Annotated in this window: 52 protein-coding genes and 2 pseudogenes (2 of these 54 cut by a window edge); 21 read left to right on the top strand and 33 right to left on the bottom strand. The window is 43.6% G+C overall.

The window, feature by feature from the left end:
- The 4 genes from DP114_RS23160 to DP114_RS23145 all read right to left on the bottom strand — a co-directional run.
- On the bottom strand, positions 1 to 102 hold the 5' portion of the coding sequence (locus tag DP114_RS23160) for a GspE/PulE family protein (RefSeq protein WP_171977234.1). 1,905 nt of this gene lie to the left of the window's left edge; only the first 102 of its 2,007 coding nucleotides appear in the window; it begins with the start codon at positions 100 to 102; its stop codon lies off the left edge, out of view.
- Between the two features lie 104 nt (positions 103 to 206).
- A complete protein-coding gene (locus DP114_RS23155; protein WP_246162682.1) occupies positions 207 to 626 on the bottom strand; it encodes a hypothetical protein in 420 nt (139 codons plus the stop codon).
- Positions 627 to 633: 7 nt separating this feature from the next.
- Complete coding sequence (locus tag DP114_RS23150) at positions 634 to 780, bottom strand: hypothetical protein (protein ID WP_171975130.1); 147 nt, start codon at positions 778 to 780, stop codon at positions 634 to 636.
- Positions 777 to 1,070, bottom strand: a complete 294-nt coding sequence (locus DP114_RS23145) for a nucleotidyltransferase family protein (protein WP_169264709.1) — start codon at positions 1,068 to 1,070, stop codon at positions 777 to 779. The genes DP114_RS23150 and DP114_RS23145 overlap by 4 nt, the downstream gene beginning before the upstream one ends.
- Before the next feature lie 560 nt (positions 1,071 to 1,630).
- Between DP114_RS23145 and iscB the strand changes: the two genes are divergently transcribed.
- Both iscB and pheS read left to right on the top strand, forming a co-directional pair.
- Positions 1,631 to 2,911 carry an RNA-guided endonuclease IscB gene (gene iscB / locus DP114_RS23140; protein WP_169264708.1) on the top strand — a complete coding sequence of 427 codons (1,281 nt, stop codon included), beginning with the start codon at positions 1,631 to 1,633 and terminating at the stop codon, positions 2,909 to 2,911.
- Positions 2,912 to 2,960: 49 nt separating this feature from the next.
- Positions 2,961 to 3,953: a phenylalanine--tRNA ligase subunit alpha gene (pheS, locus tag DP114_RS23135; RefSeq protein ID WP_171977232.1), complete on the top strand. Its 993-nt coding sequence runs from the start codon at positions 2,961 to 2,963 to the stop codon at positions 3,951 to 3,953.
- Between the two features lie 136 nt (positions 3,954 to 4,089).
- Here the strand turns inward: pheS and DP114_RS23130 are convergent, their stop codons facing one another.
- From DP114_RS23130 to DP114_RS35255, 4 genes are all read right to left on the bottom strand, one after another.
- The gene (locus DP114_RS23130) at positions 4,090 to 4,656 is read right to left on the bottom strand and encodes a GNAT family N-acetyltransferase (RefSeq protein ID WP_171977231.1); all 567 of its coding nucleotides are present in this window, start codon (positions 4,654 to 4,656) and stop codon (positions 4,090 to 4,092) included.
- 175 nt (positions 4,657 to 4,831) lie between these two features.
- A complete protein-coding gene (locus tag DP114_RS23125; RefSeq protein ID WP_171977230.1) occupies positions 4,832 to 6,280 on the bottom strand; it encodes a RecQ family ATP-dependent DNA helicase in 1,449 nt (482 codons plus the stop codon).
- A 43-nt stretch (positions 6,281 to 6,323) separates the two neighbouring features.
- Positions 6,324 to 7,955, bottom strand: a complete 1,632-nt coding sequence (locus DP114_RS23120; protein ID WP_171977229.1) for a B12-binding domain-containing radical SAM protein — start codon at positions 7,953 to 7,955, stop codon at positions 6,324 to 6,326.
- 301 nt (positions 7,956 to 8,256) lie between these two features.
- Positions 8,257 to 8,565 carry a hypothetical protein gene (locus tag DP114_RS35255; RefSeq protein WP_048867455.1) on the bottom strand — a complete coding sequence of 103 codons (309 nt, stop codon included), beginning with the start codon at positions 8,563 to 8,565 and terminating at the stop codon, positions 8,257 to 8,259.
- Positions 8,566 to 8,613: 48 nt separating this feature from the next.
- Here DP114_RS35255 and DP114_RS23115 point away from each other — a divergent pair, with 48 nt between their 5' ends.
- Positions 8,614 to 8,811, top strand: a complete 198-nt coding sequence (locus DP114_RS23115; RefSeq protein WP_171975129.1) for a hypothetical protein — start codon at positions 8,614 to 8,616, stop codon at positions 8,809 to 8,811.
- Between the two features lie 52 nt (positions 8,812 to 8,863).
- On the opposite strand, the gene DP114_RS23110 is transcribed toward DP114_RS23115, so the two are convergent.
- Positions 8,864 to 9,127, bottom strand: a complete 264-nt coding sequence (locus tag DP114_RS23110) for a hypothetical protein (protein ID WP_169264736.1) — start codon at positions 9,125 to 9,127, stop codon at positions 8,864 to 8,866.
- Positions 9,128 to 9,864: 737 nt separating this feature from the next.
- Between DP114_RS23110 and DP114_RS23105 the strand changes: the two are divergent.
- A pseudogene (locus DP114_RS23105) lies at positions 9,865 to 10,990 on the top strand (IS630 family transposase).
- 397 nt (positions 10,991 to 11,387) lie between these two features.
- Here DP114_RS23105 and infC read toward each other — a convergent pair.
- A complete protein-coding gene (infC, locus tag DP114_RS23100) occupies positions 11,388 to 11,855 on the bottom strand; it encodes a translation initiation factor IF-3 (RefSeq protein WP_256379405.1) in 468 nt (155 codons plus the stop codon).
- 451 nt (positions 11,856 to 12,306) lie between these two features.
- Between infC and DP114_RS23095 the strand changes: the two genes are divergently transcribed.
- Positions 12,307 to 12,612 carry an RNA recognition motif domain-containing protein gene (locus tag DP114_RS23095; protein WP_169264703.1) on the top strand — a complete coding sequence of 102 codons (306 nt, stop codon included), beginning with the start codon at positions 12,307 to 12,309 and terminating at the stop codon, positions 12,610 to 12,612.
- Between the two features lie 143 nt (positions 12,613 to 12,755).
- Here DP114_RS23095 and DP114_RS23090 read toward each other — a convergent pair whose 3' ends face one another.
- Together DP114_RS23090 and DP114_RS23085 are read right to left on the bottom strand one after the other, a co-directional pair.
- A complete protein-coding gene (locus DP114_RS23090; protein ID WP_169264702.1) occupies positions 12,756 to 12,959 on the bottom strand; it encodes a heavy-metal-associated domain-containing protein in 204 nt (67 codons plus the stop codon).
- A gap of 115 nt (positions 12,960 to 13,074) precedes the next feature.
- A complete protein-coding gene (locus DP114_RS23085) occupies positions 13,075 to 15,234 on the bottom strand; it encodes a Tex family protein (RefSeq protein ID WP_171977228.1) in 2,160 nt (719 codons plus the stop codon).
- Positions 15,235 to 15,474: 240 nt separating this feature from the next.
- Between DP114_RS23085 and DP114_RS35250 the strand changes: the two genes are divergently transcribed.
- A complete protein-coding gene (locus DP114_RS35250) occupies positions 15,475 to 15,834 on the top strand; it encodes a DUF4278 domain-containing protein (RefSeq protein WP_246162678.1) in 360 nt (119 codons plus the stop codon).
- A 305-nt stretch (positions 15,835 to 16,139) separates the two neighbouring features.
- On the opposite strand, the gene DP114_RS23075 is transcribed toward DP114_RS35250, so the two are convergent.
- The 5 genes from DP114_RS23075 to DP114_RS23055 form a co-directional block, all read right to left on the bottom strand.
- Entirely contained in the window at positions 16,140 to 16,628 is a 489-nt protein-coding gene (locus DP114_RS23075) for a DUF4385 domain-containing protein (protein WP_169264700.1), read from the bottom strand.
- Positions 16,629 to 16,702: 74 nt separating this feature from the next.
- A complete protein-coding gene (locus DP114_RS23070; RefSeq protein WP_171977227.1) occupies positions 16,703 to 18,403 on the bottom strand; it encodes a hypothetical protein in 1,701 nt (566 codons plus the stop codon).
- Between the two features lie 129 nt (positions 18,404 to 18,532).
- Positions 18,533 to 19,138, bottom strand: coding sequence for a hypothetical protein (locus DP114_RS23065; RefSeq protein ID WP_169264698.1), 606 nt, complete (start codon positions 19,136 to 19,138; stop codon positions 18,533 to 18,535).
- 232 nt (positions 19,139 to 19,370) lie between these two features.
- Positions 19,371 to 21,167, bottom strand: coding sequence for a hypothetical protein (locus DP114_RS23060; RefSeq protein WP_172195267.1), 1,797 nt, complete (start codon positions 21,165 to 21,167; stop codon positions 19,371 to 19,373).
- Between the two features lie 320 nt (positions 21,168 to 21,487).
- Positions 21,488 to 21,685, bottom strand: a complete 198-nt coding sequence (locus DP114_RS23055; protein WP_169264696.1) for a hypothetical protein — start codon at positions 21,683 to 21,685, stop codon at positions 21,488 to 21,490.
- 41 nt (positions 21,686 to 21,726) lie between these two features.
- On the opposite strand from DP114_RS23055, the gene DP114_RS23050 reads away from it, so the two are divergent.
- From DP114_RS23050 to DP114_RS23040, 3 genes are all read left to right on the top strand, one after another.
- Positions 21,727 to 22,188 (top strand): VOC family protein, encoded by a 462-nt coding sequence (locus DP114_RS23050; RefSeq protein WP_169264695.1) that lies wholly within the window; start codon positions 21,727 to 21,729, stop codon positions 22,186 to 22,188.
- Between the two features lie 173 nt (positions 22,189 to 22,361).
- Positions 22,362 to 22,652, top strand: a complete 291-nt coding sequence (locus DP114_RS23045; protein WP_171977225.1) for a hypothetical protein — start codon at positions 22,362 to 22,364, stop codon at positions 22,650 to 22,652.
- Between the two features lie 140 nt (positions 22,653 to 22,792).
- Positions 22,793 to 23,545: an FkbM family methyltransferase gene (locus DP114_RS23040; protein ID WP_171977224.1), complete on the top strand. Its 753-nt coding sequence runs from the start codon at positions 22,793 to 22,795 to the stop codon at positions 23,543 to 23,545.
- Here DP114_RS23040 and DP114_RS23035 read toward each other — a convergent pair.
- Complete coding sequence (locus tag DP114_RS23035) at positions 23,520 to 23,996, bottom strand: hypothetical protein (protein ID WP_171977223.1); 477 nt, start codon at positions 23,994 to 23,996, stop codon at positions 23,520 to 23,522. The genes DP114_RS23040 and DP114_RS23035 overlap by 26 nt on opposite strands.
- A gap of 377 nt (positions 23,997 to 24,373) precedes the next feature.
- Positions 24,374 to 27,040, bottom strand: coding sequence for a bifunctional aconitate hydratase 2/2-methylisocitrate dehydratase (gene acnB / locus DP114_RS23030; RefSeq protein ID WP_171977222.1), 2,667 nt, complete (start codon positions 27,038 to 27,040; stop codon positions 24,374 to 24,376).
- Between the two features lie 288 nt (positions 27,041 to 27,328).
- On the opposite strand from acnB, the gene DP114_RS23025 reads away from it, so the two are divergent.
- The 4 genes from DP114_RS23025 (at position 27,329) to DP114_RS23010 (ending at position 29,995) form a co-directional block, all read left to right on the top strand.
- Complete coding sequence (locus tag DP114_RS23025) at positions 27,329 to 27,643, top strand: 2Fe-2S iron-sulfur cluster-binding protein (RefSeq protein WP_169268145.1); 315 nt, start codon at positions 27,329 to 27,331, stop codon at positions 27,641 to 27,643.
- A 67-nt stretch (positions 27,644 to 27,710) separates the two neighbouring features.
- Positions 27,711 to 27,887, top strand: coding sequence for a hypothetical protein (locus DP114_RS23020; RefSeq protein ID WP_169153755.1), 177 nt, complete (start codon positions 27,711 to 27,713; stop codon positions 27,885 to 27,887).
- A gap of 244 nt (positions 27,888 to 28,131) precedes the next feature.
- A complete protein-coding gene (locus DP114_RS23015) occupies positions 28,132 to 29,199 on the top strand; it encodes a DUF3326 domain-containing protein (RefSeq protein WP_171977221.1) in 1,068 nt (355 codons plus the stop codon).
- A 199-nt stretch (positions 29,200 to 29,398) separates the two neighbouring features.
- Positions 29,399 to 29,995, top strand: a complete 597-nt coding sequence (locus DP114_RS23010; protein WP_169268143.1) for a CPBP family intramembrane glutamic endopeptidase — start codon at positions 29,399 to 29,401, stop codon at positions 29,993 to 29,995.
- A gap of 73 nt (positions 29,996 to 30,068) precedes the next feature.
- Here DP114_RS23010 and DP114_RS23005 read toward each other — a convergent pair whose 3' ends face one another.
- The 4 genes from DP114_RS23005 to DP114_RS22990 all read right to left on the bottom strand — a co-directional run bounded on the left by DP114_RS23005 (position 30,069) and on the right by DP114_RS22990 (position 35,612).
- A complete protein-coding gene (locus DP114_RS23005) occupies positions 30,069 to 31,493 on the bottom strand; it encodes an ABC transporter substrate-binding protein (RefSeq protein ID WP_171977220.1) in 1,425 nt (474 codons plus the stop codon).
- 37 nt (positions 31,494 to 31,530) lie between these two features.
- Positions 31,531 to 32,889, bottom strand: coding sequence for a serine/threonine-protein kinase (locus tag DP114_RS36110; protein ID WP_171977219.1), 1,359 nt, complete (start codon positions 32,887 to 32,889; stop codon positions 31,531 to 31,533).
- A 311-nt stretch (positions 32,890 to 33,200) separates the two neighbouring features.
- Positions 33,201 to 34,292 (bottom strand): helix-turn-helix domain-containing protein, encoded by a 1,092-nt coding sequence (locus tag DP114_RS22995; protein ID WP_171977218.1) that lies wholly within the window; start codon positions 34,290 to 34,292, stop codon positions 33,201 to 33,203.
- 435 nt (positions 34,293 to 34,727) lie between these two features.
- Complete coding sequence (locus DP114_RS22990) at positions 34,728 to 35,612, bottom strand: alpha/beta hydrolase (protein ID WP_171977217.1); 885 nt, start codon at positions 35,610 to 35,612, stop codon at positions 34,728 to 34,730.
- A gap of 165 nt (positions 35,613 to 35,777) precedes the next feature.
- On the opposite strand from DP114_RS22990, the gene DP114_RS22985 reads away from it, so the two are divergent.
- A complete protein-coding gene (locus DP114_RS22985; protein WP_169268138.1) occupies positions 35,778 to 36,656 on the top strand; it encodes a RodZ domain-containing protein in 879 nt (292 codons plus the stop codon).
- Positions 36,657 to 36,694: 38 nt separating this feature from the next.
- Here the strand turns inward: DP114_RS22985 and gatA are convergent, their stop codons facing one another.
- On the bottom strand, positions 36,695 to 38,149 hold the full coding sequence (gene gatA, locus DP114_RS22980) for an Asp-tRNA(Asn)/Glu-tRNA(Gln) amidotransferase subunit GatA (protein ID WP_169268137.1): 1,455 nt from the start codon (positions 38,147 to 38,149) through the stop codon (positions 36,695 to 36,697).
- 221 nt (positions 38,150 to 38,370) lie between these two features.
- On the opposite strand from gatA, the gene DP114_RS22975 reads away from it, so the two are divergent.
- The 3 genes from DP114_RS22975 to DP114_RS22965 all read left to right on the top strand — a co-directional run bounded on the left by DP114_RS22975 (position 38,371) and on the right by DP114_RS22965 (position 41,992).
- Positions 38,371 to 39,726: a helix-hairpin-helix domain-containing protein gene (locus DP114_RS22975; protein WP_169268136.1), complete on the top strand. Its 1,356-nt coding sequence runs from the start codon at positions 38,371 to 38,373 to the stop codon at positions 39,724 to 39,726.
- 543 nt (positions 39,727 to 40,269) lie between these two features.
- A complete protein-coding gene (locus tag DP114_RS22970) occupies positions 40,270 to 40,866 on the top strand; it encodes a hypothetical protein (protein WP_169268135.1) in 597 nt (198 codons plus the stop codon).
- A gap of 889 nt (positions 40,867 to 41,755) precedes the next feature.
- Positions 41,756 to 41,992, top strand: a complete 237-nt coding sequence (locus DP114_RS22965; RefSeq protein WP_169266686.1) for a hypothetical protein — start codon at positions 41,756 to 41,758, stop codon at positions 41,990 to 41,992.
- 149 nt (positions 41,993 to 42,141) lie between these two features.
- Here DP114_RS22965 and rpiA read toward each other — a convergent pair whose 3' ends face one another.
- The 3 genes from rpiA to DP114_RS22950 all read right to left on the bottom strand — a co-directional run bounded on the left by rpiA (position 42,142) and on the right by DP114_RS22950 (position 45,595).
- Positions 42,142 to 42,852: a ribose-5-phosphate isomerase RpiA gene (gene rpiA / locus DP114_RS22960; RefSeq protein WP_171977216.1), complete on the bottom strand. Its 711-nt coding sequence runs from the start codon at positions 42,850 to 42,852 to the stop codon at positions 42,142 to 42,144.
- A 235-nt stretch (positions 42,853 to 43,087) separates the two neighbouring features.
- Complete coding sequence (locus DP114_RS22955) at positions 43,088 to 44,872, bottom strand: ArnT family glycosyltransferase (protein WP_171977215.1); 1,785 nt, start codon at positions 44,870 to 44,872, stop codon at positions 43,088 to 43,090.
- 120 nt (positions 44,873 to 44,992) lie between these two features.
- Positions 44,993 to 45,595 (bottom strand): hypothetical protein, encoded by a 603-nt coding sequence (locus DP114_RS22950; RefSeq protein ID WP_171977214.1) that lies wholly within the window; start codon positions 45,593 to 45,595, stop codon positions 44,993 to 44,995.
- 564 nt (positions 45,596 to 46,159) lie between these two features.
- Here DP114_RS22950 and DP114_RS22945 point away from each other — a divergent pair.
- Positions 46,160 to 46,492 carry a DUF565 domain-containing protein gene (locus DP114_RS22945; protein WP_169266682.1) on the top strand — a complete coding sequence of 111 codons (333 nt, stop codon included), beginning with the start codon at positions 46,160 to 46,162 and terminating at the stop codon, positions 46,490 to 46,492.
- Between the two features lie 77 nt (positions 46,493 to 46,569).
- The gene (locus DP114_RS22940) at positions 46,570 to 47,391 is read left to right on the top strand and encodes a glycerate kinase (protein ID WP_171977213.1); all 822 of its coding nucleotides are present in this window, start codon (positions 46,570 to 46,572) and stop codon (positions 47,389 to 47,391) included.
- Positions 47,392 to 47,408: 17 nt separating this feature from the next.
- On the opposite strand, the gene DP114_RS22935 is transcribed toward DP114_RS22940, so the two are convergent.
- The 6 genes and pseudogenes from DP114_RS22935 to DP114_RS22905 form a co-directional block, all read right to left on the bottom strand.
- Positions 47,409 to 48,863: a CheR family methyltransferase gene (locus tag DP114_RS22935; RefSeq protein ID WP_171977212.1), complete on the bottom strand. Its 1,455-nt coding sequence runs from the start codon at positions 48,861 to 48,863 to the stop codon at positions 47,409 to 47,411.
- 232 nt (positions 48,864 to 49,095) lie between these two features.
- Complete coding sequence (locus DP114_RS35240) at positions 49,096 to 55,611, bottom strand: ATP-binding protein (protein WP_246162676.1); 6,516 nt, start codon at positions 55,609 to 55,611, stop codon at positions 49,096 to 49,098.
- A 217-nt stretch (positions 55,612 to 55,828) separates the two neighbouring features.
- Positions 55,829 to 55,996, bottom strand: a complete 168-nt coding sequence (locus DP114_RS36105) for a hypothetical protein (protein WP_318284186.1) — start codon at positions 55,994 to 55,996, stop codon at positions 55,829 to 55,831.
- A 62-nt stretch (positions 55,997 to 56,058) separates the two neighbouring features.
- The gene (locus DP114_RS22915; protein ID WP_246162675.1) at positions 56,059 to 56,223 is read right to left on the bottom strand and encodes a hypothetical protein; all 165 of its coding nucleotides are present in this window, start codon (positions 56,221 to 56,223) and stop codon (positions 56,059 to 56,061) included.
- Between the two features lie 60 nt (positions 56,224 to 56,283).
- On the bottom strand, positions 56,284 to 56,487 hold the full coding sequence (locus DP114_RS22910; protein WP_169266679.1) for a DUF2283 domain-containing protein: 204 nt from the start codon (positions 56,485 to 56,487) through the stop codon (positions 56,284 to 56,286).
- Positions 56,488 to 56,767: 280 nt separating this feature from the next.
- Positions 56,768 to 56,893: pseudogene (locus DP114_RS22905) on the bottom strand (ATP-binding protein); the annotation flags it as partial.
- A 108-nt stretch (positions 56,894 to 57,001) separates the two neighbouring features.
- Between DP114_RS22905 and DP114_RS22900 the strand changes: the two are divergent.
- The gene (locus DP114_RS22900; protein WP_169263472.1) at positions 57,002 to 57,499 is read left to right on the top strand and encodes a helix-turn-helix domain-containing protein; all 498 of its coding nucleotides are present in this window, start codon (positions 57,002 to 57,004) and stop codon (positions 57,497 to 57,499) included.
- 31 nt (positions 57,500 to 57,530) lie between these two features.
- Positions 57,531 to 57,671: the 5' end (the start) of a transposase gene (locus DP114_RS22895; protein ID WP_256379389.1), read on the top strand. Its footprint extends 534 nt past the window's final position; 141 of the gene's 675 nt are visible here — the first part of the coding sequence; it begins with the start codon at positions 57,531 to 57,533; its stop codon lies beyond the right edge, outside the window.

Genomic DNA, 57,671 nt, shown 5'->3' with positions numbered 1-57,671 from the left:
GCTATTGACAAAGCCAGATTGCACTAGTTTGTTGCCAAAGGGCGAGAACTGAGATCTTGTAGTAACAGCAGTAGTACGCCTTTGTGGTAACGACTGAGCCATATATGAGCAATTAGTCACGGAAACTCTAATTAGAGTATTCCCAAGCTGGCAGTCAGAATTGACATGTACACTGATAACAATTAAGACAATCTTGAAAAAAAATACTACTGATTGAGACTAGGAGCAACCTTCTCTAGGTAAGCTCGAAAGATTTGATGTGCGGTTTTGTGGTCGCCTTCTGGGGTAAGATCAAACAAAAACCATAAAGCTCTACTTTGATAACATCTGGGTTTATCTGTCGCAATTAACCTACCAAGGTGTTCACAATTCCAACCAGGAATTGTGTACTCCCAATCAGCAAAAACATGAAGGGCTTGTTTGAGTCGCTCAATTATTCGCTCAGGCTCAAAAGCAATGTGGTCAATACCGGCAACAAATTTTGCCTCTTTTCTCTCAAATGGACATAACCCACGACCTGTATCAAAAATATGTGTATCTGATAGACCAATCCCATAATGCCAAAATGGGTCAGATGGGTTTTGCCAGTTGAGTAAACGCCCGTATCGCTCACTTGAGGAGTTCACGAGACACTCAATTTCTTTTATTCTCTTCTCGACTTGTTCTACAGACAACGACATACGTAAATTGCTCAAGAGCGGCGATAGCGAAGCGCTGCCGCCAAAGGCGGATCGCATCTAATATATCTTGTAAATAATCCTCCAATTGTCGTCTGGTCATAGATAGACCACTTCTGTCAAAATCCGCTCTCCTATACGTGGCTTTAGTCCCCCTTTATGTACCAGATCAACCTTCACTCCAAGGTTATCACTCAGATAGTTTTCTAAATTGACAAACTTCAACAAACTAGGTATTTCAGAGAACTCTACCAACACATCGACATCACTCGTTTCAGTCTGTTGTTGTCTTGCATAGGAACCGAAAATACCCAATTCGCTTACTTTGTACCGTTCCTGCAACACTGGTTTGTGCTGAATCAACCATCGCCGAATTTCTTCCAGCGTCTTCATGCTGCCAAAACCTCCTCTGCGTACACTAGTCAAAGTGATTATCTTTAACCTAACTCTAAACCACTGCCCCCAGTGGTAACTAGCAGCATAACGCTGATTGTAAATCTGATTCTGGCTTCCTTACAGAGCGGCAAAACAGGTAAAAAGAACTTTGATATAATATTGTCTTTGACAAATCAATTGTCTTGTGACGATTCAAGTTCTTCATACGGCAGAATAACGGTGTCAACGATATGTTATATCTCCAGTAGTCCAAAGCTTTGGATCTATGAGTAATGAATAGTGTAATGAGAGCATAGGCAATAGGAGTAATCCGTAGTCTATGTGAACCAGACCACCCTTAGAGGGGTAAGCGTTACTTAAGTCATGACACCCTGGAATTCGCTAGTTCCCTGCACCGCAGTCGCCACAACGGGGGGAACCCCCGCAAGGCGCTGCTCCCTGTCGCTAAGAGTTAAACATCTGGCAACAGAAGTGCTTTTAGCCTAACAAGCTCTAGTAACAAGGTTGAAGCAAACATTACTTAGAAATAAGGACTGGTCAAACCGACCGAACAAATCATGTCAAACTACGTATTTTTGATTGATGCCAACAAAACACCGATGAATCCAATTCATCCAAGTCACGCCAAGAAACTTCTAGAAACAAACAAAGCAGCAATATTCCGTCGTTACCCGTTCACATTAATCATGAAACGAGTAGTAGAAAATATTGTTGCTTACCCGTTGACATTGAAGTTAGACCCTGGTTCTAAATTGACTGGGTTCGCTTTAGTTAATAACCGCGATGAAGTTATTTGGGGAATGGAATTACAGCACCGAGGATTAGCTATTAGTGATGGGCTACAAACCCGATCTGCTGTAAGACGTGGTAGGCGTTCTCGACATACCAGATACCGTCAACCCAGGTTTGTGAATCGCACTAGAGAAAAAGGGTGGTTAGCACCGTCGTTGCGGCACCGCGTATTAACTACCGAGACGTGGGTGAAGCGTTTATGTAAGTTTGCGCCGATAAGTGCAATTGTCCAAGAGCTTGTCAGGTTTGACTTGCAGCAGATGGAAAATCCGGAAATCTCTGGAATGGAATATCAGCAAGGTGCCTTGCAAGGATATGAAATTAAAGAGTATCTTCTCAACAAATGGGACAGGAAATGCACTTACTGTGGGGCGGAAAATATCCCTCTGCAAGTTGAACATATTTGCCCTAAAGCCAATGGAGGAACTAATCGAATCTCTAATTTGTGTTTAGCTTGCCAAAAGTGCAATCAGAACAAAGGTACGCAAGACATTGAAACCTTCCTTGCTCAAAAACCCGACCTTTTGAAGAAAATCTTGTCTGAGGCTAAACGACCTTTAAAAGATGCAGCGGCAGTAAATTCTACGCGCTGGTCGTTATTTAATGTCTGGAAAAGTTTAGGGCTGCCTGTTAAGACGGGTTCGGGTGGTTTAACGAAGTTTAACCGGACTCGTTTATTGCTCCCAAAAGCACACTGGATTGACGCAGCTTGCGTTGGGATTACTGGCACGTTAAAAATCTTAATAACTAAGATTTTCACCGCAAAATCGACAGGACACGGCATAAGAAGGATGTGCCGAATCAATAAATATGGTTTTCCCTGTACAGCCCCCAAGCAAACTTTTACTCATGTATCGACAGGCGATTTTGTAAGAGTTCAGATAGTCAAAGAACGCAAAAATCTACAGTCTGGAACATACACTGGACGCGTCAAAACACCGACAAACAAAGGGTGTGAAGTCGTTATCAATGGGTTTAGAGTTGGGTTTTCAACAATGAAGGGTGTGTCCAGAATCCATTGCAGCGACGGGTATAACTACGCTTGACCACGAAAAGCTACGAATTAACGAGATTAGGATTTTCGACTAAAAACTAATGACTAACAGTTTAGAGGCTCAACTTTTAGAACTGCGAGAGGAAGGAGAAAAAGCGATCGCCGCTGCTGATACGCTAGAACGTCTGGAGGAACTTAGAGTCAGCTACCTCGGGAAAAAAGGTCAACTTGGGGCGCTGTTGCGGACTATGGGACAACTGAGTGCGGAGGAACGACCAAAAATTGGGGCGATCGCCAACACAGTCAAAGAAGCTTTGCAAAACAGCTTAGATCAGCAACGCGCAACCTTGGAAGGGGCGAAAATTCAGGCACAGCTAGATGCTGAAACATTAGATGTAACAATGCCAGGAATTTACCGTCCTCAAGGTCGTGTTCATCCCCTCAATAACATCATCGACAAAGCTTTGGATATCTTTGTCGGGTTGGGCTACACCGTAGCTACTGGACCAGAGATGGAAACAGATTACTACAATTTTGAAGCTCTGAACACCCCACCCGACCACCCCGCCCGTGATATGCAGGATACTTTTTACCTGCCAGACGGGAATCTGCTGCGGACTCATACCTCGTCGGTACAAATTCGTTACATGGAAACAGAGGAACCGCCCATCCGGGTGGTTGCGCCAGGGCGAGTTTACCGGAGAGATAACGTAGATGCGACTCACTCAGCAGTTTTCCACCAAATAGAACTTTTAGCCATTGACGAAGGACTGACGTTTACTGATCTTAAAGGCACCATTAAGATATTTTTGGAAGCTATGTTTGGTGAGTTACCTATTCGCTTCCGCGCCAGTTATTTCCCGTTTACAGAACCTTCTGCTGAAGTTGATTTGCAGTGGAATGGTCGCTGGTTGGAAGTTATGGGTTGCGGTATGGTCGATCCAAATGTGCTTAAATCGGTGGGTTACGATCCGGAAGTGTATACTGGGTTTGCCGCTGGTTTTGGTGTGGAACGTTTTGCGATGGTTTTACACCAAATTGATGATATTCGCCGTTTGTACGCAAGCGACCTTCGCTTTTTGCGGCAGTTTTAAAAAAGTTAGGGGTTAGGAACTGTAACTTAATCTATAGACAAAGCTACCCATTACTACCCATTTTTGGGTAGCTTTTCTCTTGCGATACGCTCAATAACATCACTTAAGCTTCCGGTTCATACTGTTGTTAGTCTAGTTAATTGGCGTTGCGTTCATTATCCGAAGCGAGTTCCAACGTCATCAGGTGTTCGTCGTAAAAACGTCCAGCTTTCGAGAATGTCTCTTGCTCAGTACCGTAGATGCGGAAGCCAAGCGATTGGTAAAGACAGATTGCCGCTTTTTGTTGGGTCACGACAGTTAGGTTGACTCTCCTGATGCTTCGCGCGTTCGCTGCCCAACTCAAAGCTTGCCTGACAAGCGATCTACCACAACCGTTGCGACGGAATGCGGGCAAAACATATAGCCCCCCAAGATGAGCGCGGTGCTTCTCGTTGGGTGCGCAATAGCGAGAAATCCGGACGGTGCCAATGAGTTGATTGTCTTGAAACGCTCCGAAAAAGCAACGCTCGTCGCTTTGTGCGAGTCTTGCAGCTATCTCAGAAAGATTTGGTTCATCCTCTGGCAACGAGCCGAAAGCTGGGGGATGTTCATGAAGCGCAAGCAAACGCACAAAACGATATGATTCAGCATCAGCGGGAGAAAGCACTCGTACGCTGATGGAAACAATGCTGTGTTGAGGCTCGCTGGTTTGATTTTCATTCATACAGACTGGTAGAAACGCCTAACGGTGAAGCTAACCGGAGTCAGGTGACTGTTGCATTGTAATCGATTCTCCTAACTTTTCTGGTGATGTTGTACTTTAGCCAAATTTCAAAGATTCTGTACAAACTCTTGCCACTCAGCACGAAAAGCATTTTTTTCAGCTTCTGTCAAGAAAGTTATTTTCGGCAGCAATTATCACAATGACCACAACGCCAGTTCTTAATTTCTTCCTCAAAACCAAAAGCACTCAATAAAAAACGCCAGCGACAATCTCTAGTAGTAAGATATTGATTCATTTGCTTGGTGGCGTGCAATTGTGTGACTGATTTGGTTTTCGCCCCTGGAACGATACTGTAGTGAAAGGGGTCAAGCCACTTGAGTTGTCCGGTGCTGTGTAGTAGAGAGAGGGCGATCGCACCATCACGAAATTCTCGCGCCACAGCATTCACCTCTCCCGTTCTCGGCAATTTTTTCAAGACTTGCTGCGCGTCTAGCTGTTGCTGCTGCAAATTCTCCTCAAAAAACTTTTGTCTTTGCTTATCTTGTGGATCTAACCACCCCGTAGGTTCACTGATCAACATCAGTGCTTGGGCTGGTTTTCTATCTCGTCCAGCGCGTCCAATTTCCTGCACGTACTCTGATATCAACAATGGCGGGTGAAAATGAACCACCCAACGGACATCTGACTTATTTATCCCCATACCAAAAGCACACGTACAGATGACAAACGGCATTTTTCCACTCAGCCATTGTGCTTCTATATCGCGGCGTTCTTCTGCGCCTAATCCTGCATGATAAGCTGCTGTAACGTAACCCAACTCTAGCAGCCATTTAGCCAACTCTTCGCTATCTCGCCTTGTCCGAACGTAAACAAGCCCAGTTTGTTGTGCTTTATCTGAAAGAAATTTTAAGAATTGTTGCTTTCTTCCCCTTGGAGTCCAAACTATACGAATAGAAGGATTAATATTAGAACGATAAGGATTAATACGAAAAACTGCAGGTTCCTGTAACTGAAGAATTTCTCGAATTTGAGTTTGGGCTAAAGGGTCAGCGGTGGCGGTGAAAGCGGCTAGCGCTATATTTGTTCCCAATGGTTTTGATTTGAGTAGCGCTGGTCGTACTGCCCCTAATCTTCGGTAAGCTGGTCTAAAAGTGTCTCCCCACTGTGTCAAACAGTGCGCTTCATCTAGTATCAATCCATTAATCACAAGTTCCGGCTGACACAACCTTTCCCACACTGGCTTGCTGAGTAAAGTTTCTGGCGACAAGTAAAGTAATCTGAGTTGTTGTCGTTCCAAAGCTTGTAAAGTGATACGCCGCTTATCAGATGGTAATTCACTATGCAAAAGGGCAGCGGGTATTCGACGTTCCCGAAGTTCCTGCACTTGGTTTTCCATCAGCGCCACCAAAGGCGAAACAACGAGGGTTAATCCCTGTTGTAGCAGTGCGGGAAGTTGAAAACAAATTGACTTTCCCCCACCTGTGGGCATGATAATCAGCGCATCTTTTTTTGCCAACAAACTCTGGATAATTTCTCCCTGCGGTGGACGGAAATCTTCATAACCCCAGATTTTTTGAAATGCAGCGCGGACTTCGTTCCAAGATGCTGTTGCAGAAGGATTCATGAGCCATAGTATACAAGGACGATACTGAATCTATCCTCTGGTTTTAAGCTACTGGCTCAGTAATATTATCAGTATTTGATTTGATTTGATTTGATTTGATGAGCATTGGTTTTTGCTCTCTTAGCACAGGTCCTCTGAGTGGATCGTACCCTAGTTGTTGAGTAATCCGTTCCCTAGCTAAAGCGCGGTACTCCCAAAAATGTTCTCCAGCAGCGCATAGCCCCAAATACATATTGAGAACTTGAGGCTTTTTCAGCAGAATCGTCCATAGTTGTTGCCAGAACTGCCCACGAATTTCAGGTCGCCGTAAGCCCTGATGCCAGATTAACTGAGCAACGAGCTGCAACCCCTTTCCTGGAGAAAATTGCATGGTTTGCTTTCGTTTTGCTAGCGAGCCAATACTGAGACATTGCTGAAAACAGCGTCTGAGATAGTTTCTGGGTTCATACAACGTCCAGAAGCCTTCTACATACTCTCTAGCGATTTCATCAATGGAGCGGGTGGGGATGAAATTCATTAAGGTATTCTGGTCTCCCACCTCAACGCCGCCAATACCCTCTACTAAACGCTGCTCTTTTTGAAGACGGTTCCAAAGAGCAGTGTTGGGCAAAGCTTGAAGGATGCCCAGCATCGGTTGAGGAATACTGGTTTGTTCAACAAAAGCTTGAATTCGTTCTCCTGCTCGTGGGCGTTCTCCATCAAAACCAAGGATAAACCCTGCATAGATTAGCATCCCTGCTTCATTGATCTTGCGACAACCTTCGATGAGCGGATTGCGAGTATTTTGCAGTTTTTGTGTTACTTGCAGGCTGTCTTGGTCAGGAGTTTCTATGCCGAGAAAAACTGCATAGAAGCCTGCTTCATTCATTAATTGCAACAGTTCATCATCTTCTGCCAAATTCACAGAAGCTTCAGTTATGAAGGTGAAGGGGTAGTCGTGCTGCTTCATCCAAGGAATTAATTCTCGTAAGAAGCGTTTGACGTTACGCTGATTTCCAATAAAGTTGTCATCAACGATGAAGAGTGACCCTCGCCAGCCTAAATCATAAAGAGCTTGTAACTCGGCTATGGTCTGGTGAGGCTCCTTGGTGCGTGGTTTCCGACCGTAGAGGACAATGATGTCGCAAAACTCGCAGTTGAAGGGGCAACCGCGAGAAAATTGGATAGCCATCATCAAGTAGGCATCCCGTTGCAGCAGGTCAAAACGCGGCATCGGGCTTTGGGTGACATCAGGTTTTTCCAGGGAGCGAAAGATTCCTTGCTCTTTTTTGCCTTTGAGCGCTTCTAGAAACTGTGGAACTGTCAACTCCCCTTCATCCAAAACCAGATAATGCGCTCCAGAGTCAAGAGCATCTTGCGGGATTGAGGTGGGGTAAGGACCCCCGACTGCCACTTTTTTGCCTAACCGCACCGCTTTTTGAATCAGGGCATGGAAATCTGGTTTCTGCACCAGCATTGCAGAAAGGATTACTAGGTCACACCACTCCCAATCAGCCTCTGTTTCAAGATTAACGTTGCGATCGTAAAATCTAATTTCCCAGTCCTTGGGTAGAAGGGCTGCTACTGTAATCATCCCCAGTGGAGGCAAGACGGCTTTGAGTCCGGCGATTTCCATGAAGCGATCATAAGACCAAAAGGACTGGGGAAACTGAGGGTAAATCAATAGTGCTTTCATAAAATCCTTTTTGCACAACTGTGAGTACCACGAACACCCATCAATAGCCGAAAGCATCTCCGTAAGATTCGCAATCGGCTCGTCGAACTGGAATGTTGCCCCAAGCAAATTAACGCCTGCAAGTAGTATTTGATACTTTTAGTCAAATGACTACAAATTAGGTATATAGAGATGATACAGACACTCAAACCATTAATTTGTCGTTAACCGTTTCAAGTGGCAACACACCTGTAGGAGGCTTTGTCATACCTTCGCCAACCGCATCTAACGAAGATATTTTAAATACTAAAAATAAAAAACTTTAGTTTTCTCTATCTAAAGTAATAAGACTAGAGTCAGGGTTATCCTGGACACTACTCACACAAAAATTAATATGGTCACGGATAGCCCGCTCATAAACTATAGTCTGCTTTGTTCGTATGCCTATAGGCTGATATATCAAGTTAATTTTTGGAAACTCGCACCAAGACATCAAAAAAATGTCTTTGGCGGGAGTAGTAATTTCATAATGATTCTCTTGTTTTTTCTTCTTAAGCCTACAATTATTGAGTCGTAACTTTTGTCTAAATAATGTTTCAAATTCGGGAATTAGGTTTGAAGCGGTTTTCATGGTTTATACACGTTTAAACGTGTTATTTAGGCAAAGAACATCTGGGTGATGTTACTAAGTATAACACTGCTACCTCTTATATTTTTTGGCAACAACGCTCAAATTATTCGTCTTAACTGCGGTTCATGTCGCTATCTCCGCAAAGAAGTTCTCTGGTCGCATTTAGATAACTTTGCAGATGAGTTACTAAAGCACCCAGCATCTGTAATAACTTCAATCAGACCTACACCACCGCCAGCAAAATAAGCATCATTAGCACTAAAGATGATTCCCAAAAGTCTGCTACTTTGTTTTGGCTCTATCTTAATTCAACATCTTGCTCAAAAACAAAGATACAATCATTTAGGGTTTTTTTGTACTGAAAACCATAATCTAACAAAGCTTGCTTTAAAGTTTGCAACTCAGATTCTTTGAGTTGATTTTTCTGGAGTGCTATCTCAATCGCTTCCTTATTTACTGTAAAAATTAAACAGTCTTTTAATTGGTTATAATCCCAGTTTAATTTTCTAGCTGTATTTAATTCTATGGCAGCTAATGTATCATCAAATTTGCTTTTAAGCATATTTTTTACTTGCATGAACTTACCGTTATTTTAACAATTTCAAGAAAAAAAACAATAAATAAAAATTAATTAACAGAGAATAAGTAAGGCAATGAATTTTATATGAAAATAAATATCAACCTTTTGGTAAATGTTTCTCCAGGAGTTATGGAGTAGTAATTTCTAGTTAAGAGATCGATAGTACTCCGATGTACACAAGTTTTAAATTCTCTTAGAAGAAGATTGAGTGATACTCGTAATAATACTAGAAAAAATAAACTATATAACCACAAAAGGCTGTACTGTTTCATTAAGAGCGCATATATTACCTTTATTGCTGAATTTATCCACTTTTGCAGCTAGTTGCTTAACTTAAAGTCGCTCACCTAGAAAGTCAATGGGAATAGTTTGATTTCACCATACATGTTTGTTTAATGGTTCAACTCATATCTGGCACCTCTCCGTATAAAACTGTACAAACTAAAAATATACAAGAGTAAGCTACATTATTTTTATTGGCTTTTGTCGCTAAAATAAAGGACTTTTTGTTGAATTCTGAGTGATGAGATATCATCAATTTTTATTGGTGCAATCTGTGAATCAAGATAAGTGGACAACATTATAGACAAGCAAGATTTTTGCAAAATCTGTGGCACCTTAAACGCTACCTATTCCAATCAACTAGCTCTCCACTCACACAAGTCATATCATGTTCGCATAATCGCTTATGATAAAAGTCCAGAGTACAATTATGAACTATGCCGAAACGGATCACTATAGCCACACATTTAAATATTTCCGAGTTAGAACAAGTTTACCGTCAGGCAAAAGACGGAGTAGAAAGTCGTAAAGCTCGCCGGGGGAAGCTTCCCCCGGCAGACTTTACGCCAGTGTCAGATTATATGGTTACTAGCACAAGGGAAAAAAACGGCTATATGTTGAGCAAGTAACAGGCTACAGCAGGACATGGATCTACGCATTGGTTAAAAGGTATAACGAGTCGGGCATTTCTGGAATAGGCGATTGCCTACGGCAGAGCTACGCTTAACGCCGCAGTGAAAATCAGGGAGCAAAGACGTTAATAGACGATCTTCACCAAGCACAGCTATGGCAAGCTTTGCAGTCAAACGCGCCGGATGGGGGATTTTGGAATGGGCGAAAAGTTGCGGATTGGCTGAGTGAAGTTACAGGGACAAAGATTAGTAGATACAGGGGATGGGAGATATTACGGCAGATGACTTTTAGACTACGAGTACCTCGCCCATCTCACAGCGAAAGCGACCCTTTCGAGCAACAAGCCTGGAAAAAAAACTAGCTATAGAAGTTGAAGAACTCAAAGCTAATTACCCAGATGCAGAAATTCAACGAGGCGTGCAGTTTCGCATCGTTTAGGACTCAAGCCGATTATTAGACGAGTTTATGTTCCAGAAGGCGAAACACCAATAGCCAATGTCAACTGGAGATACAAGTGGTTATGGTTGTATGCGTTCGTACATCCCAAAACTGGAGAAAGTTATTGGTGGATTCTTCCTTACGTAAATACGAACTTGTTTAACTTCGTTTTAGCAGATTTTGCTCGTGAATTCAGTTTAGGTGCTGATAAACACATTCTTTTGGCTGTAGACCAAGCCGGTTGGCATACCAGTAAAGACCTAGAGCTTCCATCCGGGCTGCATTTGACATTTTTGCCTTCCCATTCACCTGAATTACAACCTGCGGAAAGATTGTGGACTTTGGTTGACGAACCAATCGCCTTCTCGTTCATTTGAGACACTTGATGATTTAGAGGAAATTTTATTTCATCGGTGTCAATCTTTACTTCAACAGCAAGATTTGATTCAAGGTTTAACCGGTTTTCATTGGTGGATTAAAATCGGAGCTTAATCGTAAGTTATTTACCGAACATGATATAATGCCTCAGTGCGGAAACTTAGTGAACAACTTGTTGATAACTATCTGCACTTGCAGGAACCATCTCCCAGTAGTTCTGCAAGTACTCAAAGCTTGCATTCTCAAAGAAGTATCCCTGCCATCTTCAATTGTTCCATTCCTCAGGGTCATGCTTTCAAGCTTGCAACTATGGTTTTATGTGAAGCGTTAATATATTGCTAAGTCTCTAAAGCCCATCCCTGACCTGCATTAGCAAAACCCGTGTGACATCGCTTCTCCCACGCCCATTGCGTTTGGTGCATCCACTTACAGCCCCTACATTACAGTAGCCAGAGCATATACGCAATTACTCTGGCTACTTGGGATCACTAAATATTCCCAAAAAACTAATTTACGCAGGAACGACTTGAGCAATCAGTGAGCGTTTATCAAGCGACTGGACTTTACCCACTTGGCTCAAAGCAGCTACAATCCGGTCTAACATTTCTCCAGCCTGTTCACGATATTGATTTTCTCTGCCTCGTAAACGAATAACAAACTTTACTGAATCGCCTTTATTCAACCACTCAATTGCTTGCTCAATACGTAAGTTGTAATCAGCCATACCCACGTTGGGACGAAGCCGGACTTCCTTTACTGTAGGTCTAGCACTGTGTCCCTGACGCTTTTTCTTTTGATACTGAAGTTTACCATAGTTAAGAATCTTCGCAACTGGAGCGTCTTTGCCCTCCGAGACTACAACTAGGTCAAGCTGTACGCTCTGTGCTAGTTGTAGAGCTTCATTTGTATCGATCAGACCACGGTTATTATTCTCATGATCAATCAAGAAGACTTGAGGTGACTTGATTTGCGAGTTAATGAGCTGCTTTTGAATTACGATAATAGATCTCCTCTTAATTGTTCAATACTTGGTGAGTGCAAGTAATGCTAATCTAACACAAGACTAACTATAAATTATGACGTGATGAACTACCTTTGGACTTACTTCGTTTGAGAGTCAAGCTTCCAACGAAAACAAACAATAGGAACGGTCTTATTCGTTTTTGGGGCTTCCCGTCTTATGATGTGTCCATATCAAAGCCAAGGTGTAGAAATCATATTATACTTAGGTATAAATTGCTTCTATAACTTTATATAACAATTTTTCCAATTTGCTCGCTAAAAGTTGTCTGGTATGTCATTATGGAAGGCGAGAGTTAATTCGGTTAATAGCGTTTGTTTTTAGTATTGACAGGTTTTTTGTTTTTGGTATCTACAAACTTTTCTCCGAAACCTAAATCTCTACACACTTATGATTTCGGAGACATTTTATGTCAGTTTATGTAGGTAATCTTTCTTACGACGTTACAGAGGAAACTCTGAAAGCTGTTTTTGCAGAATATGGTACTGTAAAGCGGGTTCAGCTACCAACTGACCGTGAAACAGGTCGTTTGCGCGGCTTTGGTTTTGTGGAAATGGGTACAGATGCTGAAGAAACAGCAGCAATTGATGCTCTTGATGGTGCTGAGTGGATGGGGCGTGACCTTAAAGTTAATAAGGCTAAGCCTAGAGAGGAAAGAGGCTCGTTTGGTGGTGGTGGTCGCGGAGGAAACAACAGTTTCCGTAACCGCTACTAAGCTTTATAAATTGGGGGATGAAGAACCAGCCCCTTAATTTCAGAAATTAATTTGATTTAGCACTGGCTCAGGCAAGAATGCTTGAGCCTTTTTGATGTCAGATTACGCTACTATGCATCTGTGGCATTACTTTGTCAAAGCAGTTATTGATAACCTTCGATATGGTAACCAGCTGCAACAATTGCCTGTTTGATTGACTCTTCAGAAGCCTTAGATTCTACAGTCACAGTTTTCGCTTCCACATCTACATCCACTTTGGTATCGGGTTCCATTACATGGATGGCTTCGGTAATTTTTGTTGCACAGTCTTCACAGGCAATATTCGGTACAGTTAATTTTAACGCCATAATCTGCCTCTTTTAGGGAATTTTTATTTATTCTCAGCTTTGATTGTAATCCTCGTCGGCGCGATCGCTCATCCTACCAAAGTTAGGTCAACCACTTTCGTCTCCCGATTATGGTTTATTGCTTGATTGACTTCATGGATAAACTAATCCGCTTCAATTTCTGATTAATTTCCAGCACTCGCACTTTCACAACTTGTCCCACCTTGACAATTTTCTTTGGATCATCAACGAATCTATCAGCCAATTGGGAGATGTGCACCAAACCATCTTGATGTACACCGATATCAACGAAAGCACCGAAGTTCGCAACATTGGTAACGATACCTTCTAGTTCCATCCCTTCTTTGAGATCAGAAATTTCCTTGATTCCTTCCTTGAATGTTGCATACTTAAACTCAGCGCGTGGATCTCTTCCTGGCTTTTCCAATTCGCTGAGGATGTCGCGCAGTGTTGGTTCGCCAACGGTGTCGGTGACGTATTTCTTAAGATTGGCTTTTTTTAGCTTTTCGGCAATTTGGGTGATTTGAGTTAGTGGTAGGTTCAAATCGGAGGCGATCGCCTCTACAAGTGAGTAACTTTCTGGGTGAACAGCAGTATTATCCAATGGGTTTTCACTTTGGCGAATCCGTAAGAATCCCGCCGCCTGTTCAAAAGCTTTTGGTCCTAACTTGGCGACTTTGAGCAACTGTCGGCGATTTTTAAACACACCATGCTGGTTACGATAAGCAACAATATTATTGGCAACGCTGGACGTAATCCCAGAGACAGAAGTCAAAAGTTCTTTGGAAGCAGTATTTAAGTCCACACCAACGTAGTTAACACAGCTTTCAACAGTTTCATCCAACTTCTTTTTCAACAACTTTTGGTCCACATCATGCTGGTATTGTCCCACGCCGATGGACTTAGGATCAATTTTCACCAGTTCCGCGAGTGGATCTTGTAACCGACGACCAATACTAATAGCACCGCGAACGGTAATATCTAAATCGGGAAACTCTTCCAAAGCCACTTTACTGGCAGAATATATGGAAGCACCCGACTCATTCACCATCACCTTGACTGGTTTTTGTTCCATCGTTTGCAGCACTTCCAAAACAAATTCGTCTGTCTCCCGGGAAGCTGTACCATTACCAATGGCAATTAACTCAACTTTATATTTTGAAATCAAATTTTTGAGAGTTTGTGCAGCTTTCAAACGTTGTTCAGCTGCTTGATGTGGAAATATCGCTTGATATTCCAAAAATTTCCCTGTTTGGTCGAGTATAGCAACTTTGCATCCAGTCCGAAAACCAGGATCAATCGCCAGCGTTGGTTTCATCCCTGCTGGCGCAGACAGCAGCAACTCCCGCAAATTCGTTTCAAAAGTTTTGATAGACTCAACATCAGCGTAGGTTTTCTTTTCCGCAACGACTTCACTTATCAAGGAAGTTTTCATCAAGCGGTTGAATGCGTCTTTAAGCATCCCTTGATAAAAGTCGCGGATGGCGCGGACTTTCGTCTTAATTTCCTTTGACTCCAAATAAGAAAGCACCACATCTTCATCAAAGGAAATTTCAAAAGACAACACCTCCTCTGCTTCACCGCGACACAACGCCAGCATATTGTGAGGCGCAATATTTCTCACCCTCATTTGATAATTACGGTACATCTCAAACTTGGTTGTACCTTCAGGATGATCTTTTTTGATACGGGAGACAAACACTCCTTCTTCCAGCAAGTAGCCCCGGAGGTATGCTCGCAACTCAGCTTTTTCCGCGACTTCTTCCGCTAAGATGTCAGAAGCACCCTTCAGTGCATCTTCTGCTGTCTTAACTCCTTTTTCCTCAGAAATATACTTTGCCGCTTCCGTATCCAGCGACGCCGAAACAGCATTTTTGTTGTTCAGCGATTTGATGAACTCCGCCAGCGCTTCGAGTCCTTTCTCTCTGGCGATAGTGGCGCGAGTACGGCGTTTGGGACGATAGGGGAGATATAAATCCTCAAGTTCAGTTTTGAGTAAACAGGATTCGATTTTTTGTTTGAGTTCGTCGGTGAGTTTCCCTTGTTCGGCTATGGAATTCAAAATCACCGATTTCCTTTCTTCTAATTCTGTTAAGTAATTGTACTTATCGCTCAGTTCGCGCAACTGAACTTCATTCATCTCGCTCGTCCGCTCTTTGCGATATCGTGCAATAAAGGGAATTGTTGCACCCTCTGTCAAAAGTTCTAGGGCGTTTTGCACCTGATAGGGTTTAAGGTTGAGTTCTGTTGCTAGTAATTGAGGAATATTCAGCATTGGTGCCTCAGTTGAAAACGCTACTTTTAAAGTAATACGTTAGATAGATGAAATAGTCCAATCAGAAAGTGTTAAGCTAGTTTAACAAATGATTCCGGAATTTTGTTTTTATGCGCTGTTGTTATAGATAGCGTGTTGTGGCTCAACAACGTAGATTGTCAAACGAAACATATTTCTTCCCAACAGCATCTCTCATATGCACACATTAACGCCTCTGCTTTTGTTCAGATGTGAGAAACTATGGCTCTGTTTTTTCTACTTCCGCTTTTTACTGGTTTAGTTGGTGGCTATATCTTCAAGAAAAGTACCGATGAAATCGGGTACTTGGTGGGGGTATTTGCAGCTATCTGTATAGTCCTAGGTTTAATTTTTGCACCTTGGCAGATATTGCTTTTGGTACTGATTTTGACCCTTACAGTTCCGAAAAAACTCTTAGGAAAAAATGAGTATCAAGTCATTTCTAGTGAGGAAGTAAAACAAGAACCATTACCCACTGATAAGCAGGAACAGGTTGTTTCTAAACCTGAGAATTACGAGGTTGTTAAACCTGATGATTATGAGGTTGAACTAATACGTAATTATCAGCATATGATCTACTAAGCTGACTCCCTCAGTTGTTTGCTCAAAACTGTTTGTTCAAACCAGCCCCACAAGCGGCGTATCACCCGCTATGAATGAAGCAAACACCTTTTGCCCGTTCGGACGTTCGGCTAAGCTATCTCCTGAGCCCTGAGTCCCAAAGGGACACGCTGCGCGAACGGGCACGGCTTGAGGCCGAACGGAGACGCTACGCGAACGACGCCCCTCAGCTTCCGCTACAACGACCGGCTCAGCACAAGTCAGTCGAGCCCCTGACGCTCACCTTGGCGTTGGCTGTTAAGCGTACCCTGTATTTACTCAAAGGATTAATCTGCGTATTTCTGCTTATGCCTTGCTAAAAGCTGGAGATACTTTTCATTCATCTTGGCTTGCATCCACTTTTCTTTAAAGATTGCTGCTGATTCAGCTTTAATAGGATCTACTTCATTTGGTAGAATATCTAGTCTGGCTTGAGTGTGAGCTTCTTTAGAAGTTTCTTTTTGGGGGTTAGTTTTGTACTTTCTACCACTTTTATGGTTAGCGTAGCGGCGCGAGCGTGTATACCCCATCTGTAAAAACTTCCGCGCCATATCAGCACCGACAAAATCATCTTGCTCTAAATATTCAAAAAACATCTGGTAGATTTTTTCGCTAGACTCTTTTGCAATATCTGGAGTTTTAAACCGCCAGTAAGGAAGAATTTCAGATTTGTATGGTTCTACCAAAAGCACTCCCTGTTCACCCTTACCCACGCGATACAGTTCAGGATGTTCTCGAAAGTTAATATTTTTAAAATCTAAAGAATAATCAAACATACATTATATTATACAGCGCATTGCAAGTAATTGAGGTACAATGCTCTTGTCTAAAAGTCAGGCAGAAAGCCTTTTTACTTCTGACTTCTGATTTCTGAATTCTGCTGTAAGCAAGCACTACCACATTTACGGACTTTTGCCCAAACTTTTATTGGTGATTCAGTGGTACTCGAAGATTTTACAAACTCTACTTTCAGAATTTTTAACTTCTCTTGAGGCTTAAGAATAGCTAAAGCTTTTTGTTGTTGATGACTAAAGTTTGGCGGTTGTGGTTTATTGTCCCTCAACGTAATGCCTGGTTCAACAGCGACAGCTACTATCGACCCTACAGATGGAATAATCGGTGAATTAGTAGGCTGTGAACTTTTGATGAGAGTCTTTCCAACCAATACTGAATCTGAGGCTTTGTTGATATTACCTACAAAAATCCAACCATCTGTCATTGTTGGCGCTGTTCTTATCGATGTTGTTTCTGATATTGGAGATAGACTTTGAGAAGATGCTGATGATTTGATGACTAACTGATTTTGTTTTGGGATAAAGCCCAAAGTTAGACCTATCAAACTTATGATAGTTACTCCTACAATAATTCCAGGAAAATTTTGGTTTTTTTCAATTTCTGGTTGAATAGTTAGTTGCTTAAGCTGTTGAGTAGTTTCTTGTTGACTGTGCTGAAATTCTTTTTCTTCCTGTTGAATATTGTTATATTTAATCTCTTTGATATCTTTTATATCTATTTCTTCAAAACTCTTCGGCTGTTGTGAATCATTTAATCCTTGAGGAACCTCTTCAATATTAATCTCATCTGACAAGTTACTATTCTCTTGAGACTCCACCCTCAACTCCTGCATAAAAAAATCTCCTCTTCTCTCTGGCGCTAACGGGAGAGTGGAAGGATGTGATGCGGGAAAAATTACTGTAGGCGGGATGAACTCTTCGTATTGAGGACAATTAGATGAACTTGACATAACATCCTCAACAACTTGAGGACACTGCTTGCTTGACTTCGACAGTTGCTCCGTCACCAATGGCTCTTGGTGTATCTCATTGTTGTTATTACCAGATGGCTTGACTTCCTCAACAGATTGCTTGACTTCGTTAACTGTATTTTTTGATGTAGTTCCAACATCATTTATACTCTCATTAACAGCCTCAGCAACATTCTTAGCTGCACTTACTACAGATGGTTTAGCTTCCTCAACAGTATCCTTGACCGCCTGTACTACACCTACAACGGATGGCTTAGCTTCCTCAACAGTATCCTTGACCGCCTGTACTACACCTACAACGGATGGCTTAGCTTCCTCAACAGTATCCTTGACTGCCTGTACCGCACCTACTACAGATGGCTTAGCTTCCTCAATTGTATCCTTGATTGAGTCTAGTGTACTTACTAACGATGGCTTAGCCTCCTCAACTGTATCCTTGACCACCTGTACTACGCCTACTACAGATGTCTTGGCTTCCTCAACTGTATCTTTTACGGCATTTCCTACACCGTTGACACTATGGTTAATAGTCTCAGCTACACTCTTGGCTGCGTCTACTAAACTATCTACCGTACGGTTAACACGCTCAGCTGTACCCTTGCCAACCAAAGCTCCAGCAACTGCGCCAACTACAGCACCAGAAACTCCTCCAACTCGGCGACCGAGTAAACCACCAATGGCTGCTCCAACTAATCCACCGCCTAGACCTATACCTGCTTGAGGAGCCGTGCGTTGCTCCTTGATCCGGTCAGCATTTTTGCCATACTGATGCTTATTATAACTCATACTAACCGTCTCCTTAAATGACACCAAACAGGCATAACCACTAGCTGAAGCAGCTCGTTATCTATGACCAACCAAACAATTTTTGGTAAAACTTAAAATCAGTAGGGTGGGTATTGCCCACCCTACTGTCTACTTCTGGTTTTCCACTGGGACTAAAATATAGGTTGTCTGGTTATTAGGTACGTTGGCTACGTTGACGCTTTCAGTACCTGAAGGCTTGGCATCTTCAACCGAACTCTTGGCTACGTCCATTGTATTTGTCACAGAGTGGGTAACTCCTTCAGCGGCACCCTTAATGATGTCCATTGTATTGTTTACGGTGTCGTTAACACCTATCGCTGTCGTCTTAACAGTACCCACTGTTGTGTTTACAGTGTCGTTAACGCCCAAAGCTGAACCCTTAACGCTCTCTCCTACATCTTTTACAGTGTCGTTAACACCGTCAGCTATTGTATTTACTGCGCCCCCTACACTTTGTACTGTTTGGTTCAAATTTTGGGCTGCATCCTTGACCTTATCGCCTACATTTTTTACAGTTTGGTTAACCTTTTCGGCTGTACCTTTAATAGTTAAAGCTCCGGCTATTGCGCCCAAGGCAGCACCAATCAGTGCTCCAATCGCTATTTTAGATAACCCATTACTCGTATCTTGAGCTACTTCATAAGCCTCAGGTTGCTCTGTAGCTACATCAGTATTGCCGTTCAGCTGATCCAAAAGCTCCTGGTTCCCATTCATAAAAATCGTTTCCTTTGTACCAAAACTGGTTAATTTCTCTTCTGCTTAGACGACAAAAAATCTACGCTTAGACCTTTGTCTTTGATTTGACAAGGTCTAAGCCGAAAAAACTATCTCTTATAACTTGCGAGGTTCCTATGTTGACAGGTAGTCCAATAGGACTACCTTTATTTAAAAAGGGGCATCATTGTTACGTCTAGGTTTGATTGATGACCCTCGCAATGTTAAATGGCTATTTGTAATCGTCAATCCGAGCTATTTCTTCCTCAAGCGAGTCCCCTTTACCAGAACCCAATGAGGTTTCAGCATCTACAGGCACAACTGGATCAACAAGTAGCTCTTTGTTCTCTGGCCTTGAAATATAGACCACTGGTGTACGATCCATTTCAACTTCACCTTTATTGATTGGCTGGTTGCCTGCAACCGTCCGCTCTTGATATTGATTGCTCTGATTTTCAGAAGGCTTAATATTTTGTGCGCCACTTTGTACAGCTTGGTTCACACCCTGTGCCGTATCCTTAACAGTGTCTGCAGCACCTTGTGCGGCTTGCCTAGTTCCTTGTGCAGCACGATTTGCAGTATCCTTTGCAGTGTCTGCAGCACCTTGTGCGGCTTGCCTAGTTCCTTGTGCAGCACGATTTGCAGTATCCTTTGCAGTGTCTGCAGCACCTTGTGCGGCTTGCCTAGTTCCTTGTGCAGCACGATTTGCAGTATCCTTTGCAGTGTCTGCAGCACCTTGTGCGGCTTGCCTAGTTCCTTGTGCAGCACGATTTGCAGTATCCTTTGCAGTGTCTGCAGCACCTTGTGCGGCTTGCCTAGTTCCTTGTGCAGCACGATTTGCAGTATCCTTTGCAGTGTCTGCAGCACCTTGTGCGGCTTGCCTAGTTCCTTGTGCAGCACGATTTGCAGTATCCTTTGCAGTGTCTGCAGCACCTTGTGCGGCTTGCCTAGTTCCTTGTGCAGCACGATTTGCAGTATCCTTTGCAGTGTCTGCAGCACCTTGTGCGGCTTGCCTAGTTCCTTGTGCAGCACGATTTGCAGTATCCTTTGCAGTGTCTGCAGCACCTTGTGCGGCTTGCCTAGTTCCTTGTGCAGCACGATTTGCAGTATCCTTTGCAGTGTCTGCAGCACCTTGTGCGGCTTGCCTAGTTCCTTGTGCAGCACGATTTGCAGTATCCTTTGCAGTGTCTGCAGCACCTTGTGCGGCTTGCCTAGTTCCTTGTGCAGCACGATTTGCAGTATCCTTTGCAGTGTCTGCAGCACCTTGTACAGCTTGGTTAACATCCTGTGCCGTATTTTGTACTACGTCCAATGCACCTGTTACGGTTTGCCTAGTACCCTCGGCAACACTATTTGCTGTATCCTGGACTATCTCCGCTCCAGCTTGTACAGCTTGGTTAACTCCCTGTGCTGTATTCTGTACTGCGTCCAATGTACCCTCTACAACTTGCTTAGTTCCCTCAGCAACACCCTTAGCCGTATCCACTGCGCCACCGACAACAGCTTGTGTCGCACCATCAGCGAGACTCTTTACCGCTTCCCCGACACCTTTTCCTGTTTGGCTAAGACCCCCACCGATAGTCTTTGCAGCTTCTCCTAAACCTTTTGCAGCAACGCTAACGCCCTGAGCTATTCTTTTACCCGCAAAAGCCGCTGCTACTGAGCCCAATGTACCACCAATGAGTCCGCCTATCAGTGCTCTAGTTAGCATAGGATTTTTGCCTCCGTTTGCTGCTTGAGCACCGGATTGACCATTACTGCTAATTGAATTCGTATAGGCGTCTGTAGATAACCCTGCACCTATGTTTGTCCCTGAATTCGTATAGGCGTCTGTAGATAACCCTGCACCTATGTTTGTCCCTGATGAACCCACACTGGGTTGACCGATGCTCACGCGGTTCGCATCATCTGTTCTGGATACCCCAACCCCTACGTTTGTGCCTACTGTACCAGCATAAGGTTGACTTGTAGTTATGCTGTTTGCAGTATTTACATTCGTCCGTTCCGAAGCCTGCCTGCTCTCAACCATGTCAATCGTTTCCTTAATTAAGAAATTAAAAAGGTTAGCGCTCAGTTGTATGTTGTCTTCACTAGAAAATTTAACGATTACAAATAATAATTGAATTGCTCCAAAGACAGACATACTAAATGGTATAGTCTCTCTAAAGCTATAGTTTGCTTTTGTGGAGGACTATACAAAATTACCGTATACACTCGATTTTGTATGATATAATTTATGACTTATTTCTGAGCTTTCATCTCAGCTTTTGTAAATATTTATTTTGTGTTATGTATGTTTTATTTTTTACTAAAATACCTGACAATCAAGTATTACTGATAATCCTTGCTCTACTTGATAAAAATTAGGAAAAACACTAGAGAATAGAGCGATAAATCAGGGAAAAAGGGCAATGTAACTGTTTTGTTTGCCATTTCGATGATTTCTGCGTGAATTAATTCAATGTCGTCATCTGCATGAAAGAATCGCAGTTTTATGAGATGATGATACTCATCAATAGTGAAGCGTTTGGTAGAGGGAAAAGTCATTAAGTGTACCTTCTGCCTTAATCAGTCAATTGAGTACCGCCATGCTACAAAGTCCTCAATCCCTCAAAAGTGTCCTGACTTCCGGTGACTTGCGACGAGTACATCACATAGCCCTTAACGTCCATGATATGCAAGGCTCTCGACACTTCTACAATCATATTCTTGGTTTGCACGAACTGACTGGTGATGAAGTTCCTGCAACTCTGGTAGACTTAGTCGCACAAGGAAAAGTCGCTAATTTTGTCACTCCAGATGGTACTATTCTCGATTTATTTTGGGAACCAGACTTACCACCGCCAGATCCAAATCCAGAACGTGCTTTTACCAGAGCATACCACTTGGCGTTTGACATTGCTCCTGAATTGTTTGAGCAAGCAGTAGAAGTTTTAAGACAAAATCAAATACAAATTGCCCACGGACCAGTTACACGTCCTACTGGTAGAGGTGTGTACTTTTATGACCCCGATGGCTTTATGATAGAGATTCGCTGTGATCCACAATAGCTGACAACACAAGAAAATAACAATTCAAAATTCGCTCATTCAAAATCAAGACATTTTCAGTTGGAGATGGGGATTTGAACCCCAATAGTTCACCTAAACTGCGTATAGACGTAAAAGTCACCGAACTCTTTAATCGACGATAAAAAAATCTTGACAAAATGACTCAATGACTAATGGCTAATTTACAACAGACATATCAAGTTATTGAAGAGGTGATTACAAAACCTCCAATTCCGCATGAGCCACACAAGCAGTCGTTGAAAGCTTGGGCAATGTATTGTCTACGAGACAATGGTTTTAAGGTAATATATGCTGACAAAGCTGACTTCGCCGTTGAAGCCAGAAATGGTGAAAAGATTTATTTCAAAGTCGCCAAGAATGAAAGTGACTTAGATAATCAATTTGCCTGGATAGTTTGGGATAGTTCCACAAAAAATGCCAGCTTCATTCCACCCGAATCTTAGCTGTTGCGTGTTGTGTTGTTCGTCTGCCTTTTTATTACCTTGCGAGAAAATTGATAAGATAAAGGTAGAGCGATTGCCCAAAGGGCAGACGCCAGAGGCGTATCGCCATCGTACTTTATCATCACTTAATTTTTTAAAAAATGATTTTTGTTGATCAAATCCGGCAATTTTCGATGAAGAATCTCCGCCCTTTGATTCACAAGACAGGGTTTGATGTCGTGAGATTTCCGCCTCGCAAATATAATTTTTTAATCACGTTATTAAAGAACCATAATGTAGACACAGTTATAGATGTAGGGGCTAATCTCGGTCAATATGCGACAGAAATTAGAAGCGAGGGTTTTGATGGGCGTATTTTATCCATAGAACCAGTACCAGAAGTTTTTAACTCTCTTCAAAAAGCGAAAGCGAAAGACTCAAAGTGGTCAGGTTTTAATTTTGCTTTGGGAGCGGAAAATGGAACCACTCAAATAAACTTAACCAATTTCTCCGATTTAAGTTCTATTTTAGAACCCACAGAATATGCCAAAAGTGTCGCACCTGCTTTTGAAGTTAAAGAGAAAATCCAAATTCAATTAAAGACCTTAGATACCTTTTGGAACGAAAATAAGTTAGATAATTCCAAAGTTTTTTTAAAATTAGACTGTCAAGGTTTTGAAGAGCAGATTCTACAAGGAGCCAATGAATCTCTCCAAAAAGTTGTTGGGGTTCAAATGGAACTGTCATTGAAAGCTTTGTATAAAAATCAAAGACTATATAATGATTCCATTGCGTTTATGAAAGAAAACAAATTTGAACTTTATCATATACTCCCAGTCTTTAGCGATGTAAATACCGGACAGCTTCTTGATATGGATGGCTTTTTCTTCAAGAGTTATACGAATCCGGTTTGATTTGGTGAGACCAGTGCTTGATGAGGGTTTCCCGACCTAGGCATCTGGTGAGTCCAGCGCTCTTGGTAGGGTTTCCCTCATGTGCCACTTCTGTGCCCAGAGCAGCGCCTTGCGGTGAATCCAGCGCTGCCAAGAGTTGTGCCTTGCGCGGGTTAAGCGCGTTGTGGCAACTAGCCCCGATAGGCGTAGCCGTGCCGCAGGCATAGGGGGCGCTACGCAAACCCAGAGGGTTTCCCGCCGTAGGCGACGGGCGTTCCCGGAGGGAGCCAGTCCTTGATGAGGGTTTCCCGACAGAGGGACCTGGTGAGACCAGCGCTGCAGGAGGGTCTCCCGACCTAGGCGACTGGCGAACCCGAAGGGCGTTGGGGTTCCCCCAAAGTCTGTCGGGGGAAGCAACCCAAGCGACGAGCTTTGACCGTCGTGGCGACTGGCTGTCGGGTTCCCAAGGCACGTTTTCGGGGGAAGCTTCCCCCGAAAAGCTGCCGCCCCGTTGTAGGCGGAACGCCTCCGGGCAGGGTAGAATGTGGCGTCAGGCGACGGGCGTTCCTGAAGGGCGTTCGCCGTAAGGCGTGCGCTCTGCGCACACCCGAAGGGTAAATAACTGGTAGAGACGCTTAACGCTTAACGCTTTACTCATCTCTGTGTGTCCTCTGCGCCTCTGCTGTTAAAAAATAGGTATTCTTCACTCCACTAAAAGGAGTAGATTCTCATAAAAACTAAAGTCCATGACAAAAAGAAAAAATACTACTATGTTTTGCAAAAAGCCCGCACAGGCGGGCTTTGCTCATATCACTCTAGGCTTTAGCCTACAGGCTTATAGATCATTTTCTACTTGCTACCAGCCCCCGTCGGCATACCCAAAATATCCTCAATCTTCGGCATTTCCTCCAACGGAATCACCCTACCTTCATCCTCAAAATCAGCAATTTGATCAAAGTTCAAATAGCGATACAAATTATCAGCAAAAGGATGAATCTTATTCGCCACAATATCAAGATATTCCTGCACTGTGGGAAGGCGTCCTAACAGCGCACAAACAGCTGCTAACTCTGCTGAACCGAGATAAACTTGCGCGTCTTTGCCCATGCGGTTGTTGAAGTTGCGAGTAGAGGTAGAAAACACCGTCACACCATCAGCAACTCGCGCCTGATTTCCCATGCATAAACTGCATCCCGGCATTTCTGTCCGCGCACCTGCAGCATCAAAAACGTCATACACACCTTCTTCTTTAAGTTGGTGTTCATCCATGCGAGTTGGCGGACAAATCCACAACCGAGTCTTGACAGAACCTGCACCTTCTAACACTTTACCAGTCGCGCGATAATGACCGATATTTGTCATGCAAGAACCAACAAAAACTTCTTGCACTGGATCATTGGCAACTTCCGATAATAATTTGACATTATCGGGGTCATTAGGAGCAGCGACAATAGGTTCTTTGATTTCGTTTAAATCAATTTCAAGAACTTCTGCGTATTCTGCATCTGCATCCGCTTCCAATAGCACTGGATTTGCTAACCACTCTTCCATTTTGGCAACGCGACGCATGATAGTGCGCTCATCGTGATAGCCCCGTGCTACCATATTTCTCAACAACGTTATGTTAGAACGCAGATATTCAGAAACTGTCTCAATACTGAGCTTGATAGTACAACCTGCACAAGAACGTTCGGCGCTAGCGTCGGTGAGTTCAAAAGCTTGCTCAACTTTTAAATCTGGCAAACCTTCTATTTCTAAAATTCGCCCACCAAAGACATTTTTCTTGTTCTTCTTCTCTACCGTCAGTAAACCTTTTTGAATTGCGACGTAGGGAATAGCATTCACAACATCCCGCAAAGTGACGCCAGGTTGTAATTCACCTTTAAATCTTACTAAAACAGATTCTGGCATATCCAAAGGCATTACACCCAACGCCCCAGCAAACGCCACTAACCCAGAACCAGCCGGAAAAGAAATTCCCAAGGGAAAACGGGTGTGGGAGTCGCCACCAGTTCCCACAGTGTCGGGAAGTAGCATCCGGTTTAACCAGGAGTGGATGATTCCATCGCCGGGGCGCAATGCGACTCCGCCACGAGAGAAGAAGAAGTCAGGTAGTTCTTGATGAGTTTTGATGTCAACGGGTTTGGGATATGCTGCTGTATGGCAAAAACTTTGCATCACCAACTCAGCAGAGAAACCCAAACAAGCGAGTTCTTTTAACTCGTCGCGAGTCATTGGTCCTGTGGTATCCTGAGAACCAACAGTTGTCATCATGGGTTCACAGTAGGTACCGGGACGAACACCCGATAAACCACAGGCTTTGCCCACCATTTTCTGTGCTAAGGTGTAGCCTTTACCTGTGTCAGCAGGTTGCTGGGGACGGGTAAACACTGTGCTGGGTTCTAAACCAAGTGCAAGTCTTGTTTTGTCGGTGAGAGTGCGTCCAATCAGTAAGGGAATCCGTCCACCGGCGCGAACTTCATCAAGAATGGTGTCAGGTTTGATGGTGAAGGTGGAAATGACTTCGCCTGCTTCATTAGTGATGTTTCCTTTGTAGGGATAGATGGTTATTACCATCCCGGTTTCCATGTTGCTAACATCGCACTGGATGGGGAAAGCACCAGCGTCTTCAGCAGTGTTGAAAAAGATGGGGGCGATACTTGAGCCTAAAATATATCCGCCTGCTCGTTTATTGGGTACAAAAGGAATATCATCCCCAATGTGCCATAGTACAGAGTTAATTGCTGACTTACGGGAGGAACCTGTACCAACCACATCTCCCACGTAGGCGACAGGATACCCTTTTTTCTTTAACTCAGCAATGGTTTCCAACGCCCCAGGCATTTTACTTTCCAGCATTGCCAAAGCGTGTAAGGGAATATCTGGGCGAGTCATGGCTTGGGGCGCAGGGGATAAGTCGTCGGTGTTTGTCTCACCCGGAACTTTGAAAACGACAACGTTGATGAATTCTGGGAGAACTGGACGAATGGTAAACCACTCGGCTTCTGCCCAAGAGTCTATCACTCGTTTGGCGAAAGGATTGGTTTTGGATAATTCCAAAATATCGTGGAAGGCGTCATACACCAGTAGGGTTTTGCTTAAGGCGGTGGCGGCGTATGCTGCTATAGGTTCTTTTCCTTGCCCACCCATCACCAAAGGAGTGTCGGAAGATGATGATAAGGATATACTAGGACTCTGCAAGAGTTCAATTAATGATTGCACGTTGTAGCCACCTATCATTGTCCCCAGCAATTGCACAGCTTCAATAGGTGAAATCAGGGGGCTAGTGATTTCTTCTTTAGCAATAGCGGTGAGGAAACCAGCTTTGACATATGCGGCTGGATCGACTCCAGGTGGAATGCGTTCGCGCAACAACTCCACTAATGTCTCCTCTTCACCCGCAGGCGGATTTTTTAATAATTCACATAGTTCTGATGTTTGATTTGCATCTAAAGGTAAGGGGGAAATTCCTAGTGCTGCTCTTTCGGCAACGTGACTGCGGTATGATTCCAGCATTCTGCTCTCCAAATATTCGATCCAGAATTCGATTTAATGTTTACAATCATTGCCCATTCATTATGGGTAGTTTTCCCTGATTGTCGGTAACAAGCCAGATGAACAAGTGATAAATTTTCCTAGGTGAATTTTTTCGTCTAGCAAGGACTTATAATTATCACTGGATCATGCCCTAGCGAGTCAAGCTCTTTCCAGTTAAGTTTATTGCTGGCGATTCTTTCTTGAGTTGTCCATCTTTTTCTAAGATAAGATATTTAACTTGTCCGTTGCACAGCATTGCTATTCTATATGCCCAAAACATACACCGTTGAAATTACCCACCAAGGCAAAACTCAGACTTTGGAAGTCCCCGAAAATCAAACCATTTTATCAGTTGCTGATGCAGCCCAATTAGATTTGCCAAGTTCCTGTCATGCTGGTGTTTGTACGACTTGTGCTGCCCAAATTCTATCTGGAAGCGTAGATCAAAGTGAAGGCATGGGTGTAAGCCCAGAACTGCAAAAAAAAGGTTATGTATTGCTTTGCGTTGCTTACCCTCGTTCTGATTTAAAAATTGAAGCCGAAAAGGAAGAAGTTGTTTATCAGTTGCAATTTGGTAAGTAGAGATGCTTTAAACAGCTTGTCTGTATATCCGTCTTAGTGTGTATATAATTAAGTAAGGAATGAAACAATGACAACTCATTTTATTACCGCAGAAATAGATCTACAGGAAACTCCCACAGAACTCCAAAAAGCAATTGAAGTAGAGTTGAAAAAACAGGGAGAACCTTTGCGTTGGGCAGTGACATCTGTAGACGTGAAACAACAATCATGTACCGTTGAAGCTGTTGTGACTACAGAAGGCTAATGGATAATAACTAATAGCAACACTCCCTCACTCCTTATTTCAAGTAAGGTGGTAAACCTCACCCTGCCTCCGGCTTCCCTCTCCTTATGAAGGAGAGGGATTGAGGGTGAGGTCTAATATTAAGATGAAATAATACCGACCTACTTAGAAATAACTAATAACAATTCACAAGTAAATAGCAATTTATTTCTGACTTCTAACTTCTGACTTCTGAATCCTGAATTCTTCTTTTTAACTTGATTACGTGCGTCAATACACTGCTATCTTAATTATTCCTACAGGCATTGGGGCAGCAATAGGAGGTTATGCGGGAGATGCATTGCCAGTTGCCAAAGCTGCTTCACAGGTTTGCGATCGCCTGATCACCCACCCCAATGTCCTCAATGGTGCCAGTCTCTACTGGAACCTGCCCAACACTTTCTACGTTGAAGGTTACGGACTTGACAAATTTGCTGCTGGATGGTGGGGTTTACGCCCAGTTCATCAAAATCGCATAGGTTTGCTTCTTGACCAAGGAATAGAACCAGAATTACGGCTACGACACTTACAGGCAGCGGATGCAGCCAGAGCCACCCTGGGATTATCCATGACAGATTACGTCATAACTGATGCACCATTAAACGTAGAATTACGACAATCTGCATCAGGGATAAGTTGGGGAACGATAGGCAATCCAGATAGTTTATTACGGGCGGCGGAAGTTTTAATTAAAAAAGCGGGGGCACAGGCGATCGCAGTTGTTGCTCGTTTTCCTGATACTCTGGATGAACAAGCAGACCAAAACTACCGCCAAGGAAAAGGGGTTGATCCGATTGCTGGTGCAGAAGCTGTGATCAGTCATTTGATTGTACGAACTTTTCAAGTTCCTTGCGCCCATTCACCCGCCTTCTTACCTTCACCTGTAGATTCCAATTTATCTCCCCGTTCCGCTGCAGAAGAATTAGGTTATACTTTTTTACCATGCGTGCTTGTTGGTTTGAGCCGCGCTCCCCAGTTTATAACTGGGAGGTCATACGAATTGTCCGAATTTGGAGATATTTGGGCAAACCAAGTTGATGCAGCAATTGTACCAGCAACTGCTTGTGGCAACAGCGCTTTACTGAGTTTAAGTCAGAACAGGCGATGCCAAATTATTACTGTGGAGGAAAATCATACTCAGGTAGATGTTCGACCTCAACCTTTAGGGATAAAATCAATACAGGTAAAGACATATTTAGAGGCAGTCGGTGTATTAGCCGCCCTCAAGGCAGGCATTAATCCATCAGTTCTGAGTCCAAATATATCCCCTTTGCAATCTCTAATAAATAGTTAAGAAGTTATTAATTTCCCTCGTCCCCACTCGCTAAGCGCCTCTGGCGCACGCTGCGAAGTGCTGCGTAGGCTTATACAAACACGAAGTGTGCGCTTTTCCATTACGCTCTAATTTAAAATTAGAAATTCGACATTCAATATTAAGAATTCTTTTTTTGAACTTTGAATTGGTTTGTCCCCTTCTCCCCTCATAGATTATCGTGGCACAACAGCACAAGCAAGAGCCAGAAATCCCTTATTTGACACGCACTCAAGTGCTGGTGGCGATGGGAGTGACTGCAATACTTTTATGGATAGTCGCCAAGCTATGGCTACAATTTGGTAACTTTGCCCTCATGCCTTGGCGCTGGGATAAAACAGAGTTGCTTTGGGGCGTGTTGTTAGGTTTAGGCATCACCGCCTTAAGTACGATTATTTATCGCCTATGGGTTCCCTATCGTAAAAGCGCTGATTTTTACTTAGAAATGGTGCTAAAGCCCTTGGCTTTGCCAGACTTGATATGGCTGGGGTTACTACCTGGATTAAGTGAAGAATTGTTATTTCGGGGTGTGATGTTACCAGCCTTTGGATATAGCTATGGGGCTGTGATCATCTCAAGTCTTTGCTTTGGTGTCTTACACCTGAGTGGTTCCCAACAATGGCCTTATGTTATTTGGGCAAGCATTGTGGGAATGTTGCTAGGTTTTAGTGCTCTTGTTAGTGGTAACTTGTTGGTACCAATTGTTGCTCATATTCTGACCAATTTGATTTCTAGCTATTCATGGAAGATTGGGCAGTCTCAAATTGTTAAAAATTGAATAAGAATTGGGAAGTAGGAATCTAACTCTTAGCCGCTTCGCTGCTCAAAACTGCTGTAGCGCGAAGTGACACTCACTCCAGAAGTTTAAAACGATAGCCAGTACTAGAATTGCAAGACTGACTTGGATTGCAAGGCTCGACTTTTACTAGAAAAACTCCGCCCTTGCGATCGCCTGTTTGCGAAAACTGAATTTTTCCCGTTGCTCCTAAAGCCGAAAATTTTGGATTAGACAAAGCTTTTTGTAACTCTTGGCGGGTGTTGCCTTGTTTCAACCCAGCGATAATTGTTTGAAGTGCATCATATGCTGTCGCAGTTCGTGGACTAACTTCTCCACCCCACAGCCCAATGGCTTTTTGAGCAAAAGATTTGTTTCCAACAACATCATTATGCCAAGAGACACCAAACACCATTCCTTTGACATCTGCTTGCCCATACTTTAAAGTTCTTTCAGTATACACTCCTTGGTAACTGAAAAGTGGCAGTCTACCTTTATTTTCTCGTGCTACATCAATAGCTAAGTTCAGTTTATCCGGTCTAGGAATGAGTATCAAACCTTCTGCTCCATCGCTGATGGCTTGGCTAAGAAAAGCACTGGGTTGAAAATCTGGAGCGCTTAAATCGCAAGCGGTACTGGTAACTTTACCTCCATATTTTTTGATGGAATCAGTATATTGTTCTACAATTTCCTGACTGATTTTTTCCTGATTCACTAAAAATGTAGAGTCGCTACAAATAGCGATGTTGGTGAGGCGAGTTTTTTTAGTGATATAGCTGGCGATCGCATCACTAAAAACATCAAATTTTGGAGTCGCATAAAAAACATACTGTGTAGGTTGAGATGGTCTTTTGGGATTGATTGTTGAAACCATTACCAAACCACCTTTATTATAAATTGATGAATCACGGCTAAAGCCTACAACAGCGACGATACTGGTATCTTTTACCAATTCCACGCTGATTTCTTTCATCACATCAAAGTTATCAATACTAATAACTTCAAGTTGTAACGGTAGCCCATTAATTCCTCCGCTGCTATTCACTTCATCTTGAGCTTGAGCCACTCCGCGTAAAGTTTCTTCTGCTTCATTTAAAGAAATACCAATTGGTACAACGACAGCAACCTTTAGGGATTTAGATTTCCCAATTTTGGCATTATTCAAATAAACTAATGTTTCCGGATCATTACGTTTAGCTTGCAAGGATACTTGGAATTTACTGACAGCAGTGCTAAAGTCACCGGCTTCAAATGCCTTGCTTCCAGCATCTTTATCAGAAGGTCTTCCTTCCCTGACAAAAACTTTTTCACCCAAGCTCATTCGGTTTTTTAAAGGTGAATTGATATAAGATGGAGAAATTGAAGCACTATTTGGTTGAAATTGCCCAGAATACTCTTTTTCTGGACGAACGACTCTACCCAATAACCATAAAATTGCTGCTATTAGTAATCCAGCCAGCCCCAAAGAAATAAAGAGGCGAATATTTTCTTGATTTTTCATATACACAACCTCAGCCAACCAAAATTTATCTCTAAAATTAGAAGTATTTCGAGATAAAGCTGTTCAATATTTGAGAAACAGTCAAGAGAGTAAAAGTTAGTAATCCAGCAAGAATGGCTAGCAAGATTAAAACCAAGAATCCATCTATGCCTGCTTTAAGAAGATTAACAATGTAAAAATTCTTGTAGATAAATACAATAAATAATGTTGTGATTCCGGTAACGATAAATAAATAAGTTTTTTCAAAAACTGAATAAGACTGGACAAAGATGAATCCTAGGAAAATGAACAGCCATAAACTAGAGCTGATCCAAATAGTTCCGACAGAACTCAAAAGGGCGATCAAAAGAAACGAACTCCCTGAACCAGTCATAATTGCCCAAGGCAATAATTTCTCTATGGAGAACTGCCCTTGATATTTTGGTGGTTGCTGTTGAATTTGTTGCGTCAGTGTTTCTGGTTGAACAGGCGAGAGTATTGTATGCTGTAGGCTAGGCTGTGGAGACAACACAAAAAACGAATCTTGTAAAACAGCTTCTGCTGTCTGATAACGTTGTTTATAATCCTCTTGCAATAATTTATCAATAATTAACCCTAACTCCTCAGTGATTGGGTGTTTTAAATACTGCCGCCAGGTAGTAGTCCAGCTATAGCCCTGTTTCATCCATATCTCCCACGGTGAAACACCAGTCAATAAATGAAAAGTCGTTGCTCCCAAGCTATAGAGGTCACTCGCAGGATAAGCTTCACCCGAGTACATTTGCTCATAAGGTGCATAACCAAATGAACCAATACTCGTTCCTGGTTTCGCATGGACTGTTCCAGTCTTTCGTTTCGATACCCCAAAATCAAGCAGCACCAACTTACCATCACTTTCACGGCGAAGGATGTTTTCTGGCTTAATATCTCGGTGAATCACCTGCTGCTCATGTACTGCTACCACAACAGGTAATAAATCTTGCAAGAATTCTTGAATCTTTGCTTCATCAAACACACCCTTGTGTTTTAACTCCTGCAACAGATCGTCCCCTTCGATAAACTGCTGCACCAGATAAAGGTAGTTACGTTCCTTAAAATAGGCATAGAGGGTAGGAATTTGGCGATGTTCCCCCAAATGTTGTAAACGTTTTGCTTCTTGCTGAAACAACTCCATCGCCTTTTGGCGTGACCAGCTTCCTTGAACTTGTGGTGCCAGTTGCTTGACAACACATTGCTCATCAAGCTTATCTGCATCCTCAGCAAGGTAGGTGCGAGCAAATCCGCCGCCTCCTAATGGTTTGATAATGCGGTAACGACCCCTGAGTAACTCAATCAACTCTGCCCCGCAATTTTCACAGAAATTTCTTCCTTGTGAATTTAGGGGATAAGAGCATTCGGGATTTAGGCAGCAAATCATAATATTGTTGCTGTCTTAGTTCGTGTTTTTACTGTCTTTTATTAATCGTAATCAATATACATCAAGTTTTCTGAACTTTCCGGATTTGTGATCCGCGAATGTAATAAATCTCAAATCTTGCACCTCATGACTCTTATAATCTAAGAGTCTGATTTCAGACAATCTAGGTTCCCTTACCGAAAAAGGGAACTCTTAACGCTTAATATAAACTCGATAGGAATCTTAATGTTGTAGTAGTTCTTATTTTAATCACATAGTAGAGACTGTACTGTACAGTCTCTACAGTATTGTTCACTCATCACTCATGACTCTTAAAGAGCTTCGGGTGGGGCAATATCAAGTCCAACGGTGACACTAACACGATTAGACAGCCCTGGCTTAGAAATTGGTTTTGTTTGCTGGGATGACTTAGTGAATGATGAAGAAGGTGAAGTTGCTGCATCTTTATCGATCGTTTTGTCTGCACTTGCTTGTTGGGACGCCATGATTGATAATCCTCCGACTGAGCCAGCCACAAGAGCTGCATAGCCTAGGTAAAAATGTACTGGATGCAGTGCTATTCCTAATCCAGGATTACTTTTATGCTCATACTTCGCAGGTAAAATTGCTTTTACTGGCTCTGGTGCAGGCAAGGAAGCAGCTAAATCTGTGCCATTCAATCCAAGAGCATTAGCCATAACCCGGATAAAACCACGAAGATACACATCCTCTGGTAACAACTCCAAATCACCCCTTTCCAGTGCCTCCATATGATGGAGGGGTACGTGAGTATAAACGTGAAGTTGGTTCAGAGAAAGACTTTGGGATTGGCGAGCTTGCCGTAGTTGTTGACCGATTTGACGCATAGTTTCCACTCGCTGATCAGCTGCCATTTGCTTGGCTAATTCAGCTTGTTTACGTTTTTTACCAGGAGTTTGCCAGCCAATTTTCGTTTTCGGGCGGTTTGGTTTGGCTTTTGCGGAATCATTTGCTTTGTGACTTTCTACCGGAGATTCTGATGGTAATTGAGCTTTGTCATCAGTTTTTATAATAGTTTTTTGCTCAACAACACTTGTTAAGGGTTGTGATGAATCATCTAATGATTCATTAGTAGAATTTGTCTTTTCTATAGTTGATATTTCACTCGTGCTGTCTGAGTGCGGGTTCTCTTGAACTTTCTGGTATTGCTGTACAAATTGCCGAAATGCTAAACCAATCGCTTCTCTGCCTACTGCTTTAAACAAAACATTGGCTTGCTCAGTTGAAGAACCTAGCAACTTTTGCAAGATGACTACAGCACGGCGATAGACTTTGCTCTGATGCAGTTCAGCTTCTATTTCACCTAAAAGCGTCCGCAATTCATCTTGAGATATTTCAATAGTTGGATTGTCAAGAATTTTTAACAAATATGATGTAGTAGCCATTGTAGGGGGCCTCTTGCGGCAATTAAACAAAGGGAAGTTCTATCTGTATAATCTCTTCTACTGTGTCCTGATGTTTCCGGATTGTTACTGAGTTATTTTTTCTGAATATAAGAAAAATCAAAAAATTCTGCTAACTCAATAATGTCGTGTTCATCTATAAGAGTTTCATACTAAGAATTCAATAAATTTTGACAGTTGAATTTTGGCATGAAACAAATGCCTCTTGGATGAAAATTGTAGAGGTCATGCTAAAAATTATACGAATTATATTTTAACAAAAAATAACGTAGAACGTAGAATGAGTCAACTTAAGAATAGCAAAATTGAAAATGGGTATAGTCTTCTATTAGTATGAATCTTTATCTCCTACTAACAAATTCTGAGTAGGTGAGTTCTTCTTCTTTTTGGTAAAGTTTGTACTCAAGAGCTAAAAATTCAGGACTCAACGAGAATAACAAAAGACCGAATAGCTTCTAAATATACAGAAGGAGCGACTTGTGCCACGTTATTATGTGCTGCACCAGGAACGAGAATCAATTTTTTTGGTTCAGGAGCAGCAGCATATAAGTCTTGGCTCATGAAAGCAGGTACAATGACATCATCAGTACCATGAATAAACAAAACTGGCATTTTTAAATTTGGCACCTTCGTGATCGAATCAAAATGCTGTCTCAGGATAAGATCGACTGGAAACATCCAAAAATTGTTCCTGTAAGCGAGAACTTTGCGGATCGAGGTAAAAGAGCTTTCTACAACCAAGCCAGCAGCGTTTGGAGATTTAACAGCCAAATCAATAGCGATCGCACCTCCCAGCGAATGTCCGTAAATCAAAATGTTGCTGGGTGGAATCTTTTGTTGGTACACTAGGTAATTCCAAGCTGTTGCTGCATCTTGATAAACCCGCGATTCATTGGGAAAGCGACCCTCACTACGACCAAAACCACGGTAATCAATCAATAATACTGAAAACCCTAGTTGATGAAACCAATGGGCACGAGTAACATTTGCACCAATGTTAACACTATTACCGTGCAAGTAGAGCAAAACTTTGGCATTTGGTTGGTCTGCTCCTATCCACCAACCATGAATCTGTTCTACCTTACCTGATTTAGCTGACACAGGCAACCAAACTTCTTCAGAACGTAAATTATAAAACTCTGGTGTTGTCTCAATAAGACCAGAGGGAAAAAAAAGAAATCGCGTTTGTCTGAGAAAAAGAAATATACATACAGCCAAATAGATAATTACTACAACGACTGCTACATAAAATAAGAATGAAAATATGAGTTGCACTGAATATTGCAGCTTTTTTGCTATCATGTCAGTATTTATAAATACAATATTTTTAGCCTAACAAAAGAACTCTATCAAAAGAGAGTGAGGAATCTGTTATCAAAAATGATTTAAAATAAGATGAGTTAAAAAGTGTACATAAAATTAAGTATCTTGTGATTGAATGAAAATTAAAACATAAAGGAGAAGAAAGTGAAGCTCTTAAATAAAGATCAAAAGGAGCAACTAGCGGAAATAGTTGGACATCTACGGCAAGCACGAGAGGAAAGATCAGTACGTCTAGAAGAACTCGCAGCTTACACACGTATTCGACCCGCCATCTTACAAGCCATGGAAGAAGGGCGATTTGAAGAATTGCCCGAGCCAATTTATGTCCAAGGGTTTATCCGTCACTATGGAGATGCTATCGGACTTGACGGTGCTGCTTTAGCAAAAAGTGTTGCAAATATTTGTTTGACTCCTGAGGAATCAAATAATGATAATCAAGTGGTAGATGAGAAACCAACCATATATATACCTCTTTTTGTACCCTACGTCCTGTTATTAGGTGTCGCTTCCTTGGGACTGTTTTTTCTTCTCAATCCACAACGCTCAGTTCAATCTTCTAGTCAAAAAAACTTGTCGCCGCTTGCTGCTGAACAAAAAGCGAAATCTGCAACTGTGACTTCATCATTAACATCCTCCAAACCAGCTAGTCCACGTGTCACTTCATCAAAAACCAAGCCTTTATCACCTGCACTAACTAATATAACCCCAACTCCATCATCTGCACTAACTACTATAACTCCAACTCCATCACCCCAAGAGGCGACAACAACTCCAGTGGAAGTGACTCTTGAGCTTCAGGACAAATCATGGCTACGAGTTAAAGTAGATGGCAAAACTGAGTTTGAAGGTGAATTAAAGAAGGGAGATAAGAAAACCTGGACGGCAAAAAAAGAGGTGATGGTTCGTTCTGGTAATGCTGGTGCGGTATTGATTTCTACGAATAAGAAGCAACCAGCACCATTAGGAAGTATGGGTAGTATCAAGCAAGTGACATTCACCCCAGAAACAGTGAATAGTCAATAGTAATGAGTCACTAGTGATTACTACTAATATATAGAGGACTATAGTTGTGGCGATCGCTCTTTCCAACTCGTTGCTTGCTCATAAGCATAAGCGACTTGAAACAGTTGGTCTTCTCGTAGTACATTACTGATAAGCTGTAAACCAATTGGTAACCCATTGTTATCAAAACCGCATGGGATGCTTATACCCGGTAAACCAGCAAGATTAGCGGGAATAGTCATCAAGTCAATTAAGTACATACTTAATGGATCTGAAGTTTTTTCCCCTGCTTTAAATGCAGTGGTGGGAGCTGTCGGACAAACTAAAACATCAACTTTCTCAAAAGCTTTTTCAAAGTCTTCCTTAATCAGGGTGCGAATTTTTTGAGCTTTGAGATAATAAGCATCGTAATAACCAGCCGAAAGGGTGTAAGTTCCAATCATAATCCGGCGTTTGACTTCTGTACCAAAACCAGTGGCGCGGGTGCGAGCATACATTGATATCAAGTTATCTGCATCAGGAGCGCGGTAGCCATACTTGACGCCATCGTAGCGAGCTAGGTTTGCCGATGCTTCAGATGGAGCAATAATGTAATAGCTGGGTAAGCCATACCTAAACCGAGGACAAGAAATTTCTTGAATTTCTGCTCCCAACTCTTTTAATTGTTTAATCGCCTTGTTGACAGCTTCTTCGACTTGTGAGTCCAAACCTTCACCAAAAGTTTCTTTGATCACACCAATTCTGAGCTTTCCTTTAGGAAGTTCTGGTTTTAAGTTGGCGGTGTAATCAGGTATTTCGACTTTCAGACTAGTGGAGTCTTTGGAATCGTAACCGGCGATCGCCTTCAATAATATCGCTGCATCTTCTACTGTGCGTGCAAATGGTCCAATTTGATCCAAAGAGGAAGCAAAAGCCACCAAGCCATAGCGAGAAACGAGTCCATAAGTTGGCTTCATTCCCACAACACCACAGAAAGAGGCTGGTTGTCTAATCGAACCACCAGTATCAGAACCCAGAGAAACAACACATTCTCCTGCTGCGACTGCTGCTGCTGAACCACCAGAAGAACCACCTGGAACCCGCGACAAATCCCAAGGATTAGCCGTGAGTTTAAAGGCAGAGTTTTCTGTGGAACCTCCCATCGCAAACTCATCCAAATTTGTTTTACCTACCATCACCGCACCAGCATCTGCCAGTTTTTGGGTGACAGTTGATTCATAAGGTGGTACAAAATTTTCTAGAATTCGAGAGGCGCAGGTGGTGGGAATTCCTTTGGTACACAGATTATCTTTGATTCCAATCGGTATCCCTGTGAGTATGCTGATTTCTTCCCCAGCGGCAATTTTAGCATCCACTTGCTGCGCTTGCTCTAGTGCCCTCTCGGCAGTCACGCATAAAAAACTGTGCAATTTTGGCTCTAATGCTTGAATGCGCTCTAATGCAACTCGCGTAATTTCAACTGCAGAGCGTTCTTTATTAATTAGCTGTGTGTGCAACTCGCGGATGGACGCCATGATTACTTTATATTACGACTCAAGTCCTTGATTTTAGTACACTTTGACGACTTCTGCCCACTAGATTGGGCTGTGCAGATATTCTACTTAAATGTTGAAGCGCTAGCGTTGTCGAAGCTTTAATTGGACTAAATTAATATTTATTGCTGTCAAAATGAGCGTTACACGCTTTTGACAATTTTAGAAATTAATTGATTTTATCGCTTTTAGGGGCTAAGAAAATGGTTAAAATTGTCACTCGAAAAAGTTTAGGGACGCAAAATGTCTATGACATTGGGGTAGAGCGCGACCATAATTTTGTTATTAAAGATGGCTTAGTTGCTTCTAATTGTTTTAATAAATCCCATTCAACGGCATATGCTTATGTTACATATCAAACTGCGTATTTAAAAGCGAACTATCGGTTGGAATACATGGCGGCGCTGTTGACGGCTAACAGCGATGACACAGACAAGGTGCAGAAATATATTTCCAGCTGCGCAAATATGAAAATTCATATAGAGCCGCCAGATATCAATCGCTCTGGTGTAGATTTTACACCGTCAGGTAACAACATTTTGTTTGGATTATCTGCTGTTCGTAACGTGGGACAGAACGCAATAGCCTGTATTTTGGAAGCGAGAAAGGAAGGAGGCGAGTTTAAGTCTCTAGCTGATTTTTGCGATCGCATGGATTTGCGTGCTGTCAACCGCCGTAGTTTAGAAGCGCTGATTTCTTGTGGAGCGTTTGACACAATTGACTCCAATCGCTACCAGTTACTTCGCGACTTAGAACTAGTATACGACTGGGCACAATCTCGTGCCAGAGACAGAGCGAGCGGACAGGGAAATCTCTTTGATTTGTTCGGCGGCGCATTTTCTACTGCCGCTACCACTAATAAAAACCAAAATAACTTTGATACAGCTCCCAAAGCTCAAAAAGTTCCTGATTTTCCCCCACAGAAAAAGTTGCAAATGGAAAAGGAGCTTTTAGGATTTTATGTATCAGATCATCCACTCAAAGCTATTAGTAATTCAGCACGTGTTCTAGCTCCGATAAACCTTTCGCAGCTTGGCGCACAGAAAGAAGAAAGTACGATTTGTGCGGTTGTCATGCTCAATGGCGTTAAAAAAGTCATGACAAAAAAAGGCGAGCCAATGGCTATTTTACAAATCGAAGATTTAACCACACAATTAGAAGCCATCGTCTTTCCTAAAATTTATGAGCGGATTCACTCTTTGCTCCAAATTGACTCTCGGTTAATAATTTGGGGAAAAGTAGACCGACGCGACGACCAAAATCAATTGATTGTTGAAGATGTAGAGCTAGTAGAAACAGTACAGTTGGTTATGGTGCAATTGAATCCTCAACAAGCAGCCACAATTGAAGAACAACATCGCCTCAGAACAATTTTGCAAGAATACTCAGGAGACAAAGAAAAAGCAAAAGTTCCAGTTATAGGAATTGTACAAGCCGGAACTTCCCGTCAACTTGTCCGTTTTGGACGACAATTTTGGGTGCAAGATTCTAGAACAACTGTTCAGGCTCTTCTAAATGCTAGATTCTCTGCTTATCCACAATCGCTTGCTGATGTTTAATCAAAGACCGATTGTGGTTCATGTCATTAATTGCCAGAGGTTGCAAGATTCCCGACTTGTTGCATAAGTCGGGAATCTGATTATCTGTAATATCAAGTCCCGTTAATGAGTGATGACTCCTGCATACGTGTAAAAATATTACAGCATTTTTCATCTATTTGAATTACAAGCTTCCATAAGGTTTTGCGCAAAATCAAGCATGGATACTAAGGCTGTTGCGCCCTTACAATGTGGTCTATTTAGCTGAAAATTGCTGTAAATTCTACTAGAGAGTGGGGGGGAAATAATTGGAGAAAAATCATTTGTATCAAGCCTTTGGTGAAATGGCATTACTACCAGAGGGTCAGGATGTCACCTAAATACAGTATTATTACGTATACAAATGCTTGAATAAATACAATTATTCTCTCAATAATTTACCGTAAGTAAATGAAAATAGGCTCGTTTTTTCATTACTTATGCGGATGTTTTGTTTTTTCAATACAGTGTATATTTTGATGCATGGTGAATGTGTGTTAATAAGGAGGAGGAAACGAAAACTGCATGATCGCAGATGAGGTAAAGAATTTTGTTGTACATTGTAAAAGAATTCAACCCCAATCTCAGGAAGAGATTAAAAGATTTTTTGAGGGTGTTGTGAGTTTTCCTTACGATAACGAACTCCTATTGCAGGCTTATTTGTTCTTGAATATTGAACGGATATTTCCTTTCTGCTGTGAATTACTGTTATTTGAAAAGTCGCCAATCGCTGACTATACAGATTTGGGTAAGTGTGATTTCGTTTATCTAAGTTCCTTAGGTAATATCTTCTTAATAGAAACAAAATTTATTGATACAGAAGCAACAGGAGCAACAGAAAGGAAAAGAAGAAATAAGCATAGAAATAAAGTTTTTGAGCAAGTCATAACTTTGAAAAGCAGATTTAGTGAGTATTGGAATATTAAGCTAGAACAATTAGAATGTGCTGTTTTTACAACAGATTCAGAAGTTGCTTGGCGAGGAACTGGAGTGAATGTTGTCACTAAGTCAATTTCTATGGACAAACTTAAATATTGGAGAAGAAACTATAGAACAGAACTCACAAGTGAGCCAGCGCGGTCTTGGGGAGCCACTGCGTTGGGCGGCTCTACCGACTTGTAGCGTGTGGCGTGGTTTCCCCCATGAGCGACTGCGTTCGTCGTTCGCCCAAGCCGCGTGCGCTCTGCGCTCAGACGTGCCGTATCTCCTATGTCCTGAGCCCTGAGTCCCAAAGGGACACGCTGCGCGTTCGCCCTCTGGGCGTGCGCTTTGCGCATACGGGCACGGCCCCGTGCCGAACGGACACGCTAGCCCCGAAGGGGCAAAGCTCGCCGGGGGGATACTCCCCCCGGCAGACTTTGGCGCTACGCAAACGCGAACGGAGACGCTGCGCGTTCGCCGTAAGGCGTGCGCTTTGCGCATACGGCGATAGCCGTAAGGCGTGGCGGAGGGCCATAGGGCGAACCCCCAACGCGAGTGCGTGCCCTCTGGGCATAGAGGTCACAAGTCAGAATTTAGAATGAATTAGGTCGGGTAAAACAGCCCAACAGAACACAACGCGAGAACCCTTTCGATCTCTGCTGCACAAGACGTTGCGCTTACGGACTTTCTTGTAAGGGTGTAAGGGTGTCAAAAACTAGGGGTGTAAGGGGGTAAGGGTGTAAGGGTGTAGGGGATACAATCAGTGGGAGCTTGTACCCACCACTGATTGGAGACCACCAAATCTATGATTTGGTGGGGGCTTGTACCCTTTTGATTCCGGGGCAGGGGTGTACCACAAGGAAAATCCTCTCTTCCCCCCTACACCCTTACACCCCTACTCTTTTATAATGAGGGTATTTTGACAAAAGTATTCCTAAAGATAAAAGCTTTTATGACTATGGGAACTAGAAATACTCATTGTTTTAGTAACCACAGTCCGGATACATCCGGAAAATCCTCAACTTGTGCGAAAAATAAAACGTTCCCCTTGAAGCTTTATTAGTAGAACTATATATCTTTGGAGGTATTAATGCCACATTACTCTACTACTCAGCCAACTGAAGCCTTAAACACTCACTCTCAGGGTACTGCTGATGCCCATACTAATAATCTTATAGGCTTGTCTATCATTTCTTTTCCTTTATTTCTTTTGATGAGTATAATTACTTATAAAAAATATCGTACTACTGTTTACCGTAGAAGAATTGCCATTCTAGAAAAAATTTGGTTGATGGATGTTAAAAACAATACTTATAGACAAGATTAAATACAAAAATAATAAAGTAAAGAAATTTTTGTGCCTCACAGACAGCACTTGCACATTTTGCGCAGGGTGTCTGTTAGGTACATTTTGAATTTCTGCCATGTGGGCGCAAGGCCGCAGCGCCTGTGCGCCCCTATACTCATTTCAAACTGCTACAATTGCCTGACAACAGGCTGACCATCTTTGACTTCGCCTATTAACACCACATCAGCACAGTTAACGAAGATACCGTTTTCCAACACGCCAGGAATATTATTCAGTATTTTTTCTAGTTCCTCTGGATTGTCAATAGTGTCAAATTTGACATCTAGAACCATGTTGCCTTGGTCGGTAATCACTGGGCCAGCTTTTTTCACACCCATACGCAGTTCTGGTTTGCCACCAAGTTTTTCAAGTGCCAGGGTGACGGGGCCAACTGCCATTGGTATTACTTCTACAGGAACTGGAAAAACAGAACCTAGTCGCTCAACTAATTTAGCACCATCGACAACGACAATAAATCGGCTGGCGAAATAATCTACTACCTTTTCGCGGGTATGTGCAGCACCGCCACCTTTAATCAAATTTTTTTGTGGATCAACTTCATCTGCACCATCAATTGCAATATCAATGTGGTCAATAGCGTCTAGGGTGGTGAGTGGAATACCATACTGCTTCGCCAGCACTTCTGCTTGAAACGAAGTGGGGACACCAACAATATCTTTGAGTTCGCCGGATTTGAGGCGATTGCCTATAAACTCAATTGCATATGCTGTCGTTGATCCCGTACCCAACCCAACAATAGAACCTGATTCTACCAAAGCGGCAGCGGCTTTGCCAACTTCCTGCTTGCTCAACTTTACGGGGTCTGTTGCTGCTGTCATTCCCAATGCTCCTCAAAAACTTGCTATAGAACATAGTAGAGGGCAACGCTGTCGTCGTAGAATCCGTTGCCACATTGTCAAAAAAGGTACTGCTAAATGGACGAAACAACTTATATTTCAAGATGTTAACCGTGAGGCGATGCTCACTCGGGGGAGCCGCGCAAGGCGCGATCGCCCAAATTTGCTTCCTTTGGTTTACTTTCGACTATCCCGCGCTGCTTCTCTAAAAGTCGCGTTAAGAGTTTCCTAGTTCTTTCTTATTCAAAGGAACTCGAATCAGTTGATAAGCCCCGCTTGTACCCAACTTTTCGTAATCAGTTGGCTTTAAGTTCATTTCAGGAAACTTTTTGAACTGAGCAAGAACCAACACTGAGGGGGGCTGTGTTTTCTTGGCAGCTTTGTCTTGAATATATTGTGCAGCTTTTGTAGATATTTTGACGTAATTTACTTGTTTTTGAGTATAGAAAACTACGCTTGGTTTTTTGAAACCCACCATCATAAGTTCTTCATTGGGTTGTTGTGTTTGGACTGCGATCGCAGACAATTCCCGCAAAGGTAGCTGACGTTCCTGATCTATCAAAAACAAACAAGGCGTGAGAACAAAAACTAAAAACGCCGCAAACGCCAATACATTCACCATTAACACTGGTTGATAATAACGACGCACCAGTAAAGCCGCCACTATAAGAGCACAAACTAGCCAAATGACACCTCCTAGAACTGATAAGCCTGATTGTTGAAATGACTCAGAGAACTTGGGTGCAGCGGGATCCTTTATTAACTGAGGAACGTAAAACATTGCGACTGCTAGCACTGCTAAAAATACGACATTCACCCAACCTGTCCAGAAGAGGGGACGATTAAGAGAATCAGGAGAATATTGCTGCGTGATCTTCTCATCCTTCAGCAGGTCACTCCACAATAAAGCTACCAGAATAGCTGCTGCTGGCATTAAAGGCAATACGTAGCTGGGGAGTTTGGTGACAGCAGTAGTGAAGAAGCCAAAAACACCAATAAACCAGACAAAAGCAAATAAACCAAGTTGACTAGAGCGTTTTTGAGAACGCCAGTACTTTGGTTGCCAAAATTTCAGCCTTGCCATAGCCAAAGGCAAGTAGACTGAGTATGGTGCAAAACCTACCAATACAACGAAAAAGTAAAAATACCAAGGGGCTGAGTGGCGGTTGACCACACTTGTAAAACGTTCAAGATTGTGGTAACCAAAAAATGAATTAATATAATTTTCACCATTACGCCAAATAACTAGCAGATACCAGGGTACTGATAAACATAGAATAATGAGTAAACCTGTAAGGGGACGCATTTCCCGTAAAATTGCTTTTGCATTTCCCAAATAAAGCACAAATATGCCGATAATCAGCACAGGTAAGACAATTCCTACTGGTCCTTTGGTTAAAATTGCACCCGCAGTGAGGACATAAAAAGCCAAATACCACCGTGCTTTCATTTCTGATTGTGAAGGTTGGGCATAAGCGAGAAAAAAGCACAACAACGCCGAGTCCATGCAGCCAACCAGCAACATATCAGAAACACCCGTTCTGCCCCAGACAATCATTTGTGAACTCAATGCCATGACAGCAGCTCCCAAAGCAGCCGTTAACCAGCGTCGAGTTGGGCGAGTTGTTCGCTCAAGGTAGTCTTGTCTTGCTAAATGCCACTGTATAGTGTAAAATGCCAAACTAATTAGTCCTGTAGCAGCAAGCGCTGAAGGCAAACGGACTGCCCATTCATTGACTCCAAAAATCCAGTAGGTGATCGCCTGACACCAATAAATTAAAGCTGGTTTATCAAAACGAGTTTCACCATTGAAAAATGGAGTAATCCAATCACCTGTAACAAACATCTGGCGGGAGGCTTCAGCAAACAGTGGCTCTGTCTCATCAATCAAGCCAATACTGCCCAAATGCCAAAAGAATGCCACCCCAGCAATTAAAACTAACCATAAAATCGACAGAGTCACAGCGAAGACTCGACGTTTGCCCATATAGTCATTAATCATTAGTTATAAGTAACCAGTCAACAGTCTAAATGCTAAATTAATCAACATGACTTTGGCTTAGCTTTTCGGTTCCAAGTGTTCAAGCTTAACGACTAATGATTAATGACTCAGGACTAAGGACTAAGGACTAAGAATAAGTTGCCATTCTTTGTTTTGAGAATTCCAACTTGGTAAGAAAGTTTCTCCAACAACATATGGACCCCAGTAGCGACGGGAACCATCTTGTGCAAAGGCAACTAAAATATCTCCCGTCTCCAGTTCTAACTTACCGTTTGGCAAAGCTAGAATCATCCCCTTCTCACTACCTTCTTGTGGAGCAAAATCCCAGTGTGCAGGAACAGCATCTTTAATCTGTCCAGAGGAAGAGCCTTTCTTTAGAGAACGTCGTGACAGTAGAGCAAGACGCACAGGTTGGTTGGTTTGGTTGCTCATTCGTAAAGTTCCTTGATTCGCTGCTTGCCCACTTGATCCCTGTTGATATGTCATAACGGTATGCTTGATCCCACCACTGCTACTTTCGACTTGATAACTTTTTGTAGATACTGAGGAACCAGATGATGATGCTGCGCTCTGTTCCTGATGTGTTTGAGCAGACGGTAGAGAAGAAGCTTCTAATTTTGTGGACTCGAAGGATACACTCTTCTGACGGCATCCCATTGGTAGAAACAGCACTCCCAACGAAAAACCTACCAGAATAGCGTGACAACACACTGGCGGGTTCATGGTAATATATTTTACTGGTAAGTATTTATAGTGTCGGCTTGAGCAAGTAACAGCCCAATAGCGGTAAAAGCAATCTAAAAAAAATTGCCCACCCAAGGCTGTCTGGTAACTAGTGCGTGAAATATATCATGTATGCTTCTTAAAGCAAAACAACAAGGTTATTGCTCACAATGAAGAAAAGTATATATTTTGTATGATTATTCAAAACCTAACAAATAGCCACAATACTATTTAAGCAAGCATATGCACTTGCCAGAGATCCTCCATACGGCATTTGCCAGCAAGAAATCCACAATCAATTACCCAGCCTCTGGGCTAGGCATCAACACTAATAACCGTTTTCTACACATTAACCAATAACTTTAGGACATTTTATTTTTTGAATCCCCCTATATAAATATGTCATGATTTCTTGACTTTACCTTAAAACTAGCCCTCATAAAGTGCTTACAGCAGAACAGATGAAAATATTTCTCCCGCCTCCCTAACTCCTTGCTGCTTGTGCTCGGGTGCTCGGGTGCCCCCTACTCTCCTACACTCTTAGTCATTGCGGAAGTCCCATTCATGCAAAACACACGCTTAAACAACCTATTTAATGCCATTGCATTACGCTTGCGGCTATGGTTTTTCAATCCTTGGCGACGGTTTTCGGTTTTGATAATTAGTTGTTTATTCGGTTTTTTTTTGGGAAGCGCAGTTGCCACCACATCTGGACAAACTGCTGAATGGGACATTGTTGTTGCTGGAGTGTTATTGACATTAACAGAAGTCGGCAGCCGGATATACTACGGTCGTAGCATACGAGAGCGACAGGCGCTTTGGGTAGAATCTCTCAATATCCTTAAAATCGGTTTTATGTACAGCTTGTTTCTGGAAGCTTTCAAGCTTGGTTCGTGAACGGAAAAGGGAGAAGGGAGCAGAAAGAAGGGAGAAGGGAGCAGAGAAAAATTATTTTTGACTATGACTAACAACTAATGACTAATGAAAATAATCTTTGGCTATCTTTAGCAAAACAACTAGTATCTAATCACCAACAATTGGGGCGTCCGTTCATACAAGGTATTTTAGGAGGACAGGGAACAGGCAAAACGACGATGTGTAATACTCTGTGCGCGATTCTCAAACAGTTGGGATACCGTACGCTGAGTTTATCTTTAGATGACTTGTACAAAACACATGACGAGCGCTTGGCATTAAAACAGAAACAGCCGCGCTTAGTTTGGCGTGGTCCTCCAGGAACACACGATGTAGAATTGGGTTTAACAATACTGCAGCAAGTCCGCCAGCGCAAAAGTCCTGTTGCAGTTCCCCGTTTCGACAAATCTCTTCATGCAGGTGCTGGCGATAGAACGACTCCAGAAATTGTAGAGAATGTAGATATTGTCTTGTTTGAAGGTTGGTTTGTGGGTGTACGACCAATTGAGCCTACTGCGTTTGACAGCGCACCGCCCCCTATCATAACAGATGAGGATAAAGCGTTTGCCCGTCAGATGAACAGCAAACTCAGCGATTACCTACCACTGTGGCAGCAGTTAGATAACCTAATTTTGCTGTATCCCAAAGATTATCGTCTTTCCTTAGAGTGGCGCAAACAAGCGGAACGGCAAATGATCGCTGCTGGTAAGTCAGGAATGAGTGAAAAAGAAGTGGAGCAATTTGTGAATTACTTTTGGTGTTCTTTGCACCCAGAATTGTTCATCAATCCGTTAGTTAAATCTCCCACATTTGTTGATTTAGTTATTGAGGTTAATAGTGACCACTCATTTGGTGCAGTCTATCAACCAAATTATGTTTAGATTCGATGGCAAAATCCTCACAAATTAATTCTAAATTGCATCTCCTGGTGTACGCTTTCCAGCTCCTTTTGAGTACTATCGAATTGTTGTGTTGTAGTATGTAATACTTCTTTTGTCTCCTTTAGTTCCTGAGTCACCTTTACCAGGGCTGAGTTTAAGCGTTCAATTTCATCCTCTAACAATATATTGCGGGTGACATCAATAAAAGTCAGGTTTGTGCCTAGGACCTTACCACTCTCATCTGATATTAGTGTGGTGTAGATGTCTAGATAAGTTGTGTGATTATCAGTAACCCACTCTATATGTTTGGGGTCCAGCGACGAGTGGCTATTGTCTGAATCTGCGGTACGGCTGCGCCGAACGGCACTGGGCTTCGCCCAATCGCGATCAACCAGATTGATAGAAGTGGATGGATTGATAAGTCGCGCTATCTCTAGATCTTCCACTTGCGCACCAATATGACTGATGTTCAAATTAAACAAGGTGTTAGCCTGTTCATTAGCCAGAAGCAGGCGACCACTGCGATCCAGTGCTAGCTGGGCTAATGGACTAGCAAGGAAGGCTGCTTTCCACATCTGGATTTGGGTAGTTAGAGGGTTAACTGCTTTTTTGGTGTCAGTCCGGGGTCGCAGCAGCAGGTGATCCTGTAAAGTGAGATTTTGTCCTTTCGCAAAAATACGATGCTTCAAACTGACAGGTGTGAAGATATATTTGTTGTTGGTCAAGCCTTCTGAGTTACCTAGGAAAAGAAAGCCATTATCACACAAGCCAAAATGAAAGCGAACCAGAGTTTTTTCCTGGGTTTGGGGTTTAAAGTATATTAGCACGTTGCGGCACACAACTAGGTCAATTTTGGACATGGGCGCATTCTTCGCCAAGTCATGGACACCAAAAATGATTGTGCGACGCAGTTTGGAGTGAAAAACGTAGCGTTGCTGGGTTTGCTCAAAGTATTTGGACAGTAGGTCACTCGGAATGTTTGCTACCTCTTTGTCGCTATAACTTGCTTGCCGCGCCTCAGCAAGTGCATCTTCATCTATATCTGTGGCAAAAACTTGCACTCGCTGCAAACATTGCTCGATACCAACAGCCTCAGCTAGCAACATAAGCAGTGTATAAACTTCCTGTCCAGAAGCACAGCCAGCACTCCAAACTCGGATTCTTTCATGCGGCTGCTTGCGTGTGATAATTTGGGGAATGATGTTGTTCGCTAAATAATCCCAGGAATCGCGATCGCGAAAAAAGCCAGAGTAATTAATTAAGATCGTGTTAAACAGAGAAACACATTCGTCTGAATTATTTTGTAGATATTGCAAGTACTTCCGGTAGTTCTCGATTTCTAACTGCTGCATACGGTATTGCACCCGACGCATCAAAGTTCCTTCCTTATAACCACTCAGATCGTAACTACAGTTTTGCTTGAGGTAGTCCAGCAAAGTTTCAAACTCTAGTTCGCTGTCTGATTTACTCATCTAAATATTTAGTCCTAGTACTCAAGAACTACTTAGGGGTTAGCGTTTGTAGACAGATATCTGGTGTTGGATTTGAGTGCTAAGCGTTTGTTATTAGCCTCTTCTTGACACTAAACTATTATTTATGCTAAAACAGCTTCCTTAAAATTAAACAACATTAAATTTTTTTAAGGCGGTTCTCATAAAGCCTCGCCGGCTGGTGCGATAACTGGTAAGTGATAATTGATAACTGTTAAAAACTAACACTAATAAGCGCTAAGTTGACAGTAAAAGTTGCACCTTGCCCAAATCCAGGACTTTCGGCGTAGATGGTGCCACCGTGGAGTTCTACCAAGTGACGGGCGATCGCCAGTCCCAGCCCTAGCCCTTTAATAGATTGACTCTTTGAACTTTCTGCTTGACGAAAACTGTCAAAAACATGAGGCAGAAACTCGGCACTTATTCCGCAGCCAGTGTCACTTACCTTGATCTGAGCTTGAGTTTCATTAGCATCAAGACGTATCTCAATTCTTCCTGCTTTAGGCGTAAATTTGATGGAGTTGGTCAGTAGATTTAAGACAATCTGCTGCAAACGGTCTAGATCGCCTTGAACTATTATTGGTAAAGGGTCAAGCAGACACGTAAGCTCAATGTCTTTGGTTTTTTGGGTTTGATGCACTGTGGCAATCGCCGTTTCAATCACCGATTGCAGTTCAACAGGCTCAAGGTTAAGATGCAGTTTGCCTGCGGTAATCCGTGAAATATCCAGCAAGTCTGATATCAGTTTAGCTTGCAGGGTGGCATTGCGCTCAATTGTCTCCAGCGATTTCATCAGCATAGAGTGACTGGGCGGATTTGCACGGAGTAATCGCGTCCAACCGAGAATGGCAACCAGGGGGGTATTCAGTTCGTGGGACACTATTGACAGCATCTCGTCCTTTCTGCGGCTGGTGGTTCTTTCCTGGCGGAGTGCTTCAAGACGCAGGTGTGCCATCTGGAGATGAGCATTTACACGGGATACCAGTTCGGTGGCAGAGAAGGGCTTGATTAGGTAGTCGTCCGCCCCAGCTTCGAGTCCTTCTACCACCGACTCAACGCCTGCACGGGCAGAAAGCAGGATGATGGGAACTTCTCTTGTGCATGCCTCAGCCCGCAATGCTTTGAGCAACTCCAAGCCGTCTAGCTGTGGCATCATCACATCACTCAGTACCAGATCCGGCACTCGCTCTTGTGCCGCCGCCAGCGCCGCTGCTCCATCCCCAACAGCTTGGACTTGCACGTGTTCGCTCAGTATCCGCGTCAGGTAATCTCGCATGTCGGCGTTGTCATCGACTAGGAGAATGCGGGGTGAGGGAGATAGGGGAGATGAGGGAGATGAGGGAGTAATTTCTTCCGCACTTTCCCCACCTTCCTCTGCTCCTTGCTCCCTGTTCCCTGTTAAGCGTTCCCTGTTCCCTTCTTCCGGTAGCCAACGCTCAGCCTCCTGAACATAAGGATCTGCACCGATTCCTGTTGATGCTTGAGTACGTGTTGCTGAGATACGGTCATTTGGCAGGTGAGCTGTGCCCAAAGGAATAGTGACGGTGAAACAAGTTCCCTGTCCTATGGTGCTGCTCACGTCTACGGTGCCACCATTTAGTCGAATCAGTTCATGCACCAGCGCTAGACCAATACCAGACCCTTGATGAGTCCTTGCTTTTGTTCCTCGTATCTGGTAGAATCGCTCAAACAGATGGGGCAGTTCCTCAGGTGAAATCCCTGTGCCTGTATCTTCTACCTGTAACTTTACATGACGCTGATCAGCAAGATGCAGCCTGACGGCGATTTCACCTTCAAAGGTAAACTTAAAGGCGTTGGAGACCAGGTTGAGAACAATTTTTTCCCACATTTCACGGTCTACGTAGACGGGTTCTGGCAACGGTGGACAATCGACAATCAGCCGTACCCCTGCCCGCTCAATGGCGGAACGAAATACACTTGCTAGCTCAGTTGTCAACAGTGCCAAGTCTGTCGCCTCGTATACCGCTTCCATGCGTCCAGCTTCGATGCGCGAGAAGTCGAGTAGGGTATTGACCAGTTTCCGGAGTCGATTTGTGTTTCGATGCGCCAGTTCCAGTCGTTCCCGTTGAGGAGGGGCGAGGGGTGTGGTGCGATCGTTCAAGGCATCTTGTAGGGGAGCCAGCAGCAACGTTAACGGCGTGCGGAATTCGTGAGAAACGTTGCTGAAGAAAGTGGTTTTGGCGCGATCGAGTTCGGCTAGAGATTCAGCACGTTGGCGTTCTTGTTCAAGGACAGATTGTTCTCGAACTCGCTGCATTTCTGATTCACGGAGGGCAGCTTCGGCACGGGCACGCTCTACGGCTGCCCAAGTGCGATCGGCGGTTTCTTCTAGCAATGCGATTTCGCTTGGAGTCCATTGGCGCGGCACAGACTGATGAATGCTCAAGATTGCCCGCACTTTTTCATTTTTCAAGAGCGCCACTCCAACGGCAGCCCGCACCTGAATGGCATCGAACTCTGTCTTTGCCTTCGCCGAAAGCTGCATATCCACGTAAAGGTCATTGATCACAACCGTTCGTCCGGCGCGATAATCCGTGAGCAAATCGGAGTCAAACTCGGAAAATTTAATCTGTGCCACAATTGGGGAAAGTCCGTCGGCATAACCCGAACCGATCACGAGTGTGTCATCGTCATCTAAGACTTCACCGTAGAAAGCACGATTTACATTCAGATAAGCGCCTAGCGTCTGCATGGCTGTTTCCTGCATGGCAACGGGATCGCTTAAGGGACGCAGTGCATCCGACAACTTCAACCGGAAAGCATCCGTCTCAGCAGCGTAGCGCAATTGTTCTTCTGCACGTTTGCGATCGGTGATGTCATTAAATACAACCGCAACTCGTCGAGTGTCATCACAACCGACTTTAAAGACATAAAAGTCGTACCAAATTTGGTTAGGTGCGGCGTATCGCTCTAGCCGTTCAGCTTGACCCGTTTGGGCAACGCGACCAAAGATCTCGTACCAATATTCTTCATAGTTTGGATTAATTTCTCTCAGTCGCTGCCCCCGAAAACTTTGCCCCGTCATGCGAACTGCGGCTGGATTCTCATCAATATAGAAGAGGTCAGTGGGCTGATCGGTTTCGTCAAAAATCACGTCACAAAGGAAATACCCTTCGTCCATTGAGTTGAACAGCGATCGATATTTCTCTTCCGACTGGCGCAGGTCTACTTCGGTCCGGGCGCGTTCGATTCGGAGCCAAACGCGCCCGGAGATTTCCCGCAAAAGCTCGATTTCATCCTCGCGCCAAACCGAAGGCTTGCTGCGCGCGACGCCCAGATCGAAAACCCAGCGTCCGTTGCTTAAATAAGGCGTGTTGACGATCGAAGCGATGTCGAACGCCTCAAATGCCGCGATCTGTTCGGGCGAACGCGTTCCGTCGCGCACGTCGTTCATGACCATCGAATGCCCGGTGGAGAGCAGGCGGTGTTCCTCTTCGGTGTGGTAATCGGCGAGTATGTAGCTCCCGCGGATCTCAAGCTGCCCGGCGGGACGGCTGGGGAGCAGATATGTGCATGTGCCTGCCTCTGGGTAAATCTCAACAAACATGTAGCGCGACAGATCGAGATGTTCGGCGATGCGTTTGCCCGCCATTTCCATAATTTCTTTGGCAGTGGCAAGCGGCGCAAAATCGTTCATCAAACCGGCGAGGAAAGCGAGATTTGCTTCGCGGCGTTTGCGATCGGTGATGTCAGTGAACAGAAGCGACACGCGGTTGTCGCCCGCCACGCCAACGGGCAGCGCGTAAACGTCATACCAAATGCCCATCGCTTCGGTGTATTGTACGAAGCGCATCGGCTGACCCGTTCGGGCGACGCCCGCGAACCGCTCGAACCAGAGGCGTTCGAGGTCGGGCTGAAACTCCCTGATGCGCTTACCGATTGGATTGATGAAGCCGGTCTGCTGCTCGAACGCCGGATTCGCTTCTAGATAAATCCAATCAACCGCGTTGCCCTCGTCGTCCTCGATTAATTCAAAAATGCAAAAGCCTTCATCAATCGAATTAAATAAAGTGCGGTATTTTTCTTCCGATTCGCGCAGGGCGACTTGGACTTGCCGCTGCTCAATTAGATCAGCCGCTTGGCGGGCGAGTAAATCGAGAAAGCGCAGTTCGCGATCGCTCGGTCGATAGTGTTTGCGCCAATGCGTTGAAAACATGCCGATCGCTTTACCCGAACGAGCAATCAGCGGCGTGGAGTGGGCACAGAGATAACCTGCCTCCACGTGCACTCGGCATGAACCGTCGGGGTCTTCATTTTCTGGCACATCGAAATCAACGAAGGTGCGCTCGCCCGTTACCAGTGCAATGCCACAAGGCGTGTTTGAACTGGCGTTGACGCGGTAGAAATGCTCGATCATATTTCGCTCAAAGTCCTGGGTAGCGAGCAGCACCAGTTCTTGCGTTGCTTCATCGAGAATTTGCACCGTTCCGGCATCTGCCCTCGTGAGGGCGATCGCCGTTGCCATAATCTCTTGATAAAGCGCCTGAATGTTGCCTTCGGTGACGAGCCGTGCGCTCAGGTCACGCAACAGTTGTGTATCTTTAAGGTCTTGAGCGATCGCTGCTTCGGTTTGTTTGCGATCGGTCACATCACTTGCTGCTCCGAACCATTCAATGATTTCACCCTGCTCATTCAGCATTGGGATGGCGCGCGAGAACGTCCAGCCGATTGTGCCGTCCTGTTCAATAACCCGATGTTCCAACTCAAACGTGCTCTTGGTTCGGATGGCTTCTTGGATGACAGCCCATACCTGCGGCTGCTCCTCCTTGGGAATATACGTTTCAAGCCATGTGTGGCTGGGGTTCTCAGTGCTGGCGAGGATGTTCTTACCTTCCAGGTTACGCATCTGACTCCAATCTGCGCTCATTCTGTATATTATGTCCGAGCTAGCGGTGACGAATAAGCGGAATCGTTCTTCGCTCTCGCGCAAAGCAACTTCTGCTTTTTTGCGATCGGATATGTCGTAAGAGACGGCAAGCACAGCATAAACTTCGCCGCTTTTCGTGCGAAGCGGAGTTCCGCGCGATATATACGAGTGATCGTGTGCATTGTGCTCATGCTCAAACGACTCACCCAAGAGAGCCATGCGGTATAGCTCCTCATACTTGGCGGTTAATTCGGGCGGCATCGCCTCGAAAATGGTTTTGCCGACTAAATCTTCTCTTTTGAAACCGGCGGCATAGAGTGCTTCGCCTTCGGCAAGCAGATAGCGCAGATTGCGGTCAACGACAAACGCTGCCCCACCTGGCAGATTCTCAATCAACGTCCGCAAACGTTGTTCCGATTCGTGCAAGGCTGCTTCTGAGAGCTTGCGATCAGTGATGTCAAGCGTTACACCGATAGCGCGATCAACTCTACGGTGTTCTCCCTCACCCGTGAAGAATACCTGCCCTTTATCGAGTACCCAGCGCACGGCTCCATCCGTCCGCACAATGCGAAACTCATGCTCGTAAGGTCCGGGGGCGTCTGGACTGAGGAATTGATGGAATTTGCCCAAAGTCTGCTCTTGATCGTCGGGATGAATAAACTCTGATAACCGAGCAAAGGTAATTTCTGCGTCTTCTAGCAAGCCATGAATCGCTTTCAACGTTGTTGACCAGTTGATTTGATCGGTTTGCGGAATATACTCATAGGTACCAAAAGTGGCAGCATCGGCAGCCAGCTGTAGCCGTTCTTCCGATTCGCGTAACGTCTCAAGCACAGTCCGCTGCTCATGAATATCGGTGGCGGTTCCGAACCATTGAATAATGCATCCTCGGGCGTCAAAGACCGGACTTGCCTGAATCAGAAACCAGCGATAGTTTCCGTCTGTACCCCGAATGCGGTGTTCTTGTCGCAGGAGACGACGCTCATTCACCGCGTTCTGAAAATTGGCGAGGGATTGGGCGCGATCCTCGGGATCAATCACCTCTAGCCAGCCATAGCCCTGTGCCTCCTCCATCGTCTGTCCGGTGTAGTCCAGCCAGCGCTGGTTGTACCAACTGGTGTTGCCAGTTACGTCATTGCGCCAGAGCATATCGGGCACCAGGTTGACAAGAGACTTTAAGTATGCATCATTCTCGCGTAATGCTTCTTGCGATCGCTTGCGTTCAATAATTTCAGCTTCTAGGGCAGCATTGGCAGCAAGCAATTCCCTCGTTTGTCGCTGATTCAGAAGCAACGCTGCTGCTGTAAAGTCTGCCAAACTCGTCATCACCCGGACATCTTCACTGTCAAAATGTCGCTGCTCATCGTGAGATACAATCCAGATGGTACCAAGGGCATGGTTATCAGCGGTCAGTGGTAAGACTAGGCTCTCAACAATCTGTGCTTCTGCCTCTTGAAAATAGGTGAAATATCGACCGGGATAGGAATAAAGCTGAGGAGTACCCCTATCAAGGCACGTTCCACAAGGACTAAAGTTGCGGGGTGCGGTGTTGCCTACGTACTGTTTTAATGTTCCTGCTAAAACAATCCAGCCAAAGACTTCTTCACCACTCGGAGTTGTCTGTAGCAAGCTGACTCCTACGCTTTGGGCAGTGCATAAGTCCAGTGCCATGTCAACCAGATTTTGGAGCATTATTTCCGGCTGATTTACCAACTGCCGCGCCAACGCATGCAATCCCTGATTTTCTGAGAGCAAGTTTGGGGGACGAGGGGTTCGGCGGGATAACTCCTCGGTAATGACAACATCGTCTAATGTGACTGTTTCTGGTTGAGGTCGTTGCATGGCGCTTATGGCTTGGGCAATTCGGCAAGAATTTTATTCACCCTTACGGGTTCGGCACTTCCTTCAAGTCGGGGAACCCGCCCAACGGAGTGCCTCACTCGCAATTGAAACGATTTGAATTTCCATAACACGATACATCGGTTTTGTAGTTTTTTCAGTAGTTACAAATTCCTCTCCATCAACAGAAAGTGCAGCAGCAATGTGAAGCGCGTTCTACCTATTGTTTATTATAGATTGCTTTAGGTAGGGTCTCTACCTGGATGAAGGCGCTTGAAGCAAATTCGCGATCGCGAGCGCTGAGAATGCGAAGCGCACTAAGTGAACGGGTTGTATCGCCACGAGCCGCCGCAATAAGCACACCAGAATGAATGAATGTTCGAGTCATCTAGTCTTTTTCCCGCCAGCCGCCGCGACGCTCTGCGAGTTCCTGTTCAAGTTCCTCCTCCTTTAAGCAACGATACGTTGACGAATTTCCCACAGCTTTTTGCCAAGGGGAGTTTGTGGAACGAACTCCGGCTGGGGTTTAAGAGATTGCGCGAGTTGAAGCACTTGCTCTTGGGCTTCGGGGGAGAGTTCGCGCCAACATTCGAGTAGCTGTTCTTCTTTACTCATAATCAGCGTTTTTGGATAGCTATTTTGATTTTATTTTTTTATTTTGCTACTTTGTTACCATTAGCCATCTACCCTAATAGGTGAAGTCAATTGTTGCCACTGGCTAATTTTATGGGAAGCGTTGAGAATTTCTACACCAATCACATTGCCTTGTTGATCATAGTCAAGAATGACTCCAGACTGCTCTTGGTCGCTTTCTTCAATTGGTGCATCTGACCAACGAATCCGTAGAATATCTTGCTCTGTGTCGTATTTAGCTTGCATATTCTTTACCGAAGATATTTATTGATTTTGCTAGTTCTGTAGACTGTCACTACTCTAATAGGATTAACTTGATCGTTGACATAAGCTCTGAGCAAGTAGGTTTTTGGCGTTGGCTGCTTCAAATCTTCCTTGATATACCTTTAAGTTGTCCTCCTCTACTACTTGTTCGGGTTAGTTAAGTACAAGTTCTATAACCTCTAAAGGTATATTTCTTTCTACAAGTTCTTCTTGGGCATGGATAGATAGCTGAAAATCCATTGTCTTTTGCCATATTGCCCTGTCAAACTAACGGCAGCTTGACGGTAAACGTTGCACCTCGTCCTTGCCCCTCACTGGCTGCCTCAATTGTACCGCCGTGGAGTTCTACGAGTTGACGAGCGATCGCCATTCCCAAACCTAGCCCCCCAGGCAAATGCCTACTAGTACAGCACGGCGTAAGTTAACCAGGTATTACTGTGGGAGAATGAGTAATTAGATTAAAAGTAGTTTTTGCTGAGAAGCGGAGAATTAGGATGTGGCAGGATTAGCTCCAAAACAATTAAACTTAAGCGATGGCGATCGCTCAGAACTGCAAGAGTTGGTAAACCGACACAATACAGGGCAACAAATAGTACTACGTGCAAAAATAATTCTTCTAGCGTCAGAGGGGAAAAATAATGGCGAAATTGCTCGAACATTAAATATAAGTCTGGATATGGCTCGTTTATGGCGAAACCGATGGTTTAAAACTAGCGATAAAAAGTTGCCTACTTTTGAGAGACTACGAGATTCGGAGCGTATTGGGGCACCAGTAAAATTTAGTATGGAGCAAGTAATCAAACTGTTTGCCCTTGCATGTTCAAAACCCGAAGACTACGGACGACCAATAAGTCATTGGACACCAAGAGAACTAGCAGACGAAATTATAAAGCAAGGGATTATTGAAAGCATATCTGTCCGCCATGTTGGAAGATTACTAGAAGAGGCAGAACTTAAACCCCACCAGAGTAGTTACTGGTTAACCCCCCCCTAAGGACGAAGAATTTGACGTAAAAGTTGAAGATATTACTGGTTTATACATAAGTGCGATTGAACGTTATCAAAACGCAGAGCGTACAATATCAATTGATGAAATGACGGGTATTCAAGCTACAGAGCGTCTAGAAAAAGATTTACCGATGCGACCTGGTAAAGTTGAAAGAAGG

Source organism: Brasilonema sennae CENA114, assembly GCF_006968745.1.
In the GTDB taxonomy this organism is placed as follows: domain Bacteria; phylum Cyanobacteriota; class Cyanobacteriia; order Cyanobacteriales; family Nostocaceae; genus Brasilonema; species Brasilonema sennae.
This window is presented reverse-complemented; position numbering and strand designations above follow the sequence as displayed.

Coding starts and splice junctions, on each gene's coding strand:
- DP114_RS23060 (WP_172195267.1), bottom strand. CDS start 21,167: ATGGTTGAGAGCAGGCAGGCTTCGGAACGGACGAATGTAAATACTGCA.
- DP114_RS23120 (WP_171977229.1), bottom strand. CDS start 7,955: ATGAAAGCACTATTGATTTACCCTCAGTTTCCCCAGTCCTTTTGGTCT.
- DP114_RS23125 (WP_171977230.1), bottom strand. CDS start 6,280: ATGAATCCTTCTGCAACAGCATCTTGGAACGAAGTCCGCGCTGCATTT.
- DP114_RS22910 (WP_169266679.1), bottom strand. CDS start 56,487: ATGCAAGCTAAATACGACACAGAGCAAGATATTCTACGGATTCGTTGG.
- DP114_RS36105 (WP_318284186.1), bottom strand. CDS start 55,996: ATGACTCGAACATTCATTCATTCTGGTGTGCTTATTGCGGCGGCTCGT.
- DP114_RS22940 (WP_171977213.1), top strand. CDS start 46,570: ATGACTAATGAAAATAATCTTTGGCTATCTTTAGCAAAACAACTAGTA.
- DP114_RS23115 (WP_171975129.1), top strand. CDS start 8,614: ATGTTACTAAGTATAACACTGCTACCTCTTATATTTTTTGGCAACAAC.
- DP114_RS23025 (WP_169268145.1), top strand. CDS start 27,329: ATGCCCAAAACATACACCGTTGAAATTACCCACCAAGGCAAAACTCAG.
- acnB (WP_171977222.1), bottom strand. CDS start 27,040: ATGCTGGAATCATACCGCAGTCACGTTGCCGAAAGAGCAGCACTAGGA.
- DP114_RS23005 (WP_171977220.1), bottom strand. CDS start 31,493: ATGAAAAATCAAGAAAATATTCGCCTCTTTATTTCTTTGGGGCTGGCT.
- DP114_RS22915 (WP_246162675.1), bottom strand. CDS start 56,223: ATGAGTAAAGAAGAACAGCTACTCGAATGTTGGCGCGAACTCTCCCCC.
- DP114_RS23075 (WP_169264700.1), bottom strand. CDS start 16,628: ATGTTTGATTATTCTTTAGATTTTAAAAATATTAACTTTCGAGAACAT.
- DP114_RS35255 (WP_048867455.1), bottom strand. CDS start 8,565: ATGAAAACCGCTTCAAACCTAATTCCCGAATTTGAAACATTATTTAGA.
- gatA (WP_169268137.1), bottom strand. CDS start 38,149: ATGGCGTCCATCCGCGAGTTGCACACACAGCTAATTAATAAAGAACGC.
- DP114_RS23145 (WP_169264709.1), bottom strand. CDS start 1,070: ATGAAGACGCTGGAAGAAATTCGGCGATGGTTGATTCAGCACAAACCA.
- DP114_RS22965 (WP_169266686.1), top strand. CDS start 41,756: ATGCCACATTACTCTACTACTCAGCCAACTGAAGCCTTAAACACTCAC.
- DP114_RS22990 (WP_171977217.1), bottom strand. CDS start 35,612: ATGATAGCAAAAAAGCTGCAATATTCAGTGCAACTCATATTTTCATTC.
- DP114_RS35240 (WP_246162676.1), bottom strand. CDS start 55,611: ATGCAACGACCTCAACCAGAAACAGTCACATTAGACGATGTTGTCATT.
- DP114_RS23130 (WP_171977231.1), bottom strand. CDS start 4,656: ATGAATGAAAATCAAACCAGCGAGCCTCAACACAGCATTGTTTCCATC.
- DP114_RS23095 (WP_169264703.1), top strand. CDS start 12,307: ATGTCAGTTTATGTAGGTAATCTTTCTTACGACGTTACAGAGGAAACT.
- DP114_RS22975 (WP_169268136.1), top strand. CDS start 38,371: ATGGTTAAAATTGTCACTCGAAAAAGTTTAGGGACGCAAAATGTCTAT.
- DP114_RS23085 (WP_171977228.1), bottom strand. CDS start 15,234: ATGCTGAATATTCCTCAATTACTAGCAACAGAACTCAACCTTAAACCC.
- DP114_RS22955 (WP_171977215.1), bottom strand. CDS start 44,872: ATGATTAATGACTATATGGGCAAACGTCGAGTCTTCGCTGTGACTCTG.
- DP114_RS23065 (WP_169264698.1), bottom strand. CDS start 19,138: ATGAATGGGAACCAGGAGCTTTTGGATCAGCTGAACGGCAATACTGAT.
- DP114_RS22950 (WP_171977214.1), bottom strand. CDS start 45,595: ATGAACCCGCCAGTGTGTTGTCACGCTATTCTGGTAGGTTTTTCGTTG.
- rpiA (WP_171977216.1), bottom strand. CDS start 42,852: ATGACAGCAGCAACAGACCCCGTAAAGTTGAGCAAGCAGGAAGTTGGC.
- DP114_RS35250 (WP_246162678.1), top strand. CDS start 15,475: ATGGCTCTGTTTTTTCTACTTCCGCTTTTTACTGGTTTAGTTGGTGGC.
- DP114_RS23050 (WP_169264695.1), top strand. CDS start 21,727: ATGCTACAAAGTCCTCAATCCCTCAAAAGTGTCCTGACTTCCGGTGAC.
- pheS (WP_171977232.1), top strand. CDS start 2,961: ATGACTAACAGTTTAGAGGCTCAACTTTTAGAACTGCGAGAGGAAGGA.
- DP114_RS23020 (WP_169153755.1), top strand. CDS start 27,711: ATGACAACTCATTTTATTACCGCAGAAATAGATCTACAGGAAACTCCC.
- DP114_RS22935 (WP_171977212.1), bottom strand. CDS start 48,863: ATGAGTAAATCAGACAGCGAACTAGAGTTTGAAACTTTGCTGGACTAC.
- DP114_RS22995 (WP_171977218.1), bottom strand. CDS start 34,292: ATGGCTACTACATCATATTTGTTAAAAATTCTTGACAATCCAACTATT.
- DP114_RS23110 (WP_169264736.1), bottom strand. CDS start 9,127: ATGCTTAAAAGCAAATTTGATGATACATTAGCTGCCATAGAATTAAAT.
- DP114_RS23090 (WP_169264702.1), bottom strand. CDS start 12,959: ATGGCGTTAAAATTAACTGTACCGAATATTGCCTGTGAAGACTGTGCA.
- iscB (WP_169264708.1), top strand. CDS start 1,631: ATGTCAAACTACGTATTTTTGATTGATGCCAACAAAACACCGATGAAT.
- DP114_RS23055 (WP_169264696.1), bottom strand. CDS start 21,685: ATGACTTTTCCCTCTACCAAACGCTTCACTATTGATGAGTATCATCAT.
- DP114_RS22945 (WP_169266682.1), top strand. CDS start 46,160: ATGCAAAACACACGCTTAAACAACCTATTTAATGCCATTGCATTACGC.
- DP114_RS23070 (WP_171977227.1), bottom strand. CDS start 18,403: ATGAGTTATAATAAGCATCAGTATGGCAAAAATGCTGACCGGATCAAG.
- DP114_RS23045 (WP_171977225.1), top strand. CDS start 22,362: ATGGCTAATTTACAACAGACATATCAAGTTATTGAAGAGGTGATTACA.
- DP114_RS36110 (WP_171977219.1), bottom strand. CDS start 32,889: ATGATTTGCTGCCTAAATCCCGAATGCTCTTATCCCCTAAATTCACAA.
- DP114_RS23150 (WP_171975130.1), bottom strand. CDS start 780: ATGACCAGACGACAATTGGAGGATTATTTACAAGATATATTAGATGCG.
- DP114_RS22970 (WP_169268135.1), top strand. CDS start 40,270: ATGATCGCAGATGAGGTAAAGAATTTTGTTGTACATTGTAAAAGAATT.
- DP114_RS23040 (WP_171977224.1), top strand. CDS start 22,793: ATGATTTTTGTTGATCAAATCCGGCAATTTTCGATGAAGAATCTCCGC.